Raw genomic sequence first — 57,035 nt, forward strand, 5'->3', positions numbered from 1 at the left:
CTCCCCCCTCTTCCGCCGGCCGTACGGAACCGATATCGAGTTCCGATCGTGACGTGGACCGGGTGCGGGCGGAGCACCTGTGTACGGTTGTCGCCCGGCGAGCGAGAACGGTTCAGAGGAAGAGTGATGAGCGTCGTGGACGGTACCGCCGGACGGCCGGCGCGAAGACTGCGGGCGGTCGCCGCGTTCTGCGCGGCCGCCGCACTGCTGGTCGGCTGCGGTGGCGGGTTCGGGGCCTCGACGCGACCGCCGGGCGGCGAGGAGTCACCCGAAGCGGGGCGGCCGTCCGCGCAGGGGCTGTGCTCGTCCGCGCAGAACCCCTTCCCCAAGCTGCCGGTCGACGGTGGGACGAAGATCCTCGAACCGAACCCGTGGAACACCGCCGGCACCGTCTGCCTGGACGCCTCCGGGGGCACCGGCTTCACGGTGACCCAGGTGCGCGACTTCGTCCCGCACAACCCGCTGGCCCCGGGCGCCTACCCCAACATCTCCACCGCCCCCGGCGCGAGTGGACTGCCCGTCCCGGTCAGCGCGCTGGGCGACGCGACCGCCGACTGGGACGCCAACGGCCGGGTGAGCGGCTCCTTCAACCTCTCCTTCGACCTCTGGTACGGCTCCAGCCCGGACAACTGCCTGCCGGGGGAGAGTGCCGAGGTGATGATCTGGCTGGACGCCACCGACAACGTCAAGCCGGCCGGGGCCAAGGTGACGGACGCCCAGACCGTCGGGGACGCCGCCTACAACGTGTTCCAGGCGCCGATCACCGGCCCGCACAGCGTGATCAGTTACGTGCGCACAGCGCCGACCCACACCACGCGCGGCCTCAACCTGCGGCTGTTCACCGCCGACGCCATGGCGCGCGGATACGTCCCGAAGGAGTCCTACCTGTGCCGGGTGCAGGCGGGCTTCGAGGTCTGGAGCGGCGGCACCGGCCTGCGCAGCGAGTCGTTCGCGTTCCACAACCGGGTCGGCCTGCCGGCCGGCGAGATCCCGGCCGGTGCGCCCGGGATCTGCCTGCGGCACGGCGGCGGCGGGATCGCGGGCACCCCGGTGACCGTCGGGTCCTGCGGGGATCAGGCCGTCTCGACCAACTGGACGGTGGGGAACGACGGTTCGGTGCGCGGGGGAGCGGCCTGTCTGGCGCCGGCCGAACGCGGAGGCGTGATACTGGCCGAGTGCACCGGCGGGTCCGCGCAGCGCTGGGTGGCGGGGGCGGGTCAGCGCCTGCTGCACCAGGAGTCGGGGCTGTGCCTGGCGACCGCCGGGGGCGTCCTCGCGGACGGTACGCCGGCCGTCCTCAAACCGTGTGCCGACGTGGTCTCGCAGCGCTGGCGGCTTCCGTACAACGGGCTTGCGTAGGGCGGACGTCGGGTCGGCCCGGGGGAAGCCGCAACGTTTCGTCCGCGCACCCCCCATGGGCGTGGCGGGGCGGATGCCCTAGCATTCCCCACCATGAGCGATCGACCGGTACCGAGTGGCGAGCCGGGCCAGCCCGCCGGGACGCCACCGCAGCAGGCACCGGCCGGAGGGGCCCAGGCCCCCGGTCTGCCGCCGCAGCCTCCGGGCGGTGCCTTCGGGCCCGTCGCCGGGTTCGGTCCGCCGCCCGGCGTACCCCGGCAGCAGCCCCAGCCGGTGACGCCCCGTCCGGTATCCCAGCCGGTCCCGCTGGTACCGCAGCCGGGCCAGTCGGGGGCGGTTCAGTCCGGCCCCGTCCCGCCCGGGGCGGTGGTCCCGCAGCCGGTCCAGCCCGGCCCGCAGTGGCAGCAGCAGGCAGGTTTCCCGCAGCCGCAGTCCTTCGGTGGCACACCGGACTGGGCGGCCCTGGCGGAGCGGAACGAGAAGGACGCCAAGCGCCGCCGCCGGCTCCAGCTGATCGGCGCGCTGACGGCCGTCGTGGTCGTCGCCGCGGCCGGTGCGGGCTTCCTGTTCTTCAAGCACGGTTCCGACGACAACGGCAAGCCGACGGCCTCGGGACCGAGCATCGGCGCGGTGAGCGCGTCCGCCTCCGGGTCGGCCGGTCCGGTGTCGTCGGCGAGCGCCCCTCCGGCCAAGGGCATCGACAGCCCGCCGACCGTCGGCAGCCTTCCGGCGAAGAAGGGCACGGCCGCACTGAACCTGGGCGCCGAGGCCAAGCAGGGGACGATGCCCGGCTTCTCCGGGCAGGTCCTCAAGCTGCCCAGCGGCCAGGACTCCTTCGCCCAGACCTCCTCCCAGGTCGTCGACGTGAACAAGAGCTTCACCGTCTCCGCCCGGGTGCTGGTCGACCTGCCGAACGGCAACCGCAGCGCGGTCAGCCAGGGCGACGGCCAGTACTACTCGTACTCGCTGGGCCGGGCGAACAACAACGGGCGCGACCTCTGGTACTTCAAGGTCCAGGTGCCCGGCGGCGGTTCCGCGGTGGCCTGGTCCAAGGGCGACGCGACGGTCAATCAGTGGGTCCTGCTGACCGGGGTGTACGACGACCCGTCCGGCCAGATCACCCTGTACGTCAACGGTGCCCCGCAGTCCTCCGCCAAGTCGCCCGGCGTGCCGCCGAGCGGCGCCAACACGCTGCAGATCGGGCGGCTCAGCTCCAACTCGCAGTGGAGCGACCCCTGGCACGGCGCCGTCGCCGACATCCAGACCTGGGACCAGGTGCTGCCCGAGGCCGACATCGTCAAGATCGTCGCCGGCCCGAGCTCGCCGCCGGCCACCCCGCCGACGGCCTCCTGGCTCACTGGCTGAGCCGCCGCCCGGCCCCCGTCTCCGGCCGGGTCGAGCGGCCCCGAGAACGTCCCGCGGTCGCCCCGCGCCACCGCCCCGGTGGTGCGGGCGGCGGCTGCCGCGCGCCCCGGAACACATCGTGCCCCCGGGCGCGGACCGGACGCGAAGCCCGAGATGAGGAGCAGTACTGATGAGCGCGGACGGCCGCTGGATCCGGCCCGAGTCCACCCGGCGGCCCGTACTGGCCCCCGCCGGGGCCCGGCCGGCCGGTGGCGCCGGCCCCGGTGACCGCGGGCGCGGGACCGTGATGCCGGCGCAGCCGTACCCGGCCGACCGCAGGCGCCGCAAGCCCGCCGCGGCCCGGGTGCCGCACCCGCCCCGGCCGGGGCTACGGGCCGACTGGCTGCCGCTGCTGGCGGTCCTGCTGGTCCAGGGCGCGCTGTCGTACCACCTGATCCGCAGCAACACCGCCTTCATCGACGAGGGCACCTACATCTACTCCGGCTACCAGGAGATCGCGAACCTGCGCCACGGCACCCCGGTGGCGACGTACGAGACCTTCTTCTCCGGATCCCCGCTGATCTACCCCGTGGTCGTGGCGCTGGCCGACATGGCCGGCGGGCTGACCGGCACCCGGCTGCTGAGCCTGGCCTTCATGCTCTCCGCCACCGTGGCCGTCCACCTGGCCACCCGGCGGCTGTACGGCTCGCCGGCGGCCTTCTGCGCGGCGGCGGCCTTCGCCGCGCTCGGGCCCACCCAGTTCCTGGGCGGGCTGGCCACCTACGACGCGATGGCGCTGGCGCTGCTCGCCTGGGCCGGGTACCTCGCGGTGCGCTCGGCCACCGGCGGCGGATACCCCAGCCTGGTGTCCTCCGGCCTGCTGCTGGCCCTGGCCGGCTGCACCAAGTACGCGGCGCTGCTCTGGGTCCCGGTGGTGGTCGGTACGGCGGTGCTGGCCGGGGCGGGCGGCTCGCTGCGCGCCTGGGCACGGTGGCGGCGCGGTGTGCTGGTCCTGCTCGCCTTCGTGGCGGCGGTGGGCGCGGCGGCCCTGCTGGCCGGCGAGCGCTACATCAGCGGCTTCAACCACACCACGCTCAAGCGCGCCCCAGGCCACGACGCCTACTCGTACGTGGCCGGGGAAGCGGCCCGCTGGGTCGGCGCGCTGCTGGTGGTGGCGCTGATCGGAGTGGTGGCACAACTGGTGGTCGCGCGGCGGCGCGGCGGCGACGACGCGTGGCCGGGGTTCTGGCTGGCGGCGTTGCTGCTGGTCGCGGGGCTGCTCGCGCCGGTGAACCAGATCCGCATCCACACCTGGCTGTCGCTGCAGAAGCACGTCGACTTCGGAGCCTGGTTCGCCTGCATCGTGGCGGGCGCGGTCCTGGCCCGTACGGTCCTGTGGCTGAAGCGGCGGTTCCACCTCACGGCGGGGATCGCGGCCGCGGCCCTGGTGGTCGGCCCGCTCGCCTGGGAGGGCGCGGCCCAGGGCCGGGAGATGTTCGGCGAGTGGTCGAACTCGAAGTCCTTCGTCGCCACGCTGGAGCCGTACATCGTCAAGGGCGACGACCGGTACCTGGTCGAGAACTACAACGTTCCCGCGTACTACCTGCGCGAGCAGAGCACCTGGCAGCAGTGGCACGACCTGGTGGCGGTGTTCCGCCGGGATCCGGCCACCGGCCGGCAGCAGTCCGGGGTGCCCGCCATCCAGGCCGGCATCGAGGCGCACGAGTGGAAGGTGGTGGTGCTGGACTTCACCCAGACCGCCGCCACGGACAAGGCGATCCAGCCCACGCTGAAGGCCGCCGGATACCGGGTGGCCGCCGTGGTGAAGAGCGGAGAGCACGGGCAGTACACCATCTACGTGGCGCCGGGATACGACAAGCGGTGACCGGTGCCCGCAGGGTGCGTCCCGGGGCCGCTCAGAACGCCAGGCTGTACACCATCAGGTCCATGCCCGGGTACGGGGACCAGTCGCGGCCCGGGGTGCGGTGGAAGCCGACGCGTTCGTAGATCCGGTGGGCGGCCTTCATCTCGGGGCGGGTGGAGAAGGCCATGCCGGCCAGGCCCAGCTCGCGGCTGCGGGCGATGGCGGCCCGGACCAGGCTCTCGCCGACGCCCCGGCCGCGGGCCGCGGCGGCGGTCGCGAGCATCCGGATCTCGCCCTCGTGCGGGGCGGCTATGTCGGCCCACTCGGTGCCGCCGACCGCGAAGGTCACGGAGCCGAGGACCCGTCCCTCGGCCGCGTCGACCGCGACGAGGAGCTCGGCCTCCCGGGCCCGACGGGCGGTGTCGCGCAGGAGGTCGACGTACCGGCTTTCGGGCGAGGTGTAGCCGTCGCCGACGAAGGCCTCGACGGTGATGCGGCCGGCGTCTTCGAGGTCCTCTTCGCGGGCCGGGCGGATGACGATGTCCATCCGGCCAGTGTGCCGGAGCCCGCCGGAGCGGAGCGGTGCGGGGTCGGCGGGCCGCCGGGGAGGCCGGCGGCGCCGGGGGAGAGGTCGGTGGCGGGACCGGTGGCGGGGTCGGCGGAGGGGCGCAGGGAGGCGGCCGGCATGGTGCCGTACAGCCGGTCGGGCCCTGCCGGGTCGGCGGGGTAGCCGCCGGGGCGGTGCCAGTTGTCGCGGCCGGTGCCGTTGCGGGTGAGGTCCCGCCCGATCAGGGTGCCGAGCAGGCCGAACCCGCCGACGGCACCGACCAGGGCGAGGGCGCTCGCGAGCGTGTCGGAGTCCATGGCTCCACTCTCGCCGCGTCCCCGGGTGGCCGCGAGTGGCAGGAACGCCCCATCCCGTCGAAATCCTGCCACCCAGGCCCTTCCCCGCGGCCCCCTCGCGGGGGCATTCTGGGCGGCATGCTGAAGAACGTGGTCGCCGTGGTGCTGGAGGAGCTGCACCCGTTCGAGCTCGGGGTGGCCTGCGAGGTCTTCGGCCTGGACCGCAGCGACGACGGTCTGCCTGCGTACGACTTCGCCATCGCGGGCGCCCGCCCCGGTCCGCACCGCACGCACGCCGGCTTCTCGGTCGACGTGCCGCACGGTCCGGAGCGCCTCGCCGGGGCCGACCTGGTGATCGTCACCGCGACCGGGGTGCGGCCGCGGTACCCGGAGCCGCTGGTGGACGCCGTCCGGGCGGCCGTCGAGGGCGGCGCCCGGACGCTCTCCATCTGCAGCGGCGCCTTCGTGCTCGGCGCCGCCGGGCTGCTGGACGGCCGCCGCTCCACCACGCACTGGCGGCACACCGAGGAGCTGGCCCGGCGCTTCCCGCGTACCCGGGTCGAGCCGGACGTGCTCTACGTGGACGACGACCCGGTGATCACCTCGGCCGGGACGGCGGCCGGCATCGACGCCTGCCTGCACCTGGTCCGCCGACTCCAGGGCGCCGAGGTGGCCCGGGGGATCGCCCGCCGGATGGTGGTGGCGCCGCACCGGGAGGGCGGGCAGGCGCAGTTCGTGTCCCGGCCGCTGCCCGGGGGCGACGGCGACTCGCTGGCCCCGCTGCTCGACTGGATGCGCCACCACCTGGACCAGGAGTCCACCGTGGAGCAGTTGGCCGCCCGGGCGCACATGTCGCCGCGCACCTTCGCCCGTCGCTTCCAGCAGGAGACCGGGACCACCCCGCACCGCTGGCTGGTCGGGCAGCGGCTGCTGCTCGCCCAGCGGCTGCTGGAGTCCACCGCCGAGCCGGTCGACGCGATCGCGGCCCGCTGCGGCTTCGGCAACGCGGCCACCCTGCGGCACCACTTCGGGCGCCGGCTGGGGACGACCCCGCTGGCCTACCGCCGCTGTTTCGCCGAACCGGTCGGCCGCTGACCGGCCGTCACCCCTCACCGCCCAGGTGCCCGGTGTCGTTCCAGTGCGCCGGCCGCAGCCGTCCGCCCTCGGCGCGCCAGAGGCTGGTGGAGCAGTTGCGCACCGGCTCCAGCGCGGTCAACTGCGCCTCCGTCAGCCGGTCCAGCGCGAAGCGGAGCATCAGCACCGGGCAGTCGTGCGCGACCACCAGGACCGGCCGTCCGGCCTCCTCCTCGCACAGGTCGCGCAGCAGACTGCGCATCCGCAGCGCCACGTCCGCCCAGGACTCGCCGCCGGGCGGGCGGTAGTACAGCTCGCCCATCTTGCGGCGTCTGGCCGCCTCCGCCGGGTACGTGGTCTCGATCGCCGTCTTGGGCAGCATCTCCAGCACGCCCAGCTCGCGGTCGCGCAGCCGCTCGTCGTAGCGGACGGCGAGCGAGACCGGCACCGCGCCGAGCCCGGCGGCCTGGGCGAGCGCGATCCGGGCGGTCTCGGCGGTGCGCACGTACGGGGAACACCAGACGCTGCGCGGGCGGTCGGCGCTGGGCAGCCCGGCCCACCAGCGGCCGAGCGCCTGGGCCTGCTGCTGGCCCTGCATCGAGAGCGGGATGTCCGCGTCCCGGCAGCTGATCGGCACGCTCAACGCGCCCACCGCCTCGGCCAGCTGGAACTCCACGTTGGCGGTGGACTCGCCGTGCCGGGTGGCGATCAGCACGGACGGCAGCCGGGTGACCGCGGCCGGTGCGGTGCCCGGTGCGCCGTGGGCGGGGTAGGTGCCGTGGACACCGTGCGGTGTACCGGGAGGGTAGGTGGACTGGTGCTGACCGTTGAGGGTGGTGCCGAGTTCTGCCATCGCCGCTGCTCCCCGTGGGTCGATCAGTTGCCGGCCGGTCGCCGGTCCGGTCTGGTGGTGCCCGGTCTGCACGGCCGTTCATACATATGATCGCGCCGCCTTCTCCAGTGTTCACGGAGAAGACGGCGCGATCACAGGGCGCGCGTGGGGCGTATCAGTGCGCTGCCACGGGCTCCGGCGCCTTCTTCAGCTCTTCGTCGCCGGTTTCGGCGCCGTAGTCGGCCGGGTGGGTCTCGTCGGGGCCCTCGGGCGCCTTGAGCGCCCGCAGCGCCAGCGTGAGCACCACCGAGACCAGCAGGTTGAGCACGAAGGCGGTCAGGCCGATGTAGCCCAGCTCGCCGATGCCCGGGATCCCGGCCGCGTTGCCGCCGAAGTGCTTGGCGGCCGGGCCGGCGATGCCGTAGGCCTGCCAGGTGCCGTAGACCATGCCGGCCGCCCAGCCGGCGAACAGCGCCCAGTGGTGGAACCAGCGGGTGAACAGGCCGCCGACGATCGACACGAAGGTCTGCAGGATCCACAGGCCGCCGAGCAGTTGGAGGTTGATCGCCGCCTGCTTGTCCATGGTGAGCACGAAGACCAGCGCGCCGACCTTCACCAGCAGCGAGGCGGTCTTGGCGACCCTGGTCTCGTCGGCGGGGGTGGCGGCGGGCCTCAGGTACTCCTTGTAGACGTTGCGGGTGAACAGGTTGGCCGCCGCGATCGACATGATGGCGGCCGGCACCAGCGCGCCGATGCCGATCGCCGCGAAGGCGACGCCGGTGAACCAGTCCGGGAACATGTCCTCGAACAGCTGCGGTACGGAGAGCTGGGCGTTGTAGCCCTTGACGCCCTTGCCGACGCCGGCCGCGATCGCCATGAAGCCCAGCAGTGCCAGCAGGCCCAGCATCAGCGAGTACGCGGGCATGATCGCCATGTTGCGGCGCACGGTGTTGCGGGACCTGGAGGCGAGCACGCCGGTCACCGAGTGCGGGTACATGAACAGCGCCATCGCCGAGCCGAGCGCCAGCGTGGCGTACGTCCACTGCTTGTTCCCGGGCACCGTCAGCGAGCCGGCCGACCCGGAGGCGGCGAACTTCTCGCCCGCCGCGTCGAAGATGTGCCCGTAGCCGCCGAGCCGCAGCGGGATGTAGATCACCGCGACGATGATCACGAGGTAGATCAGGGTGTCCTTGACGAAGGCGATCAGCGCCGGCGCCCGCAGTCCGGAGGAGTAGGTGTACGCGGCCAGCACGCCGAAGGCGAGGAACAGCGGCAGGTCCTTGACGAACCAGTTGGCGTTCTCGCCGCCGCCGACGCCCAGGACGTCCAGCACCGCCTGGATGCCGACCAGTTGCAGGGCGATGTACGGCATGGTGGCGAGGATGCCGGTCAGCGCGACCACCAGGGAGAGCGGCCGGGAGCCGTACCGCCCGCGCACGAAGTCCGCCGGGGTGACGTAGCCGTGCACCCGGGAGACCGACCAGAGCCGGGGCAGGAAGAGGAAGACCAGCGGGTAGGCGACGATCGTGTAGGGCACCGCGAAGAAGCCCGCCGCGCCGGTCGCGTACACCGCGGCCGGGACGGCGACGAAGGTGTACGCGGTGTAGAGGTCGCCGCCGAGCAGGAACCAGGTGACCCAGGTGCCGAAGCTGCGGCCGCCCAGGCCCCACTCGTCCAGGTGCAGGGCGTTGTCGGCCCGGCGCCAGCGCGAGGCGAGGAAGCCCATCACGGTGACCAGGACGAAGAAGAGGACGAAGACGGTCAGGGCGGGTACGTTGACGCCGTTCATCGCGCGTCACCCGCCTTCCGGGCGGCCTTCCTGGCCTTCTCGTCCCGGTCGACCAGCAGATAGGCGGCCACGGTGAAGACGGCCGAGACGGGCACCCAGAGCAGCTGGTACCAGTAGAAGAAGGGCACCCCGCCGACCGCGGGGCCGGTCTTGTCGTACGAGGACACCCAGAGCATCGCGACGATCGGTACGAGCAGGGCGAGTCCGGCCAGCACCCGCTCCGGGGTCACCGCCGGGACGGGTTCGGGTGGCTCGGGCATGACAGGTTCGGTGGCATCGAGGTCTGACGACATGGTTCGGCTCCGCTTCGGAGGGCTCACCCCGTCGGCGCCGCAGCCCGGAGGGTCGCACACCCCCACGAGCCCGCCGAGCAGCACCACTGGTGATCGGCAGTCAGTACGGCTGCGCAATCTAGGGCATGGTGTGACCCGTGTCATGGAAATGGCGGAATTTCACGCCATCCGGACGAGCCCCGCGCCCCGGCCACACACCTCGCGCCTCCCGCCGTGCTTCCTGTCGTGCTTCCTGCCGGGCCGACGCAACGGGCACCGGTACGCACGCCGTGTGCGCCGGTGCCCGGGAGCAGGAAGGGGGAGTGCCGCGGTTACTCCGGCCGCTTGAGCCGGGTGATGAACTTGTACCGGTCGCCGCGGTAGATCGAGCGGACCCACTCCACCGGGTCCCCTTCCGCGTCGAAGGAGTGCCGGGAGAGCTGGAGCATCGGCAGGCCGAGGTCGGAGCCGAGCAGCCCGGCCTCGCGCGGGGTGGCCAGGGTGGTCTCGATGGTCTCCTCGGCCTCGGCCACGGTGACCCCGTACACCTCGCGCAGGGCCGTGTACAGGGAGTTGTGCTTGGCCAGGTTGCGGCGCAGGGCGGGGAAGCGCTTGGCGGACAGGTGGGCGACCTCGATGGCCATCGGGTCGCCGTTGGCCAGCCGCAGCCGTTCGATCCGCAGCACCCGGCCGCCGGGCTTGATGTCCAGCAGCGGGGCCAGCCGGTCGTCGGCGGTGATGTAGCCGATCTCGATCAGCCGGGAGGTCGGCTCCAGGCCCTGGGCCCGCATGTCCTCCGTGTAGGAGGTGAGCTGGAGCGCCTGGGCCACCTTGGGCTTGGCGACGAAGGTGCCCTTGCCCTGGATGCGCTCCAGCCGGCCCTCGACCACCAGCTCCTGGAGCGCCTGCCGGACGGTGGTGCGCGAGGTGTCGAACTGCGCCGCCAGCGCCCGTTCGGGCGGAACGGGGGTACCGGCGGGCTGGGTCTCGGTGAGCTGGAGCAGATGGCGCTTGAGTCCGTAGTACTTCGGCACCCGCGCGGTCGGGTCGGTGCCGGCCAGCGTCGGGAGGCTCTTCGCCTGGGGGTCGTTGACCTGGGCCGTGCTGCCCCCGTCGCTGCTCATCGGACCTGTCTCCCGCTTCTCGCGCGGCCTTTGGCGGCGCAGCCATATCGTTAACGGCTCACATCGTTGCATGTATGGCTACGGAACGAATACCTCATCACGCGATGAACGATGTGCGGTGTCGGCTTGATAACGGGTGGTCCGGATTGGTCCAACAGCCGTTGACAGGCCCATTGGTCTAGGCCAAGCTCCAGGCATCTGGTCTACACCACTAGGCCGGTAACTATGAATCCCCCCACCCGTTCGCTGGGGTCCGCGGCACCTTTCCTCCCGCTTTACGTGGGCTTGCCGCTGCCACCCGACGGGGGTAACTCAGGCATCCCTCAGGAGGATGGCGTGAAGCGTCAGCTCATCGCGGCAGTCGGCGTCGCAGCTATGGTTGTCGGCCTGGCGGCCTGCAGCTCGGACGGCAAGAAGGAGGAGGGCGGCAACAGCGGCTCCTCTTCCGCTGCGGCCGGCGGCAAGAACTACAGTGGCAAGACGCTCAAGGTGTGGCTGATGTCCGGCTCGGCCCCCAAGGGCTGGGACGAGGCCGTGAAGACCGAGTTCGAGACCACCTACCCGGGCTCCAAGGTCGAGTACCAGATCCAGGAGTGGACCGGCATTGGCCCCAAGGTCACCGCCGCGCTCTCCGAGGGCTCCGTCGACGTGCTCGAGGTCGGCAACACCCAGACCGCGGGCTACGCCGCCACCGGTGGTCTCCTGGACATCACCAAGGACAAGGACGCCCTGGGCGGCGCCGACTGGAACGCCAACCAGAGCGAGTCCGCGATCCTGGACGGCAAGCAGTACGCCGCCCCGTGGTTCGTCACCAACCGTGTCGTCGCCTACAACAAGGACCTGTGGGCGAAGGCAGGCCTGACCGACACCCCGAAGACCCTGGACGAGTTCTACACCGACCTGGAGAAGCTGAAGGCGACGGCCGGCGTCACCGACCCGATCTACATGCCGGGCCAGGAGTGGTACACCTACTTCGGCCTCCTCACCAGCGAGGGCGGCAAGCTGGCGAAGAAGGACGGCGACAAGTGGGCCGGCGGCCTGTCGTCCCCCGAGGCGCAGAAGGCCTTCGAGACCTACAAGAAGCTGCAGAGCTACTCGGTCACCGGCCCCAAGGACGGTGACGAGGCCAAGCCGCAGCAGAAGGACGTCTTCGCCAAGGGCGACATCGGCGCGATCATCGGTCTCGGCTGGGAGGTCCCGACCGAGAAGGAGATGCCGAAGGAGAAGATCGGCTTCTTCCCGCTCCCGGGCAAGACGGCCGACAAGGCCTCCGGCGTGTTCCTCGGCGGCTCGAACCTGGCCATCGCCCAGGCGAGCAAGAACAGCGACATGGCGAAGGACTTCCTGAAGATCGCCCTGAACGACAAGAACGAGGGCACCGTCGCGGCCTCGGGCAACATCCCGAACAAGAAGTCGCTGGACGACAAGGTGGTCGGCGACTTCGCCGCCGCCGCCAAGGTCGCCGCCTCCTCCGGTGGGATCACCCCGACCACGCCGAACTGGGCGAGCGTCGAGAACAACCCGAACCCGATCAAGGAGTTCCTGACCGGCGCCCTGACCGGTGACTACGCCGCCGCCGCCAAGAAGGCCGACGACGAGATCGCCAAGCGTCTGAACGCCAAGCAGTAGTAGTCGAGCGGCGTCGCTCACCGGCTCCCGGCGGGGGGCCGGTGGGCGGCGCCTGTCCGTCGTGGTCAGGTTGTCAGGAAGAGAGAACGATGGCTGTGCATTCGGAGCGGGTGCAGACACAGTCCCCGGACACAGGGAAGGCTGCTGTGGCCAGTATTGAGACGAGCGCCGCCGGCGGCGGCGTCAAGGGCACCCCGAAGAAGAGCACCAGATCGGCGGGCGGCCCGGGCCTGGGCACGCGGCTCGCGCCGTACCTGCTGCTGTTGCCGGCCACCGTGGTCACCCTGGGCCTGCTGGGCTGGCCCCTGCTGAAGACCGTCCTGGTGTCGTTCCAGAACCTGAACGCGCGCCAGCTGGTCCAGCACCTGACCGAGTGGAACGGCTTCGAGAACTACACCGAGCAGCTGACCAACGCCGAGTTCTGGGCGGTCACCGGCCGGACGGTCGCCTTCACCCTGATCAACGTGCTGCTGATCATGGTCGGCGGCTCGCTGGTCGGCCTGCTGCTCAACCGGCTCGGCAAGAAGATGCGGCTGCTGCTCTCGATCGGCCTGCTCCTCGCCTGGGCCATGCCGGTGGTCGCCGCGACCACGGTCTACACCTGGCTGTTCGACATCCGGTTCGGTGTCGTCAACTGGTTCCTGGACCGGCTGGGCTGGCACTCGATGGCCGACTACAACTGGACCGGCACCCAGTACTCCACCTTCTTCGTGATCATCCTGCTGATCGTCTGGGGCTCGATCCCCTTCGTGGCGTTCAACATGTACGCAGGTCTGACCACCATCCCGAAGGAGCTCTACGAGGCCGCCCGGATGGACGGCGCCGGCGCCGGCAAGATCTTCACCTCGGTGATCTTCCCCAGCCTGAAGCCGTTCTTCCTGGCCACGACCTTCCTTGAGGTCATCTGGGTCTTCAAGGCCTTCACCCAGGTCTACGCCATCAAGGCGGGCGGCCCCGACTCGTCCACCCGGACCCTGCCCGTCCACGCCTTCCTGGAAGGCACCGGCGCCCAGCACTACGGCACCGGTGCCGCGATCGCGGTGCTCACCATCCTGATGCTGGGTGTCCTGATGGCGTACTACTTCCGCATCATTCTCAAGCAGGAGGACGAGCTGTGAGGCGCTCGCTCATCGGACGTACCTGGCCGAACGTGATCGCGGTCGTCCTCTTCGTCTTCTTCATCTTCCCCGTCTACTGGATGGTCATCACGGCCTTCAAGCAGCAGAAGGACATCGTCAGCCGGACGCCTGTCTTCCTGCCGCTGGACGCGACCCTCGACCACTTCAAGACGGCGGTCAACGCGCCCAAGTTCTGGGAGTACGTCACCAACAGCTTCACCGTCACGGTCGTCGCGGTGCTGATCTCGCTGGTGATCGCCACCCTGGCGTCCTTCGCCATCGCCCGGATGAAGTTCCGCGGCCGCAAGACCTTCGTCCTGGTCGTGATGGCGGCGCAGATGGCGCCGTGGGAGGTCATGACCATCGCGGTCTACCTGATCTCCCGTGACAACGAGATGCTGAACAGCCTCGTCCCGCTGACCGCCTTCTACATGATGATGGTCCTGCCCTTCACCATCTGGACGCTGCGCAGCTTCATCGCCGCCGTCCCGAAGGAGCTGGAGGAGTCCGCGATGGTGGACGGCTGCACCCGCACCCAGGCCTTCATGAAGGTGATCTTCCCGCTGCTGGCCCCGGGCCTGATGTCGACCTCGCTGTTCGGCTTCATCACCGCGTGGAACGAGTTCCCCCTGGTCCTGATCCTCAACAAGACCGACGGGCAGACCCTGCCGCTCTGGCTCTCCTCGTTCCAGACCAACTTCGGCACCGACTGGGGCGCGACCATGGCGGCCTCGACGCTGTTCGCCCTCCCGGTGCTGATCCTCTTCGTATTCCTCCAGCGCAAGGCCGTCGGCGGCTTGACCGACGGTGCAGTGAAGGGCTGACGCGACGTGAGCATCCTTGTCCCCACCCTGCCGGGCAGCGACCAGCTGCACCGCGACGCGCTGACGGTTCTCCAGCCCGGCTTCGTCGGCACCGAACCGCCGGAGTGGATCCGCCGCCACCTGGCGGCCGGCCTCGGCTCGGTCGCGCTGTTCGACCGCAACGTCGTCGACCTCCAGCAGCTCTCCGCGCTCACCAAGGCGCTGCGCGAGGAGAACCCGGACCTCCTGATCGCGATCGACGAGGAGAGCGGCGACGTCACCCGCCTGGAGGCGGGCTCCGGTTCGTCCTGGCCGGGCAACCTCGCCCTCGGCGTGATCGACGACCCGGCGCTGACCCGGGACGTCGCCCGTGAGCTGGGCCGGGCGCTGGCCGCGGCCGGCGTCAACTACAACTGGGCGCCCACCGCGGACGTCAACTCCAACCCGCGCAACCCGGTGATCGGCGTCCGCTCCTTCGGCGCCGACCCCGAGCTCTGCGCCCGGCACACCGCCGCCTGGGTCGAGGGCCTGCAGTCGGCCGGCGTCGCCGCCTGCTCCAAGCACTTCCCCGGGCACGGCGACACCGCGGTCGACTCGCACCACGGCCTGCCCGTGATCGACGTCGACCTGGACGTGCTGCGCAGCCGCGACCTGATCCCGTTCCAGGCCGCGATCGCCGCCGGGACCAAGGCCGTGATGACGGCCCACATCATGATCCCGGCGCTGGACCCGGCGCTGCCGGCCACGCTCAGCCCCGCCGTGCTGCGCGACCTGCTGCGCGCCGCCCCGGCCGACGGCGGCCTGGGCTACCAGGGCCTGATCGTCAGCGACGCGATCGAGATGGGCGCCATCGCCGACACCTTCGGCATGGGTGAGGGCACCGTGCTGGCCCTGGCGGCCGGCGCGGACGCGATCTGCGTCGGCGGCGGTCTGGCCGACGAGGAGACCGTGCTGATGCTGCGCGACGCCATCGTGGCGGGCGTGCGGGCCGGCCGGCTCTCCGAGGAGCGGCTGGCGGACGCGGCCTCCCGGGTGCGCGCGCTCGGCAGCTGGGGCCGGATCCAGGCCCAGGGCGAGCGGCTGGAGCCCGACCTGGCGGTCGGTCTGCGGGCCGCCCGCCGGGCGCTGCGGGTCGTCCGGGCGCCGGGCCAGGAGGCCCTGCCGGTGACCGAGCGCCCGTATGTGGTCTCGTTCTCCGACGAGCCCAACATCGCCGTCGGCGCCGTGACCCCGTGGGGCGTGGCCGACATGCTGACCGACCGCTTCCCCGGCACCCGGACCCGTGAGGTCGGCCCGGCGGACGCCGCCCCGGAGCAGCTGGACGCGCTGGCCGCCGAGCTGGTGGCGGAGGCCGAGGGCCGCCGGCTGGTGCTGGCGGTCCGGGACGCCCACCGGTACGCGTGGATGTCCGCCGCGCTGTCCCGTCTGGTGGCGGCCCGGCCGGACGCCGCGGTGGTCGAGATGGGCCTGCCGCAGTCCGAGCCGGTCGGCGCGCTGTACATCGCGACCCACGGTGCCGCCCGGGTCTGTGGTCTGGCGGCCGTCGAGGTGCTCACCGGACAGTCGGGAGCGATCGGCTGAGTCCTGGTCGGGTCGGTCACCCAGAGTGCCGGCAGACCTTTTCGAGCGGGCCCGTCATGCGCATGTCGCATGGCGGGCCCGTTTCGTTAACCCCGTGTTGACCTGCGAAGTCGCCCCCTGTCGGTGTTCCCTCAAATCTGCCTTAAGTCAGCCTTAAGTTCTACTTAGGGTGACACGGCGACAACTGATCGCCACGCGGTACAACAGCTCTGCAACGTCCTTTGCGGTCTGGCCATTTGGCGTTGACACCGCTTGTGGTCTAGGCCAGGCTCCACTCCATCCGGTTCGAACTTCAACCTCACCGGATGTGGTATCAGCCCCACCCGAAGCTCTTCGCCGCCCCACCCCGGTCTCTCCCGGCGGGCGCCATCACGCTGCCGGCGGGCAACAGGCACTAGCACCCTCGGAGGATGGCGTGAAGACGCGTCAGCTCATGGCGACATTCGGGACCCTCGCACTGGCGGCCGGGCTGACGGCCTGTTCGTCTGGGGGGTCGTCGTCAGGGGACACCAAGGACGGCGCCTCGGCGGACCCGAAGGCCGCCACCGGCACGGTCACCGTCTGGCTGATGGACGATGCCCAGAAGAACTGGCCGGACCTCGTGCAGCGGGTCAACGACGAGTTCGCGGCCAAGTACCCGAACGTCACGCTGAAGCTCTCGTACCAGGGCTGGGCCGACAAGGTCGGCAAGCTGGACGCCGCGCTGGCGGCCGGCAACGCCCCCGACGTGGTGGAGCTCGGCAACACCGAGACCATGAAGTACGTCCTCTCCGGCGCGCTGGCCCCGGTCGACCGGACCACGTTCGACAACTCGGACAGCTGGATCAAGGCGCTGGCCAACACCTGTACGTACCAGGACAAGCTCTGGTGCGTGCCGTACTACGCGGGCGCCCGGGTCGCCATCTACAACTCCGCCGCCTTCCAGTCGGCGACCGGCAGCGCGGACTTCCCCAAGACCGAGGACGAGCTGCGGGCGGCGCTGGACAAGATCGCGGACAAGAACAAGGCCGACCGGACCTTCTCCCCGCTCTACCTCCCCGGCCAGTACTGGTACGCCGCGATGAGCTACGTCTCCGCGTACGGCGGCACCATCGCCAAGTTCGACAGCTCCGGCAACTGGCACGGCACCCTGCACGACGCCAAGTCCCAGCAGGGCATCAGCCACTTCGTCGACCTGGTGCGCAAGTACAACAAGGGCGACCTGTCGGTGAACGAGCAGAACCAGTTCGAGTCGATGGCCCGCGGGCACGCCGCGTCCTTCTACGGCAACGGCTACGAGGCGGCCAGCGTGACCGCGCCGGTCACCGGCGACCCGAGCCTCAAGGACGCGGTCAAGGTGGCGACCATGCCGGGCCCGGACGGCAAGCCGCTGCCGACCTTCATCGGCGGCTCGGACCTCGCCGTCACCGCCAAGTCGCCGTCGGCCGAGCTGGCCACCGACTGGATCCGGATGTTCACCAGCACCAAGTCGGAGCAGGCGCTGGCGGACAAGGACATCCTGCCGAACAACCTGACCCAGCTGAACCAGCTGAAGAGCAAGCCGGCCACCGCCGCCGCGGCCAACGCGGTGCCGGACGCCTGGTTCACCCCGCTGGCCCCGGGCTGGGGCGCGGTCGAGAAGCAGAAGATCCTGCCGGAGATGCTGAACGCGATCATCAAGGGCAAGTCGGTGGACCAGGCCACCAAGGAGGCCGACGCCGCGATCGACCAGCTGATCAACAAGCCGTCCTGACCGGCGGTCGTACGTCCGGGGGCCCCTGCCGCGTGGGCGGGAGGGGCTCTCGAATGTGCTCCACGGGGGTGGCCCCCGTAGGATTGCCACAGGAATCACCGCAGCGAGTGTGCGGACTCGCCGCCGTAGAGGTCCCCACCGGGCATCCCCGTCCGGGTGGGGTCGAACCATCTCATCGGAGGCACATCCAGATGTCCGACACGCAGACTGTTTCCGTCCCCGGCCGGATCATGGCGGCGGAGATGGCCGAGCAGCCGGCCGTCCTCCAGCGCATCCTCGACGAGGGCGCCCCGAAGATCCGCGAGATCGCGGCCCAGATCTCCGCCCGCAACCCGCGCTTCGTCCTGCTCACCGCGCGCGGCACGTCCGACAACGCGGCGCTCTACGCCAAGTACCTGATCGAGATCCTGCTCGGCAAGCCGGCCGGTCTGACCTCGATGTCGACCACCACCGCGTACGGCGCCAAGCCGGACCTCACCGACGTGCTGGTCATCACCGTCAGCCAGTCCGGCGGTTCGCCGGACCTGGTGGCCTCCACCAAGGCGGCCCGCGAGGCCGGTGCCATCACCCTGGCGGTCACCAACAACGCCGACTCGCCGCTGGCCGAGGTCTCCGAGTTCCACATCGACGTGCTGGCCGGCCCGGAGAAGGCCCTGCCCGCCACCAAGACCTACACCGCCGAGCTGCTGGCGCTCTACCTGCTGGTGGAGGGCCTGCGCGGTGGCGACGGCGCGGCCGCCAAGGAGCTGCCGGCCCTGGCCGCCGGCATCCTGGCCCGCCAGTCCGAGGTGAAGGCCCTGGCCGAGCGCTACCGCTTCGCCCAGCGCCTGGTCATCACCTCGCGCGGCTACGGCTACCCGACCGCCCGTGAGGCGGCGCTGAAGCTGATGGAGACCACCTACATCCCGGCCTCCCCGTTCTCCGGCGCCGACCTGCTGCACGGCCCGCTGGCCATGGTCGACAACGTCTCCCCGGTCATCGCGATCGTTCCGGACGGCAAGGGCGGCGAGGCCCTGCAGCCGGTGCTGGACCGCCTGCGCGGCCGCGGTGCGGACCTGGTGGTCATCGGCCAGCAGTCGCAGGTGGACGCCGCCTCGGCGGGCTTCGCGCTGCCGGCCGGTGTGCCCGAGGAGGTCCAGACGATCCTGGAGATCCTGCCGCTCCAGCAGCTGGCCTACGAGGTCACCATCGCCCGCGGCCAGGACCCGGACGCCCCGCGCGCCCTGGCCAAGGTCACCGAGACCCACTGACGCCGGGCCGGCGCCCGCGCCGGAAGACGCCGAACCCCCGTCCACAGGCTGTGGACGGGGGTTCGGCTCTGAGCGGCGGAACATGGTTCGAAGGAGCGGGCGGACCCGCGGGAGCACCACCGGAAAGCACTACGGGCCACGGCGCCGACACGGGACCCTCAACCCATGCGGCACCGCAGCCCGGAGCTGTCGTCGGGCGCCGGTGACGATCGAGAACTGTGCGGGGTCCTCGCTCGGCGGCGTCCGACCGAGGAGCGGCCTCGCGCGGTCAGGGCAGTTGCGCGGTGGGCCTCTCCTTGGTGCCCTTTCATTGTGGACTAGACCAATCTGGCTTGTCCAGGCCTCGCCGAAAATTGGTCTGGACAACTCCTCCGGCGGGCCGGTCCCCGCCCGCCGCCGGCCCGCCGCCCGGTGCTGGCGCGCCCACCCGCCCGGGCTGGAGCTACCCTCGCCATGTGCCCTCGCTGAACGAACTCGTCCGCCGCCACACCACCCTGACCGGTGCCGATGTGGAGTGGCTCCACATGCTGGTCTCGGAGTGGCAGCTGCTCTCCGACCTCTCCTTCGCCGACCTGGTCCTGTGGATCCCGACCTGGGACGGCATCCGCTACGTCTCGGTGGCCCAGATGCGGCCCAACACCGGCCCCACCTCCTACCAGGACGACATGGTCGGCCACCTCGTCCCGCGCGGCCGCCGGCCGCTGCTGGACGCCGCCTTCGACGAGGGGCGGATCGTGCGCGAGGGCGACCCGGAGTGGCGCGAGGAGGTGCCGGTCCGGGTCGAGTCCATCCCGGTCCGCCGCGAGGGCAAGGTGCTCGGGGTGATCGCCCGGAACACCAACCTGCTGACCGTCCGCACCCCCAGCCGGCTCGAGCTCACCTATCTGCAGAGCGCCTCCGACCTGGCCCAGATGATCGCCGCCGGAACCTTCCCGTACCACGGTGTCGAGCAGGCCGACATGGACGCCGCCCCCCGCGTCGGCGACGGTCTGATCAGGCTGGACGCCGACGGCATCGTCACCTACGCCAGCCCCAACGCGCTCTCCGCCTACCACCGCCTCGGCCTCACCACCGACCTGGTCGGCAGCCACCTGGGCCGCGCCACCGCCGAACTGGCCCCGCCGTCGCGGGCGGCCGTGCACGAGGCGCTGGTGAAACTGGCGAGCGGCTGGGCGCCCCGGCAGGCCGAGGTGGAGGTGCAGGGTGGTGTGGTGACCCTGCGGGCCATCCCGCTCCGGCCCAAGGGCACGCAGACCGGTTCGCTGGTGCTCTGCCGGGACGTCACCGAGCTGCGCCGCCGCGACCGCGAGCTGATGACCAAGGACGCCACCATCCGGGAGATCCACCACCGGGTGAAGAACAACCTCCAGACCGTGGCCGCGCTGCTGCGGCTGCAGTCCCGCCGGATGGACTCGGACGCCGGCCGGGCCGCGCTGGACGAGGCGGTCCGCCGGGTGGGCTCGATCGCGATCGTGCACGAGACGCTCTCCCAGGCGCTGGACGAGCAGGTGGCCTTCGACGAGATCGCCGACCGGGTGCTGGCGATGGTGATGGAGCTGTCCCAGGACGGCCGGGTGGCGACCCGGCGCTCCGGCAGCTTCGGCATCCTCTCCGCCGAGGTGGCCACCCCGCTGTCGATGGTGCTGACCGAGCTGCTGCAGAACGCGCTGGAACACGCGTTCGGCCCGTCCGCCTCCGGCAACCTGGAGGTCAGCGCGCTGCGCGGGCGGGCGCCGGCCACCGGGATGGGCTGGTCGGACAGCTGGAACGGCGGCACCAGGCCGGAGGAGTACCTGCTGATCACCGTGCAGGACGACGGCAAGGGCATGCCGGAGGGCTTCGACCCGCAGCAGGCGGGCAATCTCGGGCTGCAGATCGTGCGCACCCTGGCCACCGGTGAGCTGGGCGGCACCTTCGACATGGTGGCCGGACCGAACGGCGGCACCAAGGTGATCCTGGAGATCCCGGTGCGCTGAAACCGGTGCGCCGAGAAGCACGGTGGGGGCGCGCGTCCGGCGAGGGCGCCGGGGCGCGTGCTCCACGATCCCCGGGTGGGATGGGCCGTCCGGGGAGCCGTACCCGGACGCGGACAGAGAAACGAGGCCCTGCCGACCGGGGGGGGTGGGTCGGCAGGGCCTCTCGACCCGTTCCGGCCGTCGGGGGGAGTCGGCCGGAACGGGGGCTCTGGGTGGTGCGGCACCGCATCGGTGCGTTGCACACGGTGAGCGCCTCAGCTCCACAATATTGCTCTAAGTGAACAGTATCAAGTGGCTGGGCGGCCCGGTGTCGCGAGACCGCGCCGAACGCGGTCCGTCGTACGGAAGGCTTCGCCAGGAGGTGCAGGGAAGCCCTTGATCATGTGTTGATCGATACTGCGGTCACTGCTGGTAATGCGGCGTGTGATCAGGCGGTGCGGGCGCGGTTGCGGGCTGCGCGGCGCTTCATCGCGCGACGCTCGTCCTCGCTCATGCCACCCCAGACGCCGGCGTCCTGGCCGGTCTCAAGAGCCCACTGCAGGCACTGTTCCATGACCGGACAGCGGCGGCACACGGCCTTGGCTTCCTCGATCTGCAGCAGAGCAGGACCGGTGTTCCCGATCGGGAAGAACAGCTCCGGGTCCTCTTCGCGGCAGACAGCGCGGTGGCGCCAGTCCATGGTCGTCCAACTCCTCCTGCCGGCGGGGCGACCCGGTCGGCATAATCGATGGCTTGTGAATGTGAACGCTTTCACGAATCCCGCAACAGCAAAAGAGACCAAAGGCCCATCGGGCCCGGGTGGTCTGTGCTGGGAGGGATTCGGCGATTCGAGGGACACCCCGCGGTCGGCCCCCGTCAGAATCTGAGGTTGCCGTCGCTGCGATGCGTCCCGATCGCCATGTAGAGGTTCGCAAACCTCAGGCCCGGATACAACCCCCTTCAGGGAGGAATTTTTGATTCTTCGGTGTCGCCTAGCTCACAGCCGGTACTTCTATGGAGTGAAGGGGGCTTGTGCGTTCGAGAAGAAGGGTAAAGCCCCCTTCTAGTCACACAATCACACGCAGTGCCCGCCGTACGCCTGTGAAACTGACGCGACTCCTGTCTCCAAGGTGGTCCCCGTCGACCTGGAACGGAGCCGGTTCCTCTGAAACCAAGGTGAAGTGCCTGACGTCGTGATAGGAGACGACATGCTTTCCGGACGGGCCGGAAGAGGTGCCGTCGCCGCTCGAAGGCCCGTACGACCGCAGGATCTGACGGACCGTTCGAGCAGTGCCGAACGCGGTCATCCGGGTGATGCCGAAGACGTCGAGGTCCGTGTCGAAGGAGGCGAGGGGTGAGGGATAGACCGGGCGGTTCCCCAGGAACGTCCACGGCGAGGTGTTGCTGACTATCGACAGCACCAGCTCCGGCACCGGCGCGCGGCCGGGGAGTTGCAGGGTGATCGGGCCTGATCTGCGCTGCTCACGCTGGGTGACGAAGTGCCGCAGGGCCTGGCCGACATAGAGCGCGTGGGTGGACCTGCGCCCCGCCCGTCGCTGCTCCTCGACCCGGCCGACCACGCCGGCGTCGAAGCCGAGGCCGGCCGTGAAGGTGAACCAGCGGTCCGGCAGTCCGTCGGTCATCGCCTTGCCCAGGCCGATCGGGCGCTCGCGGCGGTGCTCCAGGGCGTCCAGCAGGGCGCCGGTGGCCTCCACCGGGTCGTTGGGCAGGCCCAGCGCGCGGGCGAACACATTGGTCGAGCCACCGGGCACCACGGCCAGCCGGGGGAGCTTCTCGCCCGGGCCGTGCGCCAGCAGTCCGTTGACCACCTCGTTGACGGTGCCGTCACCGCCCAGCGCCACCACCAGGTCGACCGTGCCGTCCTCGGCCGCCTCGCGGGCCAGGTCGCGCGCGTGCCCCCGGTATTCGGTGTGGGCCACCTCCAGCTTGAGGTCGCTGCGCAGGGCATGGATCAGCACGTCCCGGGTGCGGCCACTGGTGGTGGTCGCCTTCGGGTTCACGACCAGGAGAGCGCGCATGAGCAAAGCCTACGGGTCGGTACGGACCGACCGGCGGCTACCCTGCTGGAGTGACCGCAGAATCCCCCGCACCCGTACCCGCGGCCGGCTCCGTCCGGCCGGTGTCCCTGGCCGTGGGCGCCGCCCTCACCGCGCTGGAGGGCGCCGCCCTGGCCGTCGTCGGCGTCTGGGACATGGTGTCCGCGCTGTCCGGTGAGTCCAAGCAGCTGGCGCTGAACGAGTTCGGCGGCGCGGTGATCGTGCTGCTCGGCGTGTTGCCGGTGCTGGCCGCCCGGGCGCTGTTCAAGGGGCGGCGCTGGGGCCGCAGCCCGGCCGTGCTGACCAACTCGGTCTGCCTGCCGGTGGGCTACTACATGTGCCAGAGCGGCGGCGCGATGGTGGCCGTCGGGGTGGCCGTCGGCCTGCTCGGGCTGGTCGGCATCGGCGCCCTGCTCGGCCCGAAATCGACGGCGGCCCTCTACGCTCCGCACGAGGGCTGAGCGCAGAGGGCCGTTCCGGCGCCGCTGGGCGGTCGTCAGTTCTACTCCTCCACCAGGAGCTTCTCCCGGAGCTGGGCCAGTGTCCGGGCCAGCAGCCGGGAGACGTGCATCTGTGAGATGCCCACCTCGGCGGCGATCTGCGACTGGGTCATGTTCCGGAAGAACCGCAGCACCAGGATCTTCTGCTCCCGGGGCGGCAGCTGCGCCAGCAGCGGCTTGAGCGACTCCCGGTACTCGACGCCCTCCAGCGCCTCGTCGGTGGCGCCCAGGGTGTCCGCGACGGCCGGCGACTCGTCGTCGCTGTCCGGCACGTCCAGCGACAGCGTGGAGTACGCGTTGGCGGACTCCAGGCCCTCCAGCACGTCCTCCTCGGAGATCCCCAGGTGCTCGGCCAGCTCGTGCACCGTGGGGGAGCGGCCGTGCCGCTGGGAGAGCTCGCTGGTCGCCGTGGTCAGCGACAGCCGCAGCTCCTGGAGCCGGCGCGGTACCCGGACCGCCCAGCCCTTGTCCCGGAAGTGCCGCTTGATCTCGCCGACGATGGTCGGCGTGGCGTAGGTGGAGAACTCGACCCCGCGCTCGTGGTCGAAGCGGTCCACCGACTTGATCAGCCCGATGGTGGCGACCTGGGTCAGGTCGTCCAGCGGCTCGCCCCGGTTGCGGAACCGCCGGGCCAGGTGCTCCACCAGCGGGATGTGCATCCGCACCAGCTGGTTGCGCAGCTCGACGCGCTCCGGGGAGCCGTCGGGCAGCGCGGACAGACGGACGAACAGCGCCCGGGCCGCCTCGCGGTCCGGCGCCCCGGTGCGGTGCGGGGTCTGGGCGGGCACCGCACCGCGCAGCGCCTCGGCTGCGGGGTCCGCCGGGTCGGCCGCGGCCGGCGGGGGCACGGGGACGGGCGACGGATCAGACGTCGGCTCGGTCGGCTGGCTCATCCGGTGGGCGTCCTTCGGGTGCGCTTCGTCGTTGGCGGCGAGGCCGGGAACGCTCGCCTGGGTCGGTACGGCAGGGCCCGCCGTCGCGAGGCCGGTACGGTCCAGATCACTCACGGCCATTCCCCCGTTCCGTTCCGGGAGCACCGGGACCGTGGGGCGGCCCCGATTCGTCTTATTGGTCGTACCGCGTGGTGGGCGGTACCGGGAGCCGTCCGCCGGGCCCGGGTGGGGGGTACCGGCCGGACGGCCCTTGTTCGGTGCTGCTGCTGCGGCGGCCCTAGTGGGTGGCGGAACCGCCGCGCTTCTTGTGCAGGCTGATCGTCACGGTGTTGTCCTCGCCGACCGAGGAGTCCACCTCGCCGGCCAGCGCGGAGAGCACCGTCCAGGCGAAGGTGTCCCGCTCGGGGGCCCGGCCGTCCGTGGTCGGGGCGGAGACGGTGACCTTGAGCGAGTCGCCGACCAGCCGGAACTCGCAGGACAGGACCGACCCGGGTACCGCCTGCTGGAGCAGGATGGCGCAGGCCTCGTCCACCGCGATCCGTAGGTCCTCGATCTCGTCCAGCGTGAAGTCCAGCCGGGCCGCCAGCCCCGCCGTCGCTGTTCGCAGTACCGAGAGGTAGGCCCCGGCCGCGGGCAGCCGGACCTCCACGAAGTCCTGGACCCCGGGCTCGCCGTCGATCTGGGACACCCTCACCTCCTGGGTGACGCGCTGTGCTTCCGGGCCGGTGGCCGCGGCACTGTCTGTTGCTTGGCTCAACTGCTTCGCCCCAACTGTCCAGAGGGGTGGTGCGGTACGTGTACCGGTCATACCCCGCGAGGGGTGGCCGGACGCCGCGCATCCGCCCGAGACGTTACCGCTTTTGGCCCCGGCGCGGGAGTCACTCATGGTAGGGCGCCGCGACACAGGGTGTCAGTGGCCGGACGGAACCCGTTCGTACGGCCGGGCGGGGCCCGTCTGTTCGGCGGCGTACCGGTGGGCGCGGCCCCGTCGGCACGCTGTGTTCAGCGCGCGCCGACGGCGGTGAGCGCCTCTCCGGTGAGCCGGTAGACGCTCCAGCCGTCCATCGGCACCGCGCCGAGCGACTTGTAGAAGTTGATCGAGGGCTCGTTCCAGTCGAGCACCGACCACTCCATCCGCGAGTAGCCGCGTTCGACGGCGATCCGCGCCAGCTCCAGCAGCAGGGCCTTGCCGTGGCCGCCGCCGCGGGCCGCCGGGCGGACGTACAGGTCCTCCAGGTAGATGCCGTGCGTCCCGCGCCAGGTCGAGAAGTTGAGGAACCAGACCGCGAAGCCGACCGGCTCGCCGGTGGTGTCGTCCTCGGCGATCAGGCCGAACAGCGCCGGGGCGGCGCCGAACAGCGCGTCCCGCAGCTGTGCCTCGGTGGCCACCGCCTCGTGCGGGGCCTTCTCGTACTCCGCGAGTTCGCGGATCATGGCGTGGATGACCGGGACGTCGGTGACTAGGGCGGTGCGGATCATGTGACGAGCCTACTTGGCCCGTTCGGGCCTAGGCCTCGTCCCAGGCCTGGATCGAGGTCTGGTCGACGATCCGGCCGTCCCGCAGGTCGGCGACCGAGGTGGCCAGGACCCGGACCCCGTCGGGGTACTGGCAGGCCTCCATGAAGGCGATGTGGTCGCCCTGGACCACCACCTGTTCCAGGGTGTGGGTCATCTCCCGGCCGTAGATGTCGCGCAGCATCGCGCCGATCTCGCTCCGGCCGTGCATCACCAGCGGATGGCTGGGCTGGGTCTTGTGGTCGACCATGCGCACTTCGGCATCGTCGGCGTAGAGCGCGAGGAGGGTCTCGGCGTCCCCGCGTTCGATGCCCTCGCGCAGGGCGGCGGTGTCGAAGTCGGAAGGTGCCGCCATGGTGCTCATGTTCTCGCTCCTCCGGTCGGATTCCGTCGGGCTCGTACTCCGAGCGTACGCCCGCCCGGCCGGGCCGGACCGGCCCGTGCTCAGGCCGCCGGCGTGGACCGCAGATAGGCCGCGAGGGCGGTGATCGCGGCGGGGTTGCGCGGGCTCTCCACCAGGTCGACGTAGTCCAGCACGAAGATCCGGTCGTTCCTGACCGCGGCGACGCCGGCCAGCGGCGGGAAGGACTTCAGGAACTTCCGCTTCGCCTCGGCGTCGGTGTCACCGTAGTTGTTGATCACGATCACCTCGGGGTCGCGCTGCACGACGCTCTCCCAGCCGACGGTGGTCCAGGAGTCGGCGACGTCGCCCATCACGTTGCGCCCGCCGGCCTTGGCGATGATCTCCTCGGGCGCGGCGTACTTGCCCGAGGTGTACGGCTTGTCCTCACCACTGTCGTAGAGGAAGACGCCCGGCCGGTGCTCGGGCTGCGGCACGGCGGCGACCTGCGCCCGGAAGTCGGCGATCAGCTTGTCGGCCCGGTCGCGGACGTCGAAGATCTCGCCGAGGTTGGCCAGGTCGGTGTAGAGCGCGTCCAGCGGCGACATCACCCCGCGCTCCGGGCCCTTGCCGCTGCGGCAGGACTCGCTGAGCACGTAGGAGTCGATGCCGAGGCCGGCCAGCACCTGCGGGGTGAAGCCGTCGGCTTCGCCGAAGCCGTAGTGCCAGCCGGCGAACACCAGGTCGGCCTGGGCGTCCAGGACGAGCTCCTTGGTGATCGGCTGCTTGGAGAGCCAGGCGGTCTGCTGGTAGCCGTCCTTCCACGGGACCTTGGCGAGGTCGCCCTTCTCGTCGGGCATCACATAGCCGGCCATCCGGTCGGTGAGGCCGAGCGCGAGCATCAGCTCGGTGATGCCCACGTCGTTGGTCACCGTCCGGGCGGGCTTCGCCTTGTAGGTGACCTTGGTGCCGCAGTTGTCGACGGTCACCGGGTAGTGGTCGGAGCCCGCCGCGGCCTCGCCGCTCGGGGCGATCTCGGCCCCGCACGCGGTCAGCGCGAGGGTGAGCAGGGCGGTGGCGGCGACGGCCTTGGTGCGCATGGGAGTTCCTCGGGTCGGGGGGAGGGGCGGAAAGGGCGGGAGGGGAAGCGGGGTCAGCGGAGCCGGTCGAAGAGCAGCTGGACGGCGCCGGTCTCGGGGTGCCGTACGGGGGTCGCGCGGACGCCGAACACCCCGGCCAGCAGCGCGGGGCGCAGCACCTCGACGGGCGGTCCGGAGGCGACGATCCGGCCGGCCCTGATCACGTACAGCAGGTCGCAGTGGCCGGCCGCCAGGTTGAGGTCGTGCAGCGCGGTGAGCACCGTCGGCCCGGCCGCCCGGACCAGCGCCAGCACCTCCAACTGGTGGGCGATGTCCAGGTGGTTGGTGGGTTCGTCGAGCACCAGGACCCGGGGCTCCTGGACGAGCGCGCGGGCGATCAGCACCCTCTGCTTCTCGCCGCCGGACAGGCTCAGGAAGCCCCGCCCGGCCAGGTGGTCCGCGCCGACCCGGGCCAGCGCCTCGGCGCAGCGCCGGTCGTCCCCGCCGGTCGGGCCGGCGAATCCGCTGCGGTGCGGCAGCCGGCCCATGCCGACCACCTCGGCCACGGTGAAGTCGAACTCGGCGGAGTGTTCCTGCGGCAGTGCGGCGACCCGCCGGGCGGCCTCGCGGGGGGTGAGCGCGTGCAGGTCCTCGCCGCCCAGCCGGACGGCGCCGGCGGCGGGCCGCAGTGCCCGGTAGACGCAGCGCAGCAGGGTCGACTTGCCGCTGCCGTTCGGTCCGACCAGGCCGACCACCTGTCCGGCGGCGGCGTCCAGGGTGATGTCGTGGACCAGCCGGGCGCCGGCGATGTCGACCGAGAGCCCGTCGACGGCGATGTCCAGGGCGGTCTCGCTGGCGGTCTCGATGACGGTCTCCGGGGTGTCCGTGGTGTCGGTGCTCGGGTCGGCGTTCGCGCCGGTGCCCATCAGCGGCCTCCGAAGGAGTAGCCGCGGCGGCGCATCAGCAACAGGAAGCAGGGCACCCCGAGCACCGCGGTGACCACCCCGACCGGCAGCTCGGCGGGCGCCAGCAGGGTGCGCGAGACGATGTCCACCCAGACCAGCAGCAGCGCCCCGGCGAACGGCGCGACCAGCAGCACCCGGCGGTGGCCGGCGCCGACCAGCATCCGCACCAGGTGCGGCACCATCAGCCCGACGAAGCCGATCGCGCCGCTGACCGCGACGACGGTGCCGGTGACGGCCGCCGTCACCACGAACAGCTGCCGGCGCAGCCGGTCGGGGTCCACACCGAGCGAGGCCGCCGTCTCGTCGCCCATGGCGAGCGCGTCGAGGCGCCCGGCGGAGAGGGCGAGGCAGGCCAGGCCGGCCAGCACGGTGACGGCGGCGATCGGCACCGAGCCCCAGGTCGCCCCGCCCAGGCTGCCGAGCAGCCACATCATGGCGCTGCGGGCCGCCTCGCCGCGCGCGGCGCCGAACACCATCAGCGCCGTCACCGCGGAGAAGCCGTAGGACATCGCGGTGCCGGTGAGCACCAGCCGCAGCGGGGTGAGCCCGTAGGCGGTCCGGGCGGCCGCGTACACCAGCAGCATCGCCAGCAGGGCCGAGCCGAAGGCGGAGACCGAGAGCGCCCAGACCCCGAGCGAGGCGAAGGCGCCGAGCAGCAGGACGGCGTTGGCGCCGACCGCCGCGCCGGAGGAGATGCCGAGGACGAACGGGTCGGCCAGGGCGTTGCGGACCATGGCCTGCACGGCGACCCCGGTGGCCGCGAGCCCGGCGCCGACCACGGCGGCCAGTACGGTGCGCGGCAGCCGGATCTCCCAGACGATCGCGTACGCCGCCGCCTCCTCGGCCTCCAGCCGACCGCCCGTCAGCCCGGCGCCCAGCAGCCGCAGGACCCGGGACCAGCCGAGGTCGGAGGAGCCCAGGGCGACCCCGCAGACCAGCGACAGCAGCAGGGCCGCGGCCAGGCCGGCGGCCAGGGGCGCGGCGGGTATTCGACGGACCGGTGCGGTCACTGCGGTGCTCACGAGGGGGGCGCGCCTTCGCCTCGGGCCGTGGGCGGCGCGGGGCGGCGCGCCCGGGCCGTGGCGGGGCCGGGGCGCCATCCCCTCGCATTCCACGGCGAGTTGTCGGGAGGTCGGCGCCCCAGGGCGATCGGGCTCACGGGGCCGGGGCCCCGTCCACCGTTGCGGGTCAGCGCCGGATTCGGACCGGACTTCCCCCATGGGACGCCCTGGCAGCATAACAAGCGCTAAGGCCAGGCAACCCTTACAGGTGCCGCCGGGCATGTCCCGGAAACGCGCGACCGCCCCCGTCCGGTGTGGTGGTCCGGGCGGGGGCGGTCGACGGAGGCCGAGCGGCGGTCAGGCCTGCTTGGTCTCCCAGAAGATCTTGTCGACCTCGGCGATCAGGTCGAGCAGGGCCTGACCGGTGGCCGGGTCCGTCGACGCCTTGGCGGCCGAGGCGGCCTTCAGGGTGTCGTTGATCAGCTGGTGCAGCTGCGGGTACTTCTCGAAGTGCGGGGCCTTGAAGTAGTCGCTCCACAGCACCGAGATGTGGTGCTTGACGGCCTCGGCGCGCTGCTCCTTGATGATGACGGCGCGAGCGCGGAAGTGCGCGTCCTCGTTGGCCTGGTACTTCTCCTGGGTGGCCTTGACCGACTCGGCCTCGATCCGCGCCTGCGCCGGGTCGTACACGCCGCAGGGCAGGTCGCAGTGGGCGTGCGCGGTGGCACGCGGTGCAAACAGACGAGAGAACATGGGAGTCCTTCCTTAGATCGTCTTCCCGCGCCCGAGATTACCCTTCCGGTCACGGGGTTTCGCGATCGGTCGGTGGGCCTAGGGCAAAAGGCGGACCCGGAACCGGGTGAATCCGGACATCGGCGGGTGACGGTCCGTACGGCAGACTGGGACGCGGCGAGCCGGGAGGAGGAGTCGTGACGCGGATGGCGGAACCGGAGGGCGGCACCCGCGGGGGTGCCGCACCGTTCGGACTGATCGACGTGGCGGGGGACTCGATGGTGCCGACGCTGCGTGAGGGCGACCGGCTGCTGGTCCGGTACGGGGCGCGGATCAGGCCGGGCGCCGTGGTGGTGGTCCGCCACCCGTTGCAGCAGGACCTGCTCGTGGTGAAGCGGGCCGACGGCCGGCGCCCGAAGGGCTGGTGGCTGCTGTCCGACAACCGGCTGGTCGACAGCGACAGCCGCAGCTACGGCGCCGTCCCGGACGAGCTGGTGCTCGGCCGGGTGCTGCTGCGGCTGCGCCCCCGGCCGGCCTGGCTGGCCCCGGGCCGCCGGCTGGAGCGCCTGCTGCTGGGCCCGCTGGTCCGGGTGCCGGGCCTGGCCCGCCGGCTCGGCGTCTGGGTCCGGCCGGAGGATCTCTAGCCCGGAGGGCCGCTAGCCCTGCCCGGCCAGGACGGCGGCCTCCTGGCGCTTGCGGGCCCGGTACGCGGCGACGTTGGCGCGGGTGGCGCAGCGGTCGGAGCAGTACCGCCGGGAGCGGTTGGTGGAGGTGTCCAGGTAGGCGTTGCGGCAGGGCGCGGCCTGGCAGATGCCGAGCCGGTCGGCGCCCAGTTCGGTGAGGTGGACGGCCAGGCCCATGCAGGCGACCGCGCTGAAGTGGGCCGTGGCGGTGGGCGAGTTGTCGGCGAGGTGCAGGTGCCAGCGCGGGCGCCCGGCGTCGTCCAGGTAGTCGTGGCCGGAGACCAGCGGGCTGACGGGGTACTCCATCAGCAGGCTGTTCAGCAGGTCGACACCCCGGATCTCGTCCCCCTCGGCGGCGGCCTCGAAGACCCCGCGCAGCCGGGTCCGGACGGCACGCAGCCGGGGCAGGTCGGCTTCGTCGGCGAGCGCGGCGGCACGTGTGTTCTCGGAGAACAGGCCGCGGACGGCGTCGACCGAGGTCAGCGTGTCGGTGCCGCGCTCGGGCTCCTCGGTGTTCACCAGCCGGACGGCGAGGTCGGCGTACGAGGCGAGCTCCACGGTGGTCCTTCCAGAATCGGTAACGGGCTGACTGGCTCCAGCCTATTACCTGGGCGGGGCAGGCGTCGGCGCCCGGCAGGTCCGGCCTGCCGGGCGCCGACGGGAGCGTCCTAGAGCACCTTGGACAGGAACGCGCGGGTGCGCTCGTGCTGCGGGTCGGTGAGCACGTCGCGGGGGGTGCCGGACTCGACCACCACACCGCCGTCCATGAAGACCAGCGCGTCGCCGACCTCGCGGGCGAAGCCCATCTCGTGGGTGACGACGATCATCGTCATCCCCTCGTCGGCCAGACCGCGCATGACGTCCAGCACCTCGCCGACCAGCTCCGGGTCGAGCGCCGAGGTGGGCTCGTCGAAGAGCATCAGCTTGGGCTTCATGGCCAGCGCGCGGGCGATCGCGACGCGCTGCTGCTGTCCGCCGGAGAGCTGGGACGGATAGCTCTTCGCCTTGTCGGCCAGGCCGACCCGCTCCAGCAGGGCCATCGCCCGCTCCCTGGCGGACGCCTTGGCCTCCCTGCGGACCTGGACCGGCGCCTCGATGACGTTCTCCAGCGCGGTCATGTGCGGGAAGAGGTTGAAGCGCTGGAACACCATGCCGATGTCGCGCCGCTTGAGGGCGACCTCGCGGTCCTTGAGCTCGTGCAGCCGGTCGCCCTTCTGCCGGTAGCCCACCAGTTCGCCGTCCACCCAGAGGCGGCCGGCGTTGATCTTCTCCAGGTGGTTGATGCACCGCAGGAAGGTCGACTTGCCGGAGCCGGAGGGGCCGATCAGGCAGAACACCTCGCGCTGCTTGACCTCCAGGTCGATGCCCTTGAGCACCTCGACCAGGCCGTACGACTTGCGCACGCCCTCGGCCCTGACCATCGGGCCGTCGGTGCCGGCGTCGGCCGGGGTCGCGGGGGTCTTGGTCAGATCGGTCATACGTGGCCACCTCCCTCAAGGCCGGGAACCACGTCGTGCTTCCCGCTCGGCACGGGCTTGCCGGCGAACAGGCGGCGGAGCCGCTGGACCGGGGTCGGGGGGAGCGTCCGGTTGGTACCGCGGGCGTAGTGCCGCTCGATGTAGTACTGGCCGGTGGTGAGCAGCGAGGTCAGGAACAGGTACCAGACGGAGACCGCGATCAGCACCGGGATGGTCTGGAAGGTGCGCGAGAAGATGTTGTGGCCGGCCTGGTACAGCTCCTCCAGCGCGATGGCGCTCGCCAGCGAGGAGGTCTTGAGCATCGAGATGGTCTCGTTGCCGGTCGGCGGGATGATCACCCGCATGGCCTGCGGCAGGACGATCCGGCGCAGCGCGGCCGCGCGGCTCATGCCGAGCGCGTGGGCGGCCTCGGTCTGGCCCTCGTCCACCGACTGGAGGCCGCCGCGGACGATCTCCGCCATGTAGGCGGCCTCGTTGAGGCCGAGACCGAGCAGCGCCGCGGTGAAGACCGGGATCAGCGAGTTGGTCGACTCGGACCAGAACGCCGGCCCGAACGGGATGCCGAGCGACAGCTTGGGCCAGATCGCGGCGAGGAAGTTCCAGAAGACCAGCTGGACCAGTACGGGGGTGCCGCGGAAGATCCAGATGTAGAGCCAGGCGGTGCCGGAGAGCAGCGGGTTGGGCGAGAGCCGCATCACCGCGAGGACGACGCCGCCGATCACGCCCATCACCATGGCCAGCGCGGTCAGTTCGAGCGTGACGCCGACGCCGTGCAGGATCTGGTCGTTGAAGAGGGTGTCGCCCACGACGTCCCACTGGAAGGCGGGGTTGTTGATCAGGGCGTTGAGCAGCATCGCCAGGAGGACGACGATGACGACTGCTCCGGCCCAGCGTCCGGGGTGGCGGACCGGGACGGCCTTGATGGTCTCGGACCGTCCCGGTGTCACCTGCCCCTGGTCGGAAGTTTTCACGATGAGGTCGCCTCAGGGGGTGTGGTTCGGCGGAGGTCAGCTCTTGGCGGCGTTGATCTCGGACGTGCCGAGCGCGCCCGCCTCGACGCCCCACTTCTGCAGGATCTGCTTGTAGGTGCCGTCGGCGATCAGCGACTGGACGGCGCCCTGGACGGCCTTGGTCAGCCCGGAACCCTTCTCCAGGACGATGCCGTAGGGCGCGCTGTCGTAGGTGTCGCCGAGCTTCTCCAGCTGGCCGTTGGTCTGCTTGAGCGCGTAGTCGATCACCGGGGAGTCGGCCATCATGACCTGGTCGCGGCCGGCCACCAGGGCCTGGGTGACATCGGTCTGGAGCGAGAACTTGTCGCCGTCGCCGGGGATGGCGGGCTTGCCGTCCTTGGCGCAGTCGGGGTTGCGCGTGTCACGGACCTCGTCGGCCTGGGTGGTGCCGGTCTGGACGGCGACCTTCTTGCCGCAGAGGTCCTTGGGGTCGATCTTGTCCGGGTTGCCCTTCTTCACGGCGATCGCGCTGCCCGCGGTGAAGTAGGTGACCATGTCGACGGTCTGCTCGCGCTCCTTGGTGTCGGTGAAGGAGCTCATGCCGAGCTGGTACTTCTTGGCCGCGATACCCGGGATGATCGAGGTGAAGTCGGCGTTCTGCACGTCGGCGGTCAGGCCGAGCCGCTTGGCGACCGCGTTCGCCAGGTCGACGTCCATGCCGACGATGTTGCCCTTGTCGTCCTTGAACTCGTTGGGCGCGTAGGAGGCGTCGGCCGCGACGACCAGCTTGCCGGAGGACTTGACGTCGGCCGGCACGAGGGCGGCCAGCGCCGGGTCGGCGGTGACGGCGGCGACGCTGGCGCTCGGGTTGGCCGCGCCCGAACCGCCGGAGGCGGAGGAGGACTTGCTGCTGCCGCAGCCGGTCAGGACGAGCGAGACGGACGCGACTACCGCGCCGGCCGCGAGGAGGCGGGTGCGCTGGGTACGGGCGGTCATGGGGGATCTCCTCCTGAGGGAGAGGTCGGGCGGAGCGCGCCGCGGGGGCGCGGCGCACCGGGGCAGCAGGCCGTTCGGCGCTGTACCGGGTGTATTTCGCTGTGCGTCGTCGTACGGGCAGTGCCGGTCGTGCATGGCCTGGGCGGGGGTTCGCGCAGGGTGGTGCAGGGGACTGCTTCCGCCACCCTCCGCCGAGGTGGACGTTGACCGAACCGCCTCGACCAGTGGCCGGCTCGATCCGAGATGGGGGGAATCCTGCCATCTGACGACGGTCGGGTGGCCCTCATTCAGATCAAAATCGGATAACGAGGGTGCACCTTGTCCGCTATTCGGACGAATACCGTGTCCCTGTCACCCTCCGTATAGGTATGCGGTTTTCGCCGTGCCGTGCCGTGCCGGGAGGGGCGGGGTGCTGCCGGAGCGCCGCGCAGGCGTACGCAGGCGTACGCGGGCGGAACGGGCGGTCCCGCCCTCCCGGCCTGCCGGGCCGGGTACCGGGTGTGTCAGAATTCGGTACCGGGCGACCCCCGATGCTCGAACCCAGACCGCCGAGTCGCGACAGGCTCGGGGTGCGCAGGAACGGAAGTCTCCGACGTCGACTCCGTATCCGAGGCACCGGCTCACCTCCGTGTCTGCGTTCACTCCCGCGGGTGTGGGTACTCGTTCGCCATTGCCGTCGCCGGGGCCCGGTGCCTCCGACGCCGGACGCCGTCAAGGTGGCTGTCGGCGAATGAAATGCACGTGACGAGGACGAAAAGGCATAGGTGCGATGCCGTCGTCCGGCCTACGCTCGGCCCGGAAGCACAGTGCCGACAAATTAAGACAGAACACCCTCATCCGAGGGCGCCGCCCCGACGGCAGCGCCCCGACCCCCGCTCCCGGGTCCGCTTCGGCGTACCCGGTTTCCGGTTTCCGGCGGGGTCGTCCGCCCGTCGGTCACGCGTCCTCGCTGAACCAATGACGAAGAGGTCATCGTGGCAGCGGAGATCATCCACAGCAGCACCCAGGACACCGACGATCCGGTCGACGCCGTTTTCGCGCTCCACCGCGGCGGCAAGATGGAGATCCGGGCGACCGTCCCGGTGCGCGACGCGGACGACCTGTCCCTCGCCTACACCCCCGGTGTCGCACGGGTCTGCACGGCCATCGCCGAACAGCCCGAGCTCGTGAACGACTACACCTGGAAGTCCAACACGGTGGCCGTCGTCACCGACGGCACCGCCGTGCTCGGCCTCGGCGACATCGGCCCGGAGGCCTCGCTCCCCGTGATGGAGGGCAAGGCCATCCTGTTCAAGCAGTTCGGCGGGGTGGACGCCGTCCCGATCGCGCTCGCCTGCACCGACGTGGACGAGATCATCGAGACCGTCGTCCGGCTGTCGCCCTCCTTCGGCGGCGTCAACCTGGAGGACATCTCCGCCCCCCGCTGCTTCGAGATCGAGCGCCGGCTCCAGGAGGCCGTGGACATCCCGGTCTTCCACGACGACCAGCACGGCACCGCGATCGTCACCACCGCCGCGCTGTGGAACGCGGCCAAGGTCACCGGCCGGGAGATCGGCTCCCTGCGCGCCGTCATCTCCGGCGCCGGCGCGGCCGGCATCGCCATCGCCAAGATGCTGCTGGCCGCCGGCATCGGCGATGTCGCGGTCTGCGACCGGCGCGGCGTGGTGTACGACGGCCGGGGCGACCTCACCGACGTCAAGGCCGAGATCGCCGCGCAGACCAACCGGGCCGGCCTCAAGGGCTCGCTGGCCGACGCGATGGCCGGCGCCGACGTCTTCATCGGCGTCTCCGGCGGCACCGTGCCGGAGGAGGTCGTCGCCACCATGGCCGAGGGCGCGTTCATCTTCGCGATGGCCAACCCCACCCCGGAGATCCACCCCGAGGTCGCGCACCGCTACGCGGCGGTCGTCGCCACCGGGCGCAGCGACTTCCCGAACCAGATCAACAACGTGCTGGCCTTCCCCGGCATCTTCGCGGGCGCCCTCCAGGTCCGGGCCGCCCGGATCACCGAGGGCATGAAGCTGGCCGCCGCCAAGGCGCTGGCCGGGGCGGTCGCCGACGAGCTGACCCCGCAGAAGGTGATCCCCTCGCCGTTCGACGAGCGGGTCGCCCCGGCCGTCACCAGGGCCGTCGCCGAGGCCGCCCGCGCCGAGGGCGTCGCCCGCCGCTGACCCGGCGTCAACGGCTCCCCGGGGCGCCCTTCGGCTCCCCGGGGAGCCGAAGGGCGCCCCGCTGCCGAAAGCGACGAGCGACAAGCGAGGCACGAGCGCCGGAGTGAGGAGTGTCGGCGGCGGGTCCGAGCGCCCGGAGGCGACCCGGGGGAAAAGAGGGACACGAGCGCCGGAGTGAGGAGTGTCGGCGGCGGGTCCGAGCGCCCGGAGGCGACCCGGGGGGAGGGGAGAGGGCTACCGGGCCCCGCCCGTCGCGGCTATCGTCCGGACCATGTTTGCCGCCTACGCCGCACGAATCGACGCCGACGACCCGCTGAGCGGACTGGAGTCGGGTGAACTCCCGGAGCCGCAGGCCCGCCCCGGCTGGAGCCTGGTCACCGTCCGGGCCGCCAGCCTCAACCATCACGACCTCTGGTCGCTGCGCGGGGTCGGGCTGCCCGCCGAGCGGCTGCCGATGATCCTCGGCTGCGACGCCGCCGGTGTCGACGAGCACGGCAACGAGGTGGTCGTCCACTCGGTGATCGGCCAGACCGGCCACGGCGTGGGCCCGGACGAGCCGCGGTCCATCCTCACCGAGCGCTACCAGGGCACCTTCGCCCAGCAGGTGCTCGTCCCCACCTGGAACCTGCTGCCCAAGCCCGCCGAACTCAGCTTCGAGCAGGCCGCCTGCCTGCCCACCGCCTGGCTGACGGCCTATCGGATGCTGTTCACCAACGCCGGGGTCAAGCCGGGCGACACCGTCCTGGTGCAGGGCGCCGGCGGCGGCGTGGCGACCGCGCTGATCGTCCTCGGCAAGGCGGCCGGACTGCGGGTCTGGGTCACCGGCCGGGACGAGACCAGGCGCGACCGGGCGCTGGGGCTCGGCGCGGACGCCGCCTTCGCGAGCGGCGCCCGGCTGCCCGAGCGGGTGGACGCGGTGATGGAGACGGTCGGCGCCGCCACCTGGGCACACTCGGTGAAGTCGCTGCGCCCGGGCGGCACCGTGGTCATCTCCGGGGCCACCTCGGGAGCCAACCCGACCGCCACCGAGCTCAACCGGATCTTCTTCCTGGAGCTCAGGGTGGTCGGCTCGACCATGGGCAGCAAGGAGGAGCTGGCCGGGCTGCTCTCGCTCTGCGCCACCGCCGGTGTCCGGCCGGTGATCGACTCGGTGCTGCCGCTCACCGAGGCGCGGGACGGCTTCGCCCGGCTCGCCAAGGGCGACGTCTTCGGGAAGATCGTCCTCACGCCCTGACGGCCCGGCCCGACGCGACCCACGCGGCGGGCCCGGCACCTCCCCCGAGGAGTGCCGGGCCCGCCGCATCGGCCGTCGGCCGGTGGCGGGTCAGCCCAGCAGCCGCCGCAGCCGCTCGCCCGCCGTACCCAGCACCGAGCGGGCCTCGGCCAGCCGGTCGGCGCTCACCCCGCCGTCCCGGGCCGCGTCGCGCACCTGGTCGCGGAAGCGGTCGAGCAGCCGCTCCAGCTCCCGGGCCGGGTCACCGGCCGGGTCGGTCGCCGTCCACGCCGGCAGGTCGGCCGGTACGGCGGCGGGCCCGCCGGTGCCGTCCTTGTCGAGGTCGATCCGGGTGACGGTGACCTGCTCGGCGGCCTGCTCGCTCCGCTCCTCCGCCGAGTGGCCCCAGCGGGCCGCGTCGGCGAGCCCGGCCAGACCCCTGGTCAGCTCGGACAGCCCCTCGGCCAGCCCGGTCGGCCAGTCGCCGCGGGCCGCGTGGTCACGGACCTGCTGCTCGACCCGGCGCTTGATCCGCAGCGCCTCCTGCTGCGCCGCCGTCCGCGCGGCCCGGGACTGCTCGCGCAGCCGGCGGGCCTCCTCCTCGGCGGCCTTCGCCTTGGCCTTGGCCGCCTTCTCCTGCTCCTTGGCGCGCTTGGCCTGTTCCCGCGCCTGCTTCTTGAACTGGGTGAACTCCTCCTTGGCACGCTGCCAGGCGTCCTTGTCCCCCCACGGTCCGGCCCACGGGTCCCCGCCCCCGGCCTGCTCCGGCGCCTCCTGCTGCGCCTTCTTCGCCGCGCTCCACAGCTCCTCGCGCAGGTCCTTGGCGCTGTCCCGGACGTCCTCGCGGATCGCCCCGGCGAGCTGGGCCACCGAGTCGCGGATCTCCAGCTCCAGCTCGTCCAGCTCGCCCTGGCGGGCCGCCAGCTCGGTGCGGCCCGCGTCGGTGAGCCGGTAGACCTTGCGACCGCCCTCGGTGCTGTGCGCGACCAGGCCCTCCTGCTCCAGCTTGGCGAGCCGCGGGTAGACGGTGCCGGCCGAGGGCGCGTACAGGCCCTGGAACCGTTCCTCCAGCAGGCGGATCACCTCGTAGCCGTGCCGGGGGGACTCGTCGAGCAGCTTCAGCAGGTAGAGCCGGAGCCGGCCGTGGCCGAAGACGGGGCTCATGTCATGCCTCCTTGGTGAGGTCGGGGCCGGCCGGGAGCTCCTTGACGACCACCGGGCCGTCCTCCTCGGTGTCGGGGCGGCGCAGCACGGTGACGGAGCCCGAGACGGTGGTCACCGCGAGGCTGCCCTTGCCGTCGCCGAGCTGGCCGGAGAGCCGCTTGGCGCCCCAGGTGCCGCCGACCTTGAGCTGCTCGAAGGTGCTGGAGATGTCGCCGCTGTTGGTGCCGGCCTCGACCTTGGTGTCGGCCAGCGAGGGCAGCCGGACGCCGACCGGGCCGCTGACCGTGGTGACCTTGATGTCGGTCGGGGTGGCCGCGTCGAGGTCCAGGGTGACCGCGCCGGTGACGGCGTTGGCCTGCACCCTGTCGGCGGTGCCGGCGACCACGGTGAGCTTGCCGGAGACGGTGTTCAGCCGGAGCTGTCCGGCCACCGACTGGGCGTCCACGTCGCCGGTGACGGTGTTGATGTCGGTCCGGCCGGCCAGGCCGACCAGGGTGGTGTCGCCGTTGGCGCTCTGCACCGAGACGTGCCCGGCGATGCCCGAGACGGTGGTGTCCGCCGAGACGGCGCCCACCTTGACCTCGGCGGCGGCCGGCACGGTCAGGGTGATCCCGGCCACCCGCTTGCGCTTGAACGAGGCGAAGAACCCCTTGACCGAGTCGACCGACTTGAGCACCTCACCGAACTCGCTCCAGCCGCTGATGTCCTTGTAGGTGACCGTCAGGACGCCGTCCACCAGGGTGACGTGCAGCGGTTCGCCCTTGAGCTCGGTGACCTCCAGGCGGGCCGGCCCCTCGGCCGCCACCACGTTCACCGTGCCGTCGATGATCCGCACGTGCAGCGCGCGGACCGCTTCGTCGATGGTGATCCTGTCGGGTCCCTCGACCGTCCACTGGCTCATCTCTGCCGCCTCCCGTTGCGACTCACGATGTATCGCGTTCTCTTTTAAAGACGATATATCGCGTGACGGTGAAGTCAAGCGCCCCGATCCCGGAGCCGGACCCGGATCCGCCCCCTAGGGGTGAAGGGCGAGGGGCGCAGCGCGAAGGGCCCGGGAGACGGTGGTCACCCGGGCCCTTCAGGCCCCTCGGTGGGGCGGTGTCAGCGGTCTACTCGTCGTCCTCGTCGTCGAGCCGGGCCAGCCAGGTGGCCAGCCGCTCGACCGGGATCTCGAAGTCGGGGTTGAGGTCGACGAACTCGCGCAGGCGCTCGGCCAGCCACTCGAAGGTGACCTCCTCGTCGCCGCGCCGGCTCGCCAGCTCCTCGATGCCGCGGTCGGTGAAGTACACGGTTCGCTCCGGTCAGACGGGAATTCGACCTGGTCAGGATAGACCCGGTTGGCCGTTGGCCCGCCAGGTGCCGAGGGTCACCCCGGCGGCCCCGGTGGTGGGGCCGGCGGCCTCCACGGCCGCGACCGCGGCGGCACCGCGAAACGGCCCGGGCCCCCGCGCGGTGTGCGCGGGGGCCCGGGCCGTTCGGTCCGACCGGGGGTCAGAGCGAGAAGATCTCCTCCAGGAGACCCAGCTGCTCGGCGGCGTGGCGCTTGGCCGAGCCGACCGCGGGGGCCGAGGAGGCCGTGCGGGCGACGCGGCGCAGGCGCGAGTCGCCGGCGCTGCGGCCGATGACGACCTCCAGGTGGTCGACCAGGTTCATCGCGATGAACGGCCAGGCACCCTGGTTCGCCGGCTCCTCCTGCGCCCAGATGAACTGGACGTCGTCGCCGTAGCGGCTCAGCTCCTCCTGGAGCTCGGCCACCGGCAGCGGGTAGAGGCGCTCGACCCGGACGATCGCGGTGTCGGTGATCCCGCGCTCGGCACGGGCCGCCTCGACGTCGTAGTAGAACTTGCCCGCGGTGATGACCACCTTGCGGACCTGCGACGGGTCGACGGTGGTGTCACCGATGACCGGGCGGAACGAGCCGGAGAGGAACTCCTCCGTGGCACTCGCCGCGGCCTTCAGACGCAGCATCGACTTCGGGGTGAAGACGACCAGCGGCTTGTGGTGCGGGTTGTGCGCCTGCCAGCGCAGCAGGTGGAAGTAGTTCGACGGCAGGGTCGGCATGGCGACCGTCATGTTGTTCTGCGCGCACAGCTGCAGGAAGCGCTCCGGGCGGGCGGACGAGTGGTCCGGGCCCTGGCCCTCGTAGCCGTGCGGCAGCAGCAGGGTGACGCCGGAGTGCTGGCCCCACTTCTGCTCGGCGGAGGCGATGTACTCGTCCACCACGGTCTGCGCGCCGTTGACGAAGTCGCCGAACTGCGCCTCCCACATGACCAGCGCGTTCGGGCGGGTCAGCGAGTAGCCGTACTCGAAGCCCATCGCCGCGTACTCGGACAGCAGGCTGTCGTACACGGTGTAGCGGGCCTGGTCCTCGGTCAGGTACAGCAGCGGGGTGTAGTCCTCGCCGCTGACCCGGTCGATCAGCACCGCGTGGCGCTGGCCGAAGGTGCCGCGGCGGCTGTCCTGGCCGGCCAGGCGGACCGGGTGGCCCTCCATCAGCAGCGAGCCGATGGCGAGGGTCTCGCCCATCGCCCAGTCGATGGTGTTGTCCTCGACCGAGCCGGCGCGGCGCTGCAGCTGCGGCAGCAGTCGCGGGTGGACGGTCAGCCAGTCCGGCAGGTTGACCTGCGAGGCGGCGATCCGCTTGACCATCTCCTGGGAGATGCCGGTCTGGATGCTGACCGGGAAGTCGGCCTGCGGCGTGCCGACGGCGGCCGGGGCCGGCGTCTGGGCGGCGTCGCGGACCTCGGCGAAGACCTTCTCCAGCTGGCCCTGGAAGTCCTGGAGCGCCTGCTCCGCCTCTTCCATGGTGATGTCGCCGCGACCGATCAGGCCCTCGGTGTACAGCTTGCGCACCGAGCGCTTCTTGTCGATCAGGTCGTACATCAGCGGCTGGGTGAACGACGGGTTGTCGGCCTCGTTGTGACCGCGGCGGCGGTAGCAGATGAGGTCGATCACGACGTCCTTGTGGAACGCCTGACGGAACTCGAAGGCGAGCCGCGCGACGCGGACCACGGCCTCCGGGTCGTCGCCGTTCACGTGGAAGATCGGGGCCTCGATCATCCGGGCCACGTCGGTGCAGTACATCGAGGAGCGCGAGGAGGCCGGGGCGGCGGTGAAGCCGACCTGGTTGTTCACCACGATGTGCACGGTGCCGCCGGTGCGGTAGCCGCGCAGCTGCGACATGTTCAGGGTCTCCGCGACGACGCCCTGGCCGGCGAAGGCCGCGTCGCCGTGGATCTGGATCGGCAGCACCGGGAAGGTGGTGCCGCCCTGGTCCAGGATGTCCTGCTTGGCGCGGGCGATGCCCTCGACGACCGGGTCCACGGCCTCCAGGTGGGAGGGGTTCGCGGCGAGCGAGACCTTGATGGTCTCGCCGTCCAGGCCGGTGAAGGTGCCCTCGGAGCCGAGGTGGTACTTCACGTCGCCGGAGCCGTGCATCGACTTCGGGTCGAGGTTGCCCTCGAACTCGCCGAAGATCTTGCCGTACGGCTTGCCGACGATGTTGGCCAGCACGTTCAGACGGCCGCGGTGGGCCATGCCGATCACGGTCTCGTCGAGGCGGTGCTCGGCGGCCGCGTCGATCGTGGCGTCCAGCAGCGGGATGAGCGACTCGCCGCCCTCCAGCGAGAAGCGCTTCTGCCCGACGTACTTGGTCTGCAGGAAGGTCTCGAAGGCCTCGGCCGAGTTCAGCCGGCGCAGGATGCGCAGCTGCTCCTCGCGCTCCGGCTTGGTGTACGGCTTCTCCAGGCGCTCCTGCAGCCACTTGCGCTGCGCCGGGTCCTGGATGTGCATGTACTCGATACCGACGGTGCGGCAGTACGTGTTGCGCAGCAGGCCGAGGATGTCGCGGAGCTTCATCATCCGCTGGCCGCCGAAGCCGCCGACCGCGAACTCGCGCTCCAGGTCCCACAGGGTGAGGCCGTGGGTGGTGACGTCCAGGTCGGGGTGCTTGCGCTGCTTGTACTCCAGCGGGTCGGTGTCGGCCATCAGGTGGCCGCGGACCCGGTAGGAGTGGATCAGCTCCATGACGCGCGCGGTCTTGTTGACCTCGTCGTCGTGGGTGGTGGCGACGTCGGTGGCCCAGCGGACCGGCTCGTACGGGATCCGCAGCGACTCGAAGATCTCGTCGTAGAAGCCGTTCTCGCCGAGCAGCAGCCGGTGGATCTCGCGCAGGAACTCGCCGGACGCCGCGCCCTGGATGACGCGGTGGTCGTAGGTCGAGGTCAGCGTCATGATCTTGGAGACGCCGAGGCGGGACAGGGTCTCCGGGGCGGAGCCCTGGAACTCGGCCGGGTACTCCATGGCGCCGACGCCGACGATGGTGCCCTGGTTCTGCATCAGGCGCGGCACGGAGTGCACGGTGCCGATGCCGCCGGGGTTGGTCAGCGAGACCGTGACGCCGGTGAAGTCGTCCATGGTCAGCTTGTTGGCGCGGGCCCGGCGGACGATGTCCTCGTAGGCCTGCCAGAAGCCGAAGAAGTCGAGGGTCTCGGCCTTCTTGATGGCCGCGACGACGAGCTGGCGGTCGCCGTTGGGCTTGACCAGGTCGATGGCCAGGCCCAGGTTCACGTGCTCGGGCTTGACCAGGAAGGCCTTGCCGTTCTCCACCTTGTAGCTGTGGTTCATGCCCGGCGAGGCCTTGACGGCCTGGACCAGGGCGTAACCGATCAGGTGGGTGAAGGAGACCTTGCCGCCGCGGGCGCGCTGCAGGTGGTTGTTGATGACAATGCGGTTGTCGATCAGCAGCTTGGCGGGCACCGCGCGGACGGACGTCGCGGTCGGCACCTCCAGCGAGGCGTCCATGTTGGTGGCGACGGCCTTGGCCGGGCCGCGCAGCTGGACGAGCTCGGGGCCCGCCGTGGCGGCCGGCGCGGCCGGAGCCGGGGCGGCGACCTTGGGGGCCGGCGGCGCGGCGGGGGCTGCGGCGAGCGGCGCGGGAGCCGGAGCCGGGGCCGCCGGGGCGGTCGCGGGTGCGGCCGGCGCGGCGGGAGCGGCAGCGGCGGGCGCGGGGGCGGCAACGGGAGTCGGCGTGGTGCCGACCGGGGTCGCGGCCTGGGTCACTGGGGTCACCTCGGTACCGGGCTTGTAGTCGGCGAAAAAGTCCCACCAGGCTCGGTCGACCGAGTTCGGGTCCTGGAGGTACTGCTGGTAGATCTCATCGACGAGCCACTCATTGGGGCCGAAGCCAGTGGAACTTGCCGAGCTATTGGGGGTTTCAGGGGACTGTGGCGACACGGCGGCAACCGCCCTCTTCCGCTTCCTTTTGGGATGTTTGGACAGCGGGGATTAAGGCTACGCCCCTGACCAGTGATCGCGCAGTCCCCGGGGCTCAGGCGTCGCCCAGATCACAGTGCTGACCTGCAGTTTGGCTGAAAATGTGCGTTAGAAAGCCGCATCGGAGGGGAAGCGATCACGGTCGATCAGTGCACATATCTGGACGAAACCGGACAAAGCATCCCGGAAGCACCGAATGATCTTCGTGTACGTCTGTGTCCGTCCTGTGACATGACGGCGAAGTCCGTCCGACGCGAATGCGACGAGGCTCACCGCGGACCGGGCAGCCGGACCTCGATCCGGCAGCCGCGGGCGGCCTCGGCCACCTCGATCCGGCCGCCGTGCAGATCCACCGCCCAGCGGGCGATGGCCAGCCCCAGACCGGTGCCGCCGTCGGCGCCGGGCCCCTGGGCGGTGGCGGTGCCGCTGCGGCTGAACCGCTCGAACACCCGGGTCCGGTCGGCCGGCGGGATGCCCGGGCCCTCGTCCTCGACCTCCAGCAGCAGGGCGCCCGGCTCGGCGCCGGGCCGGGCCCGGACCGTCACGGTGCCGCCGGGCGGGGAGTGCTTGCAGGCGTTGTCGACCAGGTTGGCGACCACCTGGTGGAGCCGCTCCGGGTCGGCGACGCCGGTCAGGCCTGCCGGGCTGACCTCCAGCGCGAGCCGGACGTCCCCGCGCCGGGAGAACGCCCCGCCCGCCGTCGCGCCGTCCACGGTGACCCCGCGCAGTACGCCGTCCAGGAACTCGCGCACCTCGAAGGAGCGCGCGTCCAGGTCGACCACCCCGTCGTCGATCTTGGAGAGGTCGAGCAGATGGGTGACCAGCCGGCCGAGCCGCTCGGTCTGCTCCAGCGCGGCACCCAGGGTCGCCGGGTTCGGCTGGACGACGCCGTCGACGACGTTCTCCAGCACGGCGCGCAGCGCGGCGATGGGCGTGCGCAGCTCGTGCGAGACGTTGGCGACCAGTTCGCGGCGGTGGCGGTCGGCGGCCTCCAGGTCGGCCGCCATCAGGTTGAAGGCGGCCGCGAGCTCGCCGATCTCGTCGCGCGAGTTCACCTCGACCCGGCGGCTGTAGTCGCCGGAGGCCATCGCGCGGGCGGCGGCCGTCATGTCGCGCAGCGGGGCGGTCAGCCCGTGCGCGAGGAACTGCATGAAGAGCAGCGAGGCGATCATGGAGAAGACCATGATGATCCGGATCTGGGTCTCGGACCGGATGGCCACCACCACCATGCCGGTGGCGAGGAAGACCGAGACGATCACCAGCAGGGCGAGTTTGCCCTTGATGGAGCGGACCGGGTCGAGCGGCCGGATGTCGGCCCAGACCCGGCGGGCGGCGCGGGCGGCCAGGGTGGGCTGCCGCATGCCGGCGGTGTCCCCGTCGCGTTGCTGTGGAAAGGTCATTGGTCCCCTGTGCTTCCCCCGTGTGTGCTCCCCCCGCGCGGTTCGCGCGGCGGTCCGGGATGCGGGCCCCCCGGAGGCCCGGTGCCCGGTGACCCTAGGGGTGCGGGGCCTCCAGGGCGTATCCGACGCCGTGGACGGTGCGGATCCAGCTGGCGCCGATCTTCCGGCGCAGCGCCTTGACGTGGCTGTCGACGGTGCGGGTGCCGGAGGCGTCCGTCCAGTCCCAGACCTCGGCCAGCAGCTGCTCGCGGGTGAGCACCGCGCGCGGCTGGGCGGCCAGGCAGGCGAGCAGGTCGAACTCGGTCGGCGTCAGGTGGACGTCGCCCGAGGCCAGCCGGACCCGGCGCTGCACATGGTCGATCTCCAGCTCGCCGAAGCGCAGGCTGCCGAGCGCCGGCGTCCTGGCCGCCTGCTGGGCGCGCTCGACGCGACGCAGCAGCACGTTGACCCGGGCCGCCAGCTCGCGCATGGAGAACGGCTTGGTCATGTAGTCGTCCGCGCCGACGCCGAGGCCGACCAGCAGGTCCGTCTCGTCGTCCCGCGCGGTCAGCATCAGCACCGGGACCGGGCGCTGGGCCTGGATCCGGCGGCACACCTCCAGGCCGTCGAAGCCGGGCAGCATGATGTCGAGCACCACCAGGTCCGGCTGCCAGGTGTGGAAGCCGTCGACGGCGCCCGGGCCGTCGTGGGCGACTGCGACCTTGAAGCCCTCCGCGCCCAGGCGGGCCGCGATCGACTCGGCGATCGTCGGTTCGTCCTCCACCACCAGCACTCTGCGCTGGCTGCTCACCGTGCCGCCGCTGTTGGTGTTGTCCTGCTGAATTTCTGTCACGGTCACGCCACCGCCCCCAGGGCTGCGGGCCGGCCACCGATGGGGATGGCGGGGCTCCGCTCGTAGTCTTGTTCCGTCGTGGACTGTGCCGGGTCCGCCGTCCCGTCGCGCGCGGGGACCGGAGGGCGGGTGTCGACCGCCCACCTGTCCCGCACACTTCGCAGCGTACGGACAGCGGGTGCCTCCCGGCAGGTGGACCGGACGTTTCCGGCCCGTGGGCCGGCCGTCGGGGCCGTCCGCGGACCCACTCGCAAGTGGGCACGGGCCGATACCTTACCCGGCGATTTTTCACTCCGTAACGGTACGTATGCACCCGGGTTGACGTTGAGACGCCGGTCAGGACCCGTGCCGGCGCGTGAACGGAGAGAAGGTCTGGACCAATCCCGGGTGACGGGCGACCCCGGGCCCGGTGATCCTCACGGGGTTTTCCCAGCGGGCTCCCAGAACCTCGACGTACCGTGGTCACGAGATTGCCGAGGGTGGGATTTCCGGGGCGCGCCGGTACGTTGGCACCGGGTGTGAACCGGTGTCTGCGGATCTGAGCGGAGGCGGCATGGCGGAGTGGCGGCAGGGTGCGGTACCGGCCCGCTCCCGCCCGGCGCCGCCCGCCGGGCCGCCGTACGGCCTGCTGCGGCACGGCCTGCGGGCCGGGGTGGCCGAGTGGGTGCTGGCCCGGGTGCCGACGCCGCGGCGCAACCCTTTCGCGCTCGGCTACCTGGCCGCGGTCGGGGCCACCACCACCTTCGCCAGGCTCGCCGATCCGGAGCTGGTGCTGCGCCTCCAGGAGGCGTCCAGTTCGGACGGGCACAACCTGTTGCACCACCCCGTGCGCGCGCTGCTCTTCAGTGGCTTCTGGGTGGCGGGGCCGATCTGGATGCCCTACCTGTGGGCGTTCGCCTTCACCGTCGCGCCGCTGGAGCGCCGGGTCGGGGCGGCCCGGGCGGCGGCGGTGTTCGCGATCGGGCACATCACCGCCACGGTGCTCTCCCAGGCGGTGGTGATCACCGCCGTGGCGACCGGCCGGATGGAGTCCGAGGCGATGGACTACCTGGACATCGGCGTCAGCTACGGCGTGCTGGCCAGCCTCGGCGCGCTGGCCGGGCTGCTGCCGCCGCGCGGGCGGCTGCTGGCGCTGGGCGGCGTCGGAGCGATGATCGCCGACCAGATCCTCACCGACCGGGACCTGGTCACCGGGATCGGCCACCCGGTCGCGGTGCTCGCCGGGGTGGTGCTCTGGCGCTGGCTCCGGCGGGACGGGGGCGGCAGGCTGCGGCCGCGCCGGCTGCGTACGCCGGCCGCCTCCGCGGCCTCCGCCTCCGGGCCCGGCGGGGCCGCGGTGCTGGACCGCGGGTAGCCCCGCGCGGGGCCTGGGCCAGGCGTTTTTGACAGCCCGGGCCGCGGCCTTCCCTGTTCGCTCACGGCGAACAAGGCCTCGGGAACATCCGGTGCCCGCGAAACCTTAGTCAGGTCAACTCAAGTTCGCTGACTGGGGAGAGATCATGGCATCGACGTCCACACCGCTCACCCTGCCCGTGCTGCCGCTCGACGACGAGGTCGTGCTCCCGGGCATGGTCGTCCCGCTGGAGCTCAAGGACACCGAGGTGCGCGCCGCCGTCGAGGCCGCCCGGGCGGCGGCCACCGGCACCGGCAAGCCCCAGGTCCTGCTGGTCCCGCGGGTGGACGGCTCGTACGCGGCGGTCGGCACCCTCGCCACCGTCGAGCAGGTCGGCCGGCTGGCCGACGGGGATCCGGCGGCGCTGGTCCGCGCCGTCCGCCGGGCCCGGATCGGCGTCGGCACCACCGGTCCCGGCGCCGCCCTCTGGGTGGAGACCACGCCGTTCCGGGAGTCCTCGGCCGGCACCCCGGTGGCCGGGCGCGCCGCCGAGCTGGTCAAGGAGTACAAGACGCTCTCCACCCAGTGGCTGCGCAAGCGTGGCGCCTGGCAGATCGTCGACCGGGTCGCCCAGATCGAGGGCGTCGGCGAGCTGGCGGACAACATCGGCTACGCCCCCTTCGCCACCGCCGAGCAGAAGCTCAAGGTGCTGCTGGAGGCGGACCAGGTGGCCCGGCTGGAGTACGCGCTCGGCCTGCTGCGCGACCACCTCGCCGAGGAGGAGGTCAACGACACCATCCGCAAGGACGTCGAGGAGGGCGTCGCCAAGCAGCAGAAGGAGTTCCTGCTCCGCCGGCAGCTGGAGGCGGTCCGCAAGGAGCTGGCCGAGCTGAACGGCGACCCGGCGGACGAGGAGGGCGACTACCGCGCCCGGGTCGAGGCCGCGGACCTGCCCGGGAAGGTCCGCGAGGCGGCCCTCAAGGAGGTCGACAAGCTGGAGCGCTCCTCCGACCAGTCGCCCGAGGGCTCCTGGATCCGCACCTGGCTGGACACCGTCCTGGAGCTGCCCTGGAACGAGCGCACCGAGGACGCCTACGACATCGCCGGCGCCCGTGCGGTGCTGGACGCCGACCACTCCGGCCTGGCCGACGTCAAGGACCGCATCGTCGAGTACCTGGCGGTGCGCAAGCGCCGGGCCGACCAGCGGACCGGGCCGGCCGCGAGCCCCCAGGAGCAGCCGGGTGGCGGCGCGCGCCGGGCGGGCGGGGGCGCGGTGCTGGCGCTGGTCGGCCCGCCCGGCGTCGGCAAGACCTCGCTCGGCGAGTCGGTGGCCCGCGCCATGGGCCGGAGGTTCGTCCGGGTCGCGCTCGGCGGTGTCCGGGACGAGGCGGAGATCCGCGGTCACCGGCGCACCTACGTCGGCGCGCTGCCCGGCCGTCTGGTGCGCGCCATCAAGGAGGCCGGCTCGATGAACCCGGTCGTCCTGCTGGACGAGATCGACAAGGTCGGCTCCGACTTCCGGGGCGACCCGGCGGCCGCCCTCCTGGAGGTGCTCGACCCGGCGCAGAACCACACCTTCCGCGACCACTACCTGGAGGTCGAGCTGGACCTCTCGGACGTGGTCTTCCTCGCCACCGCCAATGTGCTGGAGGCCATCCCCGGGCCGCTGCTCGACCGGATGGAGCTGGTCCGCCTGGACGGCTACACCGAGGACGAGAAGGTCGTCATCGCCCGGGACCACCTGCTCCCGCGCCAGCTGGAGCAGGCCGGGCTGAAGGACGGCGAGGTCACCGTCGACGAGGAGGCGCTGCGCCGGCTGGCCGGCGAGTACACCCGCGAGGCCGGCGTCCGGAACCTGGAACGCTCGATCGCCCGGGTGCTGCGCAGGATCGCCACGCAGAGCGAGCTGGGCGAGCGGGAGCTGCCCGCCGCGATCGGCGCGGGCGACCTGCGCGCCCTGATCGGCCGCCCGCACCACGTGCCCGAGGCGGCCCAGGAGCCGGCCGAGCGGCGCACCGCCGTCCCCGGCGTGGCCACCGGCCTCGCGGTCACCGGCGCCGGCGGCGACGTCCTCTTCATCGAGGCGTCGCTCGCCGACGCCGAGACCGGCGGCACCGGGCTCACCCTGACCGGGCAGCTGGGCGACGTGATGAAGGAGTCCGCGCACATCGCGCTCTCCTACCTGCGCTCGCGCGGCGCCGAGCTGGAGCTGCCGGTCACCTCGCTGCGCGACCGCGGCGTGCACCTGCACGTCCCCGCCGGGGCCGTCCCCAAGGACGGGCCGAGCGCCGGCATCACCATGACCACCGCGCTGGCCTCGCTGCTCTCCGGCCGCAAGGTGCGCACCGACGTGGCGATGACGGGCGAGGTGTCGCTGACCGGGCGGGTGCTGCCGATCGGCGGGGTGAAGCAGAAGCTGCTCGCCGCCGACCGGGCCGGGGTCACCACGGTGATCATCCCCAAGCGGAACGAGGCCGATCTGGACGACGTCCCGGCCGAGGTGCTGGAGCGGCTCACCGTCCACCCGGTCGCGGACGTCCGGGAGGTGCTGAGGCTGGCCCTGGAGCCGGCCGAGGTGCTGGTCGCCGCCTGACGGTGGGCAGCGGTCCGGGCGTCACCCGGCCCGGCCGCCGGACGGGAGGGGGCGGCAGACCTCGTGCCAGACTGCGAGGATGCCGTCCCCCACGCAGCGAGCCCTGGCCAGGGTGCCGGCCCGTCTGCGCCCGTTCCTGGTCAGGCACCGCAGGCTGGTGAAGGTCCTGCTGGTCGGGGCCTCCTGCTTCGTGCTGACGACGGTGATCAACTTCTCGCTGAAGTTCACCCTGCTGGAGCGGAAACCGGTGGTGGCGCTCACCATCGCGACCGTGGCCGCCACGGCGGTCTCCTACGTGCTGAACCGCCGGTGGTCCTTCCGGGCGGTCGGGCGCCGACGCGAGGCCGCACTGTTCTTCCTGGTCAGCGTGGTGGCGATCGTCGTCAACGACATCCCGCTGATCCTCTCGCGCTACCTCCTGGACCTGCGCGAGCCCCAGGTGAGCGCCCTCACCCAGGAGGTGGCCGACTTCCTCAGCGGGATGGTCGTCGGCACCTTCGTCGCGATGCTGTTCCGCTTCTGGGCGATGCAGCGCTGGGTCTTCACCCGCCTCGCCCAGCCCGTCGCCCGGATGGAGCAGCAGCCCCAGCGGACCTCGTGACGGTGGCCCGGAGCGGCCCCTCCGCGCCCGGCCGACCGCTCCGGGCCACCGGGGCCAAACGCGATTACGCTGCAAACGTCCGGCCCCATGGGCACGGTGCGCGGCAGTCGAGCGGGTGAGGGCGATGCGCGAGACGGACGGTCCCCGGACCGGACCCGCCAGCCAGCAGGGCATGCGCCGGGCCAATCTGGCGCTGGTGCTCGGCGCGATCGCGCGCTCCCCGCGCTCCCGGGCCGAGGCGGCCGCGGAGACCGGGCTGACCAGGGCGGCCGTCTCCTCGCTCGCCGAAGAGCTGATCGCCGCAGGTCTGGTGGTCGAGGAGGGCACGGCCACGTCCAGCGGCAAGGTCGGCCGACCCGGTACCGCGCTGGGCCTCAACCCGCGGGGGCCGGGCGGCATCGGCGCCGAGATCGGCGTGGAGCACCTCGGCGCCTGCGTGGTCGACCTGCGCGGCGAGGTCCGCGCCTGGCGCCGCCAGGAGATCCGCAACCGCGGCCGGCGGCCCGCCGCCGTGATGGCCGACCTCGCCGAGCTGCTGCGCCGGGCCGCCGACGACGCGGGGCTGCGCCCGGCCGGGCTCGCGCTGGCCGTCCCCGGTCTGGTCGGTGCCGGGGGCGGGGTGCTCCAGCGGGCCGCCAACCTGGGCTGGCAGGACGTGCCGATCGCGGCCGAGCTGCGGCTCGCGCTGCGGGCGGCCAACGCGGAGCAGCTGGCCGAGCTGCCGGTGGACGCGGACAACGAGGCCAACCTCGGCGGGCTCGCCGAACTCTGGCTGGGCGGCGGACCCGACCACTTCCTGCACGTCTCGGCCGAGGCCGGCGTCGGCGCGGCGATCGTGATCGGCGGCCGGCTGCTGCGCGGGGCACGCGGTTACGCGGGCGAGCTGGGCCATGTGCCGGTCCACCCGGACGGACCCCGCTGCGCCTGCGGGGCGTACGGCTGTCTGGAGCAGTACGCGGGGGAGGCGGCGGTGCTGCGGGCGGCCGGTCTGGAGGGGGTCCGGGGCGACTGGGTGGCGCTGCTCGCCGAACGGGCCGAGGCCGGGGACGAGGAGGTGCGCGCCGCGCTGGCCGGGGCCGGGACGGCGCTGGGCATCGCCTCGGCCGGGGCGGTCAACCTGCTCGACCCGGCCGAGGTGGTGCTGGGCGGCGGCTACGCCCAGCTGGCGCCCTGGCTGCTGCCGTCGATGCGCGCCGAGCTGGCGGCCCGGGTGACCGTCCGCCCCTGGTCGGAGGACCGGCTGACGGTCTCCCGGCTGGGCCGCCGCGGCCCGCTGCTGGGGGCCGCGGTCGGCGTGGTGCGGGCGATCGTCGCGGACCCGGGCCGTCTGGCGGACTAGGGCTTGTCTGACAGGCCCTGGCGCCCTACGCGTGCACTATCTCGCGGCCGTAGCGCGGCTTGCGCAGCACGGCGAGGAAGGTGATTCCGACGCCGGCCAGCGCCCAGACGGCGAGGACCAGCAGGGGCATGCCCAGGTTGGTGCCGCCGAAGTAGGCGATCGAGCGGGCCGCGTCGGTGCCCGCGCCGTTCGGGATCCACGCCCCGATGGCCCGCCAGAACGGCGGCATCATCGGCGGCGGGAAGACCCCGCCCGCGCTGGGGTTGCCGAGCACCACGAAGAGCAGCACCGCGACACCGATGCCGATGATGTCGAACAGGCACTCCAGTGCCATGGTGACCGCGCCGACCGCGAACACCACCAGGGCGCCCAGGGCGGAGAGGCCCCAGAACGATCCGGGCAGCGCGTTCAGGGCCGGTCCGACGATCACCGCGCCGCCGATGCCGGCCGCGATCGAGTAGAGCGCCAGGGTGCCGAGCCGGATCAGCGCCCGGTGCGGGTTGGCGGGCAGCGAGCCGGCGCTGATGCCGAGGATCGAGGCGACCAGGTAGCCGCCCACGCACCAGCCGATCACCAGGTAGAAGGAGGAGAGGCCGTTGGTGTCGCCCTTGGCCAGCGGTGCCACGTCCTGGGTCACGACCGTCCGGCCCTGCGCCTTGTTCAGGCCGGTGACGACCGACTCGGCGGCCTTGGCGGCCGCCGGGCCGCGGGCGTTGCCGACCAGCAGGGTGTCCTCGGTGCCGGCCGGGTTCACCACCAGCGCGGCGTAGATCTTCTGGTCCTTGAGCTGCTCGGTGGCGGTCTGCGCGTCGGGCGCGGTGACGGCCCGGACGGCGTCGTTCGGCACCGAGTCCAGCGCCTCGACCAGCTTGGGGGAGACCTGCGGCGGGGCGACCACCGCGATCGACAGGTTGTGCGGGGTCGGCTCGTGCAGCGCCCCGACGTACGAGGTGATGAAGCCGAATTGGAGAAGGAGCACGGCAATCACCATCAGCGCCGCGCGCGGGGTGACCGCTCCCTTGAGTTCGGCGACGAGTCCCTGCCCTGGGGCGGCCATCGACATCTCCTTGTGTATGAGGGAAAAACGGATACTTCATACCATCAACTAGTTAGGTTGTTTGTCATCCCGCGCCGGGTCCGGCCCGGGGTGGCCTGCGGGATACTGGCGCGGTGAGTGCGGCGAATACGGTGAGTGACGAAGATCCCCTGCTGGCGGTGGAGCGCGAGGTCGCGCTGATGTTCCGGCGGGGCCGGGCCCGGGTGGCGGAGCTGTCCCGCCGGGGCCATCCCCGGCTGGAGGGCATGGCGTACAGCATGCTCGGCTACATCGAGCAGGCCGGCCGGGTGCGGGTGACGGACGTCGGCGTGCACTTCGCTGTGGGCAAGGCCACGGTGAGCCGGCAGATCAGAGCGCTGGAGGAGCTGGGTCTGGTGTCCCGGGAGGCGGATCCGCAGGACCGCCGGGCCGCGCTGGTCTCGCTGACCGAGGACGGGCGGCGGCGCTACCTGGGCGCCCGGGACGTCCGGGTGAAGCGGGTGCGGGAGCTGATGGAGAACTGGTCCGAGGAGGACGTGGTCCGCTTCGCCGAGTTGCTGCACCGCTTCAACGACGTGGTCGGGGAGGCCGTCGCGCCCTGAGCCGCTGCGGGGGCCCCGGCGCCGGCCGGGGCGGGGTCGTACGGCGGGACTTTACTTGGGCTTGAAGAAAGTTGCCTTAGTCAACCATCGCCCCTATGGTTGCTTAAGGCAACGATTTCTCGCATCCCCCGTACCCCGCAGAAGGACCCAGATGACCGTCACCACCCACGCCGCGACCGGAGCCGCCACCGCCGACGACCAGCCCATGACGCACCGGCAGGTGATGGAGGCGCTCTCCGGCCTGCTGCTCGGTCTCTTCGTGGCCGTGCTCTCGTCGACGGTCGTCTCCAACGCGCTGCCGCGGATCCTCACCGACCTGCACGGCGGTCAGTCCGCCTACACCTGGGTGATCACCGCAACCCTGCTCACGCTCACCGCCTCCACCCCGATCTGGGGCAAGCTCTCCGACCTCGCCAGCAAGAAGCTGCTGCTGCAGATCGCCCTGGTGATCTACATCGCCTCCTCGGCGCTGGCCGGTCTCTCCCAGAACACCGGTCAGCTGATCGCCTGCCGCGCCCTCCAGGGCATCGGCGCCGGCGGTGTCACCGCGCTGGCCCAGATCTGCCTGGCGGCGATGGTCCCGCCGCGTGAGCGCGGCCGGTACGGCGGCTACTTCGGCGCCGTCTTCGCCCTGGCCACCATCGGCGGGCCGCTGATCGGCGGCGTCATCGTGGACACCTCCTGGCTGGGCTGGCGCTGGTGCTTCTACGTCGGCATCCCGTTCGCGCTGGCCGCGATCCTGGTGCTGCAGCGCACCCTCAAGCTGCCGGTGGTCAAGCGCAAGGTGAAGATCGACTACCTGGGCGCGCTGGTCATCACCGGCGCCGTCAGCCTGCTGATGATCTGGATCACGCTGGCCGGCAAGAACTACGCCTGGCTCTCCTGGCAGACCGCGGCCATGGTCGGCGGCGGCCTGGTGCTGGGCGCCCTGGCCGTGGTGATCGAGCGCCGGGCCGCCGAGCCGATCATCCCGCCGCACCTCTTCCGCTACCGCACCGTCACCCTGGCGGCGGTCGCCAGCGTGCTGGTCGGCATCGGGATGTACGGCGCGACCACCTTCCTCAGCCAGTACTTCCAGCTGGCCCGGGAGAAGTCCCCGACCATCGCCGGCCTGATGACCCTGCCGATGATCCTCGGCCTGGCCGTCTCCTCCACCGTGGCCGGAAAGATGATCACCAAGTACGGCAAGTGGAAGGCGTACCTCGTCTCCGGCACCCTGCTGCTGGCGATCGGCTTCGCCCTGCTCGGCACCGTCCGGGCCGACACCCACTACGGGCTGCTCTCGCTCTACATGGCCATCACCGGCGTCGGCCTCGGCCTGACCATGCAGAACCTCGTCCTGGCGGTGCAGAACACGGTGGCGCGGAGCGAGCTCGGCGCGGCCAGCTCGGTGGTCACCTTCTTCCGCACCATGGGCGGTGCGATGGGCGTCTCCGCGCTCGGCGCCCTGATGAACAACAGGGTCGGCCACTACCTGACGGAGAACCTCACCGCCGCGCACATCCCGGCCGCCGGCGCCGGCGGTGGCGGCATCCCGGACCTGCACAAGCTGCCCGCCCCGGTCGTCCCGCTGGTGACGGACGCCTTCGGGCACGGTGTGGGCGTGGTGTTCCTGGTCGCGGCGCCGTTCGCGCTGCTGGCCTTCATCACGGTGCTGTTCATCCGGGAGACCGCGCTGCGCACCTCGCAGCAGGACTGAGCCCGGGGCGGCCGACCGGCCGGACGGCGTCGGGACGGCGGGATGAGGAGAGGGGCCGGGGAGTGGTGATTCCACTCCCCGGCCCCTCTCCTTCACGGCCGTACGGCCGTGCTACTTGCCGGCGATCAGCGTCAGCCCGTAGACGACGGCCGCCGCGCAGACGCCGAAGCAGGCGTACGCGCCGGCCAGCGCCAGCCGGCCGCTGCCGCCGGCGGCCGGGGCGTCCGTGTCCGCGTGCCGGGCCGTCACGGCCTCGCGGCGGGAGAGCGCCAGGATGCCGAGCGCGAAGACGGAGACCACGGCGACGGTGATGCCGAAGCTGACACCGGCGGTCTGGGCCAGGGCGTTCCACTTGATGTGCATGGTGTGTGCTCCTCAGCCTGCGGCGCTCAGGCCGCGACCGTGGTCGAGGCGGGGGTGGGGGTGACGGGCGCGGGGGCCGGGGCGACCTCGACCGGGGTGATGTCGTTGACGTTGTCCGCGCCGACCGGCTGGCGGCGCGAGATGAGCCACATCGCGCCCGAGCCGGCCACCAGGGCGGCACCGGCCACGACCACGCCCCAGGTGCCCTGCTCGACCAGGAAGGCCGCGCCGCCCGCCACCGCGGCGGCCGCGGGCAGGGTCAGGCCCCAGGTGTAGACCATGCGGCGGACCAGGCTCCAGCGCAGCTCGCCCTTCGGGCCGCCGAGGCCGGCGCCCATGATGCCGCCCGAGCAGACCTGGGTGGTGGAGAGGCCGAAGCCCATGTGCGAGGAGGTCAGGATGACGGTCGCGGCGGCCGACTCGGAGGCGAAGCCCTGCGGCGCCTGGATGTCCGCCAGCCCCTTGCCCATCGAGCGGATGATCCGCCAGCCGCCCATGTAGGTGCCGAGTGCGATGGCCGCACCGGCCGAGATGATCACCCAGGTGGGGGGCAGCGCGCCCTTGGGCAGGGCGCCGACCGAGACCAGCGTCAGGGTGATGATGCCCATCGTCTTCTGGGCGTCGTTGGTGCCGTGCGCCAGCGAGATCAGCGAGGAGGAGAACATCTGGCCGGTCTTGAAGCCCTTGGTGACGGTCTTGCCGTCGCTCTTGCGGGTGATCGCGTACGCCAGCTTGGTGGCGCCCCACGAGGCCAGGCCCGCGACCAGCGGGGAGGCGATCGCCGGGATCAGGATCTTGCTGAGCACGGTGTCGAAGTTGACCCCGTTGACGCCGACGCCGACCACGGTGGCGCCGATCAGGCCGCCGTAGAGCGCGTGCGAGGAACTGGACGGCAGACCTCTCAGCCAGGTGAGCAGGTTCCACAGGATCGCGCCGACCAGCGCGGCGAAGATGATCTCGGGATGGATGCCGGCCTTCTCGTTGACGATGCCGCCGGAGATGGTGGTGGCGACCTTCACGGAGAGGAACGCGCCCGCGAAGTTGAGGACGGCCGCGATGGTGACTGCGACCTTCGGGCGGAGGGCTCCCGTGGCGATGGAGGTGGCCATCGCGTTGGCGGTGTCGTGGAAGCCGTTGGTGAAGTCGAAGGCGAGTGCCGTGATGATCACAACGGCTACCAGGAACGAGATGTGTTCCATACCCAAACAATCGTCGTAGTTGTCGCACGGACGTTGGTGTCGGTCGCGACGGTAGGGACGCTTGGTAAACGGAAGGTGAACTGGGTCGGGAATCGTGGTTCCGTGAGTGTCCCACGGGTTTCCAGCGCCTTGCCGCAGGGTGTCCCTGCCCGTGCTGAGCTGGACATTAGTGGAGAAAGTCCTGGTTCGCTCCGGTTTGCTGAGACCTGTCTCACAGATGAACGGAGAATTCATCAGCCGGTCCTGGTGCGGCCTGTTTCCGGCGAGTAACCCATGGCAGGATCGGCGGGGTCCGGGGACCCCGGACGTCGGGCAGGGGCGGGGAGGACGAACCCATGGGCGGGGCTGCACAACGCACGGAGTCGACGGGCGTACGACCGTGGGTGCGGGCCGCCCTGCGCTGCGGAGCCGTGCTCGCGGCCGCCGCGCTCGCCCTGCCACTGGCCACCCAGGCCGCG

General features: G+C 71.8%; 50 protein-coding genes and 1 riboswitch (1 of these 51 cut by a window edge). Of the genes, 22 read left to right on the forward strand and 28 right to left on the reverse strand.

The genetic code is table 11. The features are described from left to right. Positions 1-126: 126 nt before the first annotated feature. The 3 genes from AB0P06_RS03225 to AB0P06_RS03235 all read left to right on the forward strand — a co-directional run bounded on the left by AB0P06_RS03225 (position 127) and on the right by AB0P06_RS03235 (position 4,588). Complete coding sequence (locus AB0P06_RS03225; RefSeq protein WP_363604682.1) at positions 127-1,359, forward strand: ricin-type beta-trefoil lectin domain protein; 1,233 nt, start codon at positions 127-129, stop codon at positions 1,357-1,359. A gap of 93 nt (positions 1,360-1,452) precedes the next feature. After that, the gene (locus AB0P06_RS03230; RefSeq protein ID WP_363604683.1) at positions 1,453-2,724 is read left to right on the forward strand and encodes a LamG-like jellyroll fold domain-containing protein; all 1,272 of its coding nucleotides are present in this window, start codon (positions 1,453-1,455) and stop codon (positions 2,722-2,724) included. A gap of 169 nt (positions 2,725-2,893) precedes the next feature. Continuing rightward, entirely contained in the window at positions 2,894-4,588 is a 1,695-nt protein-coding gene (locus AB0P06_RS03235; protein ID WP_363604685.1) for a hypothetical protein, read from the forward strand. 31 nt (positions 4,589-4,619) lie between these two features. On the opposite strand, the gene AB0P06_RS03240 is transcribed toward AB0P06_RS03235, so the two are convergent. Further along, positions 4,620-5,114 carry a GNAT family N-acetyltransferase gene (locus AB0P06_RS03240; RefSeq protein WP_363604686.1) on the reverse strand — a complete coding sequence of 165 codons (495 nt, stop codon included), beginning with the start codon at positions 5,112-5,114 and terminating at the stop codon, positions 4,620-4,622. Between the two features lie 434 nt (positions 5,115-5,548). Here AB0P06_RS03240 and AB0P06_RS03245 point away from each other — a divergent pair, with 434 nt between their 5' ends. After that, positions 5,549-6,505: a helix-turn-helix domain-containing protein gene (locus AB0P06_RS03245; protein WP_363604688.1), complete on the forward strand. Its 957-nt coding sequence runs from the start codon at positions 5,549-5,551 to the stop codon at positions 6,503-6,505. Positions 6,506-6,512: 7 nt separating this feature from the next. On the opposite strand, the gene AB0P06_RS03250 is transcribed toward AB0P06_RS03245, so the two are convergent. From AB0P06_RS03250 to AB0P06_RS03265, 4 genes are all read right to left on the reverse strand, one after another. Continuing rightward, entirely contained in the window at positions 6,513-7,337 is an 825-nt protein-coding gene (locus AB0P06_RS03250; protein WP_363604689.1) for a histidine phosphatase family protein, read from the reverse strand. 154 nt (positions 7,338-7,491) lie between these two features. Further along, positions 7,492-9,105, reverse strand: a complete 1,614-nt coding sequence (gene mctP, locus AB0P06_RS03255; RefSeq protein WP_363604690.1) for a monocarboxylate uptake permease MctP — start codon at positions 9,103-9,105, stop codon at positions 7,492-7,494. Further along, complete coding sequence (locus AB0P06_RS03260; RefSeq protein WP_363604692.1) at positions 9,102-9,365, reverse strand: DUF3311 domain-containing protein; 264 nt, start codon at positions 9,363-9,365, stop codon at positions 9,102-9,104. Before AB0P06_RS03260 ends, mctP begins: the two co-directional genes overlap by 4 nt. A gap of 344 nt (positions 9,366-9,709) precedes the next feature. Continuing rightward, the gene (locus AB0P06_RS03265; protein ID WP_363604693.1) at positions 9,710-10,501 is read right to left on the reverse strand and encodes a GntR family transcriptional regulator; all 792 of its coding nucleotides are present in this window, start codon (positions 10,499-10,501) and stop codon (positions 9,710-9,712) included. A 336-nt stretch (positions 10,502-10,837) separates the two neighbouring features. Here AB0P06_RS03265 and AB0P06_RS03270 point away from each other — a divergent pair, with 336 nt between their 5' ends. The 7 genes from AB0P06_RS03270 (at position 10,838) to AB0P06_RS03300 (ending at position 20,590) form a co-directional block, all read left to right on the forward strand. Continuing rightward, positions 10,838-12,130 (forward strand): extracellular solute-binding protein, encoded by a 1,293-nt coding sequence (locus AB0P06_RS03270; RefSeq protein WP_363604694.1) that lies wholly within the window; start codon positions 10,838-10,840, stop codon positions 12,128-12,130. 89 nt (positions 12,131-12,219) lie between these two features. After that, positions 12,220-13,248, forward strand: a complete 1,029-nt coding sequence (locus AB0P06_RS03275; protein WP_363604695.1) for a sugar ABC transporter permease — start codon at positions 12,220-12,222, stop codon at positions 13,246-13,248. Beyond that, positions 13,245-14,072, forward strand: a complete 828-nt coding sequence (locus tag AB0P06_RS03280) for a carbohydrate ABC transporter permease (RefSeq protein ID WP_363604696.1) — start codon at positions 13,245-13,247, stop codon at positions 14,070-14,072. Before AB0P06_RS03275 ends, AB0P06_RS03280 begins: the two co-directional genes overlap by 4 nt. Before the next feature lie 6 nt (positions 14,073-14,078). Beyond that, positions 14,079-15,632 (forward strand): glycoside hydrolase family 3 protein, encoded by a 1,554-nt coding sequence (locus AB0P06_RS03285; RefSeq protein WP_363604697.1) that lies wholly within the window; start codon positions 14,079-14,081, stop codon positions 15,630-15,632. Between the two features lie 433 nt (positions 15,633-16,065). Beyond that, complete coding sequence (locus tag AB0P06_RS03290; RefSeq protein WP_363604698.1) at positions 16,066-17,364, forward strand: extracellular solute-binding protein; 1,299 nt, start codon at positions 16,066-16,068, stop codon at positions 17,362-17,364. 191 nt (positions 17,365-17,555) lie between these two features. Then, on the forward strand, positions 17,556-18,614 hold the full coding sequence (locus AB0P06_RS03295; protein WP_363604700.1) for an SIS domain-containing protein: 1,059 nt from the start codon (positions 17,556-17,558) through the stop codon (positions 18,612-18,614). 455 nt (positions 18,615-19,069) lie between these two features. Then, on the forward strand, positions 19,070-20,590 hold the full coding sequence (locus tag AB0P06_RS03300) for a PAS domain-containing sensor histidine kinase (RefSeq protein ID WP_363604702.1): 1,521 nt from the start codon (positions 19,070-19,072) through the stop codon (positions 20,588-20,590). A 427-nt stretch (positions 20,591-21,017) separates the two neighbouring features. Here the strand turns inward: AB0P06_RS03300 and AB0P06_RS03305 are convergent, their stop codons facing one another. Together AB0P06_RS03305 and AB0P06_RS03310 are read right to left on the reverse strand one after the other, a co-directional pair. After that, the gene (locus AB0P06_RS03305; RefSeq protein ID WP_014138019.1) at positions 21,018-21,269 is read right to left on the reverse strand and encodes a WhiB family transcriptional regulator; all 252 of its coding nucleotides are present in this window, start codon (positions 21,267-21,269) and stop codon (positions 21,018-21,020) included. Positions 21,270-21,636: 367 nt separating this feature from the next. Continuing rightward, positions 21,637-22,608: a diacylglycerol kinase family protein gene (locus AB0P06_RS03310; protein WP_363604703.1), complete on the reverse strand. Its 972-nt coding sequence runs from the start codon at positions 22,606-22,608 to the stop codon at positions 21,637-21,639. A 50-nt stretch (positions 22,609-22,658) separates the two neighbouring features. Here AB0P06_RS03310 and AB0P06_RS03315 point away from each other — a divergent pair, with 50 nt between their 5' ends. Beyond that, complete coding sequence (locus AB0P06_RS03315; RefSeq protein ID WP_363604705.1) at positions 22,659-23,087, forward strand: hypothetical protein; 429 nt, start codon at positions 22,659-22,661, stop codon at positions 23,085-23,087. Positions 23,088-23,128: 41 nt separating this feature from the next. Here AB0P06_RS03315 and AB0P06_RS03320 read toward each other — a convergent pair whose 3' ends face one another. From AB0P06_RS03320 to sodN, 8 genes are all read right to left on the reverse strand, one after another. Continuing rightward, complete coding sequence (locus AB0P06_RS03320; protein ID WP_363604706.1) at positions 23,129-24,133, reverse strand: RNA polymerase sigma factor SigF; 1,005 nt, start codon at positions 24,131-24,133, stop codon at positions 23,129-23,131. Between the two features lie 163 nt (positions 24,134-24,296). Further along, positions 24,297-24,707 (reverse strand): anti-sigma regulatory factor, encoded by a 411-nt coding sequence (locus AB0P06_RS03325; RefSeq protein ID WP_363604707.1) that lies wholly within the window; start codon positions 24,705-24,707, stop codon positions 24,297-24,299. 314 nt (positions 24,708-25,021) lie between these two features. Beyond that, positions 25,022-25,498 carry a GNAT family N-acetyltransferase gene (locus tag AB0P06_RS03330; protein WP_363604708.1) on the reverse strand — a complete coding sequence of 159 codons (477 nt, stop codon included), beginning with the start codon at positions 25,496-25,498 and terminating at the stop codon, positions 25,022-25,024. Between the two features lie 28 nt (positions 25,499-25,526). Further along, on the reverse strand, positions 25,527-25,898 hold the full coding sequence (locus AB0P06_RS03335) for a nuclear transport factor 2 family protein (protein WP_363604709.1): 372 nt from the start codon (positions 25,896-25,898) through the stop codon (positions 25,527-25,529). An 80-nt stretch (positions 25,899-25,978) separates the two neighbouring features. Next, the gene (locus AB0P06_RS03340) at positions 25,979-26,974 is read right to left on the reverse strand and encodes an ABC transporter substrate-binding protein (RefSeq protein ID WP_363604710.1); all 996 of its coding nucleotides are present in this window, start codon (positions 26,972-26,974) and stop codon (positions 25,979-25,981) included. A 53-nt stretch (positions 26,975-27,027) separates the two neighbouring features. Beyond that, positions 27,028-27,795: an ABC transporter ATP-binding protein gene (locus AB0P06_RS03345; protein WP_363604903.1), complete on the reverse strand. Its 768-nt coding sequence runs from the start codon at positions 27,793-27,795 to the stop codon at positions 27,028-27,030. Between the two features lie 83 nt (positions 27,796-27,878). Continuing rightward, entirely contained in the window at positions 27,879-28,940 is a 1,062-nt protein-coding gene (locus AB0P06_RS03350; protein ID WP_363604712.1) for an iron ABC transporter permease, read from the reverse strand. A 104-nt stretch (positions 28,941-29,044) separates the two neighbouring features. Then, positions 29,045-29,164: riboswitch (cobalamin riboswitch) on the reverse strand. Between the two features lie 112 nt (positions 29,165-29,276). Continuing rightward, entirely contained in the window at positions 29,277-29,672 is a 396-nt protein-coding gene (gene sodN, locus AB0P06_RS03355) for a superoxide dismutase, Ni (RefSeq protein ID WP_189915683.1), read from the reverse strand. Between the two features lie 185 nt (positions 29,673-29,857). Between sodN and sodX the strand changes: the two genes are divergently transcribed. Next, positions 29,858-30,295: a nickel-type superoxide dismutase maturation protease gene (gene sodX / locus AB0P06_RS03360; protein WP_363604905.1), complete on the forward strand. Its 438-nt coding sequence runs from the start codon at positions 29,858-29,860 to the stop codon at positions 30,293-30,295. A gap of 12 nt (positions 30,296-30,307) precedes the next feature. On the opposite strand, the gene AB0P06_RS03365 is transcribed toward sodX, so the two are convergent. The 4 genes from AB0P06_RS03365 to AB0P06_RS03380 all read right to left on the reverse strand — a co-directional run bounded on the left by AB0P06_RS03365 (position 30,308) and on the right by AB0P06_RS03380 (position 33,758). After that, positions 30,308-30,892 carry a CGNR zinc finger domain-containing protein gene (locus AB0P06_RS03365; RefSeq protein WP_363604713.1) on the reverse strand — a complete coding sequence of 195 codons (585 nt, stop codon included), beginning with the start codon at positions 30,890-30,892 and terminating at the stop codon, positions 30,308-30,310. Positions 30,893-31,002: 110 nt separating this feature from the next. Beyond that, on the reverse strand, positions 31,003-31,812 hold the full coding sequence (locus tag AB0P06_RS03370) for an amino acid ABC transporter ATP-binding protein (RefSeq protein WP_363604714.1): 810 nt from the start codon (positions 31,810-31,812) through the stop codon (positions 31,003-31,005). Next, positions 31,809-32,783: an amino acid ABC transporter permease gene (locus AB0P06_RS03375; protein WP_363604715.1), complete on the reverse strand. Its 975-nt coding sequence runs from the start codon at positions 32,781-32,783 to the stop codon at positions 31,809-31,811. Before AB0P06_RS03375 ends, AB0P06_RS03370 begins: the two co-directional genes overlap by 4 nt. Before the next feature lie 36 nt (positions 32,784-32,819). Then, entirely contained in the window at positions 32,820-33,758 is a 939-nt protein-coding gene (locus tag AB0P06_RS03380; protein WP_363604716.1) for an ABC transporter substrate-binding protein, read from the reverse strand. Positions 33,759-34,732: 974 nt separating this feature from the next. On the opposite strand from AB0P06_RS03380, the gene AB0P06_RS03385 reads away from it, so the two are divergent. Continuing rightward, on the forward strand, positions 34,733-35,929 hold the full coding sequence (locus AB0P06_RS03385) for an NADP-dependent malic enzyme (protein ID WP_363604717.1): 1,197 nt from the start codon (positions 34,733-34,735) through the stop codon (positions 35,927-35,929). A gap of 271 nt (positions 35,930-36,200) precedes the next feature. Further along, complete coding sequence (locus AB0P06_RS03390) at positions 36,201-37,163, forward strand: zinc-binding dehydrogenase (protein ID WP_363604718.1); 963 nt, start codon at positions 36,201-36,203, stop codon at positions 37,161-37,163. A gap of 90 nt (positions 37,164-37,253) precedes the next feature. Here the strand turns inward: AB0P06_RS03390 and AB0P06_RS03395 are convergent, their stop codons facing one another. From AB0P06_RS03395 to AB0P06_RS03420, 6 genes are all read right to left on the reverse strand, one after another. Further along, complete coding sequence (locus AB0P06_RS03395) at positions 37,254-38,306, reverse strand: PadR family transcriptional regulator (protein WP_363604720.1); 1,053 nt, start codon at positions 38,304-38,306, stop codon at positions 37,254-37,256. Between the two features lies 1 nt (position 38,307). Next, positions 38,308-39,207 (reverse strand): DUF4097 family beta strand repeat-containing protein, encoded by a 900-nt coding sequence (locus AB0P06_RS03400; protein WP_363604722.1) that lies wholly within the window; start codon positions 39,205-39,207, stop codon positions 38,308-38,310. A 208-nt stretch (positions 39,208-39,415) separates the two neighbouring features. Further along, the gene (locus tag AB0P06_RS03405) at positions 39,416-39,595 is read right to left on the reverse strand and encodes a DUF6104 family protein (RefSeq protein WP_073926358.1); all 180 of its coding nucleotides are present in this window, start codon (positions 39,593-39,595) and stop codon (positions 39,416-39,418) included. A 202-nt stretch (positions 39,596-39,797) separates the two neighbouring features. Beyond that, positions 39,798-43,541 carry a multifunctional oxoglutarate decarboxylase/oxoglutarate dehydrogenase thiamine pyrophosphate-binding subunit/dihydrolipoyllysine-residue succinyltransferase subunit gene (locus AB0P06_RS03410; protein WP_363604724.1) on the reverse strand — a complete coding sequence of 1,248 codons (3,744 nt, stop codon included), beginning with the start codon at positions 43,539-43,541 and terminating at the stop codon, positions 39,798-39,800. A gap of 308 nt (positions 43,542-43,849) precedes the next feature. Continuing rightward, entirely contained in the window at positions 43,850-44,941 is a 1,092-nt protein-coding gene (locus AB0P06_RS03415) for an ATP-binding protein (RefSeq protein WP_363604726.1), read from the reverse strand. A gap of 133 nt (positions 44,942-45,074) precedes the next feature. Further along, a complete protein-coding gene (locus tag AB0P06_RS03420) occupies positions 45,075-45,803 on the reverse strand; it encodes a response regulator transcription factor (RefSeq protein ID WP_363604906.1) in 729 nt (242 codons plus the stop codon). A 562-nt stretch (positions 45,804-46,365) separates the two neighbouring features. Between AB0P06_RS03420 and AB0P06_RS03425 the strand changes: the two genes are divergently transcribed. The 4 genes from AB0P06_RS03425 to AB0P06_RS03440 all read left to right on the forward strand — a co-directional run bounded on the left by AB0P06_RS03425 (position 46,366) and on the right by AB0P06_RS03440 (position 51,678). Continuing rightward, positions 46,366-47,166 carry a rhomboid-like protein gene (locus AB0P06_RS03425; protein ID WP_363604728.1) on the forward strand — a complete coding sequence of 267 codons (801 nt, stop codon included), beginning with the start codon at positions 46,366-46,368 and terminating at the stop codon, positions 47,164-47,166. Positions 47,167-47,311: 145 nt separating this feature from the next. Then, complete coding sequence (gene lon, locus AB0P06_RS03430) at positions 47,312-49,738, forward strand: endopeptidase La (RefSeq protein WP_363604729.1); 2,427 nt, start codon at positions 47,312-47,314, stop codon at positions 49,736-49,738. 79 nt (positions 49,739-49,817) lie between these two features. Further along, entirely contained in the window at positions 49,818-50,339 is a 522-nt protein-coding gene (locus AB0P06_RS03435; RefSeq protein ID WP_363604731.1) for a GtrA family protein, read from the forward strand. A 124-nt stretch (positions 50,340-50,463) separates the two neighbouring features. Then, positions 50,464-51,678 carry an ROK family transcriptional regulator gene (locus AB0P06_RS03440; RefSeq protein ID WP_363604732.1) on the forward strand — a complete coding sequence of 405 codons (1,215 nt, stop codon included), beginning with the start codon at positions 50,464-50,466 and terminating at the stop codon, positions 51,676-51,678. Between the two features lie 25 nt (positions 51,679-51,703). On the opposite strand, the gene AB0P06_RS03445 is transcribed toward AB0P06_RS03440, so the two are convergent. Further along, positions 51,704-52,735 (reverse strand): ABC transporter permease, encoded by a 1,032-nt coding sequence (locus AB0P06_RS03445; RefSeq protein WP_363604734.1) that lies wholly within the window; start codon positions 52,733-52,735, stop codon positions 51,704-51,706. 131 nt (positions 52,736-52,866) lie between these two features. On the opposite strand from AB0P06_RS03445, the gene AB0P06_RS03450 reads away from it, so the two are divergent. Together AB0P06_RS03450 and AB0P06_RS03455 are read left to right on the forward strand one after the other, a co-directional pair. Beyond that, entirely contained in the window at positions 52,867-53,316 is a 450-nt protein-coding gene (locus AB0P06_RS03450) for a MarR family transcriptional regulator (protein ID WP_363604735.1), read from the forward strand. A 151-nt stretch (positions 53,317-53,467) separates the two neighbouring features. After that, positions 53,468-55,015 carry an MDR family MFS transporter gene (locus AB0P06_RS03455; protein ID WP_363604737.1) on the forward strand — a complete coding sequence of 516 codons (1,548 nt, stop codon included), beginning with the start codon at positions 53,468-53,470 and terminating at the stop codon, positions 55,013-55,015. 111 nt (positions 55,016-55,126) lie between these two features. Here AB0P06_RS03455 and AB0P06_RS03460 read toward each other — a convergent pair whose 3' ends face one another. Together AB0P06_RS03460 and AB0P06_RS03465 are read right to left on the reverse strand one after the other, a co-directional pair. After that, positions 55,127-55,378 carry a hypothetical protein gene (locus tag AB0P06_RS03460; protein ID WP_363604739.1) on the reverse strand — a complete coding sequence of 84 codons (252 nt, stop codon included), beginning with the start codon at positions 55,376-55,378 and terminating at the stop codon, positions 55,127-55,129. Positions 55,379-55,404: 26 nt separating this feature from the next. Continuing rightward, positions 55,405-56,577: an inorganic phosphate transporter gene (locus AB0P06_RS03465; RefSeq protein WP_363604741.1), complete on the reverse strand. Its 1,173-nt coding sequence runs from the start codon at positions 56,575-56,577 to the stop codon at positions 55,405-55,407. 335 nt (positions 56,578-56,912) lie between these two features. Here AB0P06_RS03465 and AB0P06_RS03470 point away from each other — a divergent pair, with 335 nt between their 5' ends. Then, positions 56,913-57,035: the 5' portion of an NlpC/P60 family protein gene (locus AB0P06_RS03470; RefSeq protein WP_363604743.1), read on the forward strand. 1,497 nt of this gene lie beyond the right edge of the window; the window shows 123 of its 1,620 coding nt (coding positions 1-123); its start codon is at positions 56,913-56,915; its stop codon lies off the right edge, out of view.

The organism is Kitasatospora sp. NPDC088351 (genome assembly GCF_040685575.1).
GTDB lineage: Bacteria > Actinomycetota > Actinomycetes > Streptomycetales > Streptomycetaceae > Kitasatospora.

Bases quoted from the DNA above. Each gene is read 5' to 3' on its own strand.
- AB0P06_RS03225 (WP_363604682.1), top strand. From the start codon at position 127: ATGAGCGTCGTGGACGGTACCGCCGGACGGCCGGCGCGAAGACTGCGG.
- AB0P06_RS03230 (WP_363604683.1), top strand. From the start codon at position 1,453: ATGAGCGATCGACCGGTACCGAGTGGCGAGCCGGGCCAGCCCGCCGGG.
- AB0P06_RS03235 (WP_363604685.1), top strand. From the start codon at position 2,894: ATGAGCGCGGACGGCCGCTGGATCCGGCCCGAGTCCACCCGGCGGCCC.
- AB0P06_RS03240 (WP_363604686.1), bottom strand. From the start codon at position 5,114: ATGGACATCGTCATCCGCCCGGCCCGCGAAGAGGACCTCGAAGACGCC.
- AB0P06_RS03245 (WP_363604688.1), top strand. From the start codon at position 5,549: ATGCTGAAGAACGTGGTCGCCGTGGTGCTGGAGGAGCTGCACCCGTTC.
- AB0P06_RS03250 (WP_363604689.1), bottom strand. From the start codon at position 7,337: ATGGCAGAACTCGGCACCACCCTCAACGGTCAGCACCAGTCCACCTAC.
- mctP (WP_363604690.1), bottom strand. From the start codon at position 9,105: ATGAACGGCGTCAACGTACCCGCCCTGACCGTCTTCGTCCTCTTCTTC.
- AB0P06_RS03260 (WP_363604692.1), bottom strand. From the start codon at position 9,365: ATGCCCGAGCCACCCGAACCCGTCCCGGCGGTGACCCCGGAGCGGGTG.
- AB0P06_RS03265 (WP_363604693.1), bottom strand. From the start codon at position 10,501: ATGAGCAGCGACGGGGGCAGCACGGCCCAGGTCAACGACCCCCAGGCG.
- AB0P06_RS03275 (WP_363604695.1), top strand. From the start codon at position 12,220: ATGGCTGTGCATTCGGAGCGGGTGCAGACACAGTCCCCGGACACAGGG.
- AB0P06_RS03290 (WP_363604698.1), top strand. From the start codon at position 16,066: ATGGCGACATTCGGGACCCTCGCACTGGCGGCCGGGCTGACGGCCTGT.
- AB0P06_RS03295 (WP_363604700.1), top strand. From the start codon at position 17,556: ATGTCCGACACGCAGACTGTTTCCGTCCCCGGCCGGATCATGGCGGCG.
- AB0P06_RS03305 (WP_014138019.1), bottom strand. From the start codon at position 21,269: ATGGACTGGCGCCACCGCGCTGTCTGCCGCGAAGAGGACCCGGAGCTG.
- AB0P06_RS03310 (WP_363604703.1), bottom strand. From the start codon at position 22,608: ATGCGCGCTCTCCTGGTCGTGAACCCGAAGGCGACCACCACCAGTGGC.
- AB0P06_RS03330 (WP_363604708.1), bottom strand. From the start codon at position 25,498: ATGATCCGCACCGCCCTAGTCACCGACGTCCCGGTCATCCACGCCATG.
- AB0P06_RS03335 (WP_363604709.1), bottom strand. From the start codon at position 25,898: ATGAGCACCATGGCGGCACCTTCCGACTTCGACACCGCCGCCCTGCGC.
- AB0P06_RS03340 (WP_363604710.1), bottom strand. From the start codon at position 26,974: ATGCGCACCAAGGCCGTCGCCGCCACCGCCCTGCTCACCCTCGCGCTG.
- sodN (WP_189915683.1), bottom strand. From the start codon at position 29,672: ATGTTCTCTCGTCTGTTTGCACCGCGTGCCACCGCGCACGCCCACTGC.
- sodX (WP_363604905.1), top strand. From the start codon at position 29,858: ATGGCGGAACCGGAGGGCGGCACCCGCGGGGGTGCCGCACCGTTCGGA.
- AB0P06_RS03370 (WP_363604714.1), bottom strand. From the start codon at position 31,812: ATGACCGATCTGACCAAGACCCCCGCGACCCCGGCCGACGCCGGCACC.
- AB0P06_RS03380 (WP_363604716.1), bottom strand. From the start codon at position 33,758: ATGACCGCCCGTACCCAGCGCACCCGCCTCCTCGCGGCCGGCGCGGTA.
- AB0P06_RS03390 (WP_363604718.1), top strand. From the start codon at position 36,201: ATGTTTGCCGCCTACGCCGCACGAATCGACGCCGACGACCCGCTGAGC.
- AB0P06_RS03395 (WP_363604720.1), bottom strand. From the start codon at position 38,306: ATGAGCCCCGTCTTCGGCCACGGCCGGCTCCGGCTCTACCTGCTGAAG.
- AB0P06_RS03400 (WP_363604722.1), bottom strand. From the start codon at position 39,207: ATGAGCCAGTGGACGGTCGAGGGACCCGACAGGATCACCATCGACGAA.
- AB0P06_RS03415 (WP_363604726.1), bottom strand. From the start codon at position 44,941: ATGCGGCAGCCCACCCTGGCCGCCCGCGCCGCCCGCCGGGTCTGGGCC.
- AB0P06_RS03425 (WP_363604728.1), top strand. From the start codon at position 46,366: ATGGCGGAGTGGCGGCAGGGTGCGGTACCGGCCCGCTCCCGCCCGGCG.
- lon (WP_363604729.1), top strand. From the start codon at position 47,312: ATGGCATCGACGTCCACACCGCTCACCCTGCCCGTGCTGCCGCTCGAC.
- AB0P06_RS03435 (WP_363604731.1), top strand. From the start codon at position 49,818: ATGCCGTCCCCCACGCAGCGAGCCCTGGCCAGGGTGCCGGCCCGTCTG.
- AB0P06_RS03440 (WP_363604732.1), top strand. From the start codon at position 50,464: ATGCGCGAGACGGACGGTCCCCGGACCGGACCCGCCAGCCAGCAGGGC.
- AB0P06_RS03445 (WP_363604734.1), bottom strand. From the start codon at position 52,735: ATGGCCGCCCCAGGGCAGGGACTCGTCGCCGAACTCAAGGGAGCGGTC.
- AB0P06_RS03455 (WP_363604737.1), top strand. From the start codon at position 53,468: ATGACCGTCACCACCCACGCCGCGACCGGAGCCGCCACCGCCGACGAC.
- AB0P06_RS03460 (WP_363604739.1), bottom strand. From the start codon at position 55,378: ATGCACATCAAGTGGAACGCCCTGGCCCAGACCGCCGGTGTCAGCTTC.
- AB0P06_RS03465 (WP_363604741.1), bottom strand. From the start codon at position 56,577: ATGGAACACATCTCGTTCCTGGTAGCCGTTGTGATCATCACGGCACTC.